We start from the raw sequence: 57,671 nt of genomic DNA on the forward strand, positions 1-57,671 counted from the left end.
TTAGCTCGCGACTTGGATCGCAACTTAGCTCGCAACTTTTCAAGTGATTTATCTGGTGATACGTCTTTTATCCAAACCAAATTGCTGAACTTTATCAATTAAATTAGCTCTGCTGATTCCTAATTCTTTTGATAATTTAGATTTATTCCAACCCGTTCTTCTTAACCCCTCACGAATCATTTCTCTTTCAAGTTCTTGAATCGCATCTTTTAATCTGCCCTGAAGTCTAGCGCCTTGAACTTTATTAGACTCTGAGGCTTCAATAATTTTTGGGGAAAGATTTTCTACCGTGATTTTTGTCTCTGTGCCCGACAAGACATACACACGTTCAATTTCGTTTTGTAATTCTCTGACATTTCCTGGCCAAGCGTAATCATAAAGTTTCTCCAGAGCTCTGCTGGTTAAAACTTTCGTAACGCCACCAGCGTGTTTTTGTTCCGACACTTTTTTCATAAAATAATCCACAAGATAAGGAATATCTTCTTTTCTTTCTCTTAATGGAGGAACGCGGATATTGATAATATTTAATCGATAAAACAAATCTTCTCGGAAGGTCCCTTGCTCAATCATTTCCTTTAGGTTTTTGTTGGTAGCTGCAATAATGCGGACGTCAATTTTTTTAGTTTCCGTAGACCCAACAGCCATAAAAGTACCTTCTTGAATCACGCGAAGTAATTTGACCTGCATGGAAGGTGAAATATCCCCAACCTCATCTAAAAACAATGTTCCCTTATCGGCGCTTTCAAACAAACCCTTTCGATCTTTGACCGAGCCGGTATAAGCACCTCTTACCGCACCAAACAATTCAGCCTCAAGCAAGTTATCATTTATAGCGGTAAAGTTCTGTGCTACAAATATTTTGTCTTTCCTGTTTGAATGATAGTGAATTGATTTTGCAATTAATTCCTTCCCCGTTCCATTCTCTCCCTGAATCAACACCGTCGTATCAGATCCACGAATTTTATCTAACAACCCATACATTTCTTGCATGGGTTTAGATTTGCCGACCATAGAATCATACTTAAATCTTTTTCCCAATTCGTTATTTAATTCTCTAATACGGTCGTCTCTTCTTGTAATTTCCAAGTGAAGAGTCACGATCTCTTGAGCTACAAGTTCGCACAGCTCACAGTAATGTTGTCTTTCTTGATCATCTAAATACTTCATTTTTATAATCAACTTTTCAATGTAATCACCAGGAACACCAAATGCAGCAAGCCGTTCCTTAACTTCCAATAATCTTTGTTGAACTTGATCATCTTTGAAATACCCCAATGCCACTACTGTTCCAACACAGTCATTTTCAATCATGATCGGAAATATACCAATATCAAAACCAGCCATTTCCCATTTCTTAAGGGCATATTTATTATTTGTTGATCTTAAATCTTCAAGAGTTTTTGTTACCAATTCCCCTAGGTTAGCTTTTCCAGCATCTTTTTCTAGAAGATAACCAATGGCAGGATTATTAAATACGAGCTTGCTGCTATCTATTCCCTTTAACTCACCACGCTCATCACTAAACACAACATCAATATTCCACCATGTATTTAAGATGTGTTTTAATTTTTTGATAACATGAATATGTTCAAACTCGTTCCAATTAATCATCGACATAAAGTCTCCTTAATTTTTTGATCCATCAACCTGTATATTCTCACTACATCCATCGTCTAAAGTTTAAACAAACTTTAGAGTAAACTGCTAAAAAAGTTGTAATCTCATTTTGAGACACAAAGAAAGTGAACACCTCCCAATTCCCAAGGCCCCTTAGGCAACACTAAACTAGAAATCCTAGACGAAGGACTTTAATCACTAGATGAAAATTTTTCATCCACATTGTTCTATAAACTCTTTTAACTTACTTAGGGCAGGTCTGTTTTTTGAAGAGCTTTAAGGAGTGAAAAAATATTTTGTTTCCTCTTTCTTTATTCATTCTTGCGTTTTTGCCCTCGTCACTTTTTTTTCATTCAATCCAGAATGGTTTCCACTTCCAATGGTTAAACCGGAGGCTCGTCCCAATTTAATCACCTTTTCAATTGAAGAAACCTCTGCAGTCGCTGGCTCTTCAGCTCCAGGCTTTTTCTCAGGCCCCAGTAAAGCTACTTCTAAAATTAAAGATTCGAAAATTAAGCACCAAGCTCCACAATTCAACTCTAAAGTAAATTCTCATCTTCCTCAGGGTGATCCAACTTATAGTGGTCCAACCAATAACAGTCCTTCCTATAGTGATCCAACTCATTTCGATGACATCGATGACATCGCTATGCCTGAGCTCGCTCATGTAAGTTCTGAAGACTTAAGTGACAGCACCCACTCTTCCCTCCGTTTTGATGAAATAAAAAAATCCTTTGATGAAATTGATAATGAAGATTCAAAAAAAATAGTGGCTGTTAATAATGAGTTCGAGCAATTAAGCTCGGAAGAATTAGCTTCCATTGACAAACAGTCTGACACTATTAAAGAACAGAACGCTTCTCTTGACAGTTTGGTTTCGAAAAGAAAATCAGAGCTGGCTCAAGAGAAAAGTAATTTAGGTATCCAAAGACAAAAAACCAAAGTTGCAAGTAATGCTTCCGGAGAGTCTTCGTCTTCAAGCTTTGGAAGAGGGAAAGCTGGGCAAATAAGTGGAGATAATCAAAATGGCGCTGGTGGGACGGGAACTACTGGTGAGATCAGAAAACTCGAAGATCTTCGACAAGTACCAGGAAATTTAAAGCCTGAGTATGATACTGAAGATCGTGTTCAAGGATTATCTGGAAATATTGTTGTCTATGGTTATGTCACCAAAAGTGGATCGATATCTTCCTTTAAATTGATGCAATCCACGGGACATCGAAGTTTAGATCAAAAAACTTTAAATGCACTTAAAAGATGGAGATTCTATCCAGGACAAGATGGGTGGGTTGAATTACCCTTTAAATGGGACCTAAAGGGTGGCGTTCAACAAAAGCCCACCCTCTTGAAAAGACAATAAGAAACTATTCGCCAAATAACTCTTTATCTGTTTTCGTTGTACCTTGAGATCTTAATTTTGCTTTTCTTTTAACACCTTTACGAACAAGTTTTCTTTTTCTGATAATTTTGGTACGTCTAGTTTTTGATGCCATTTTGTCTCCTCTTTTTTAACAAGATCATTTGAGTTATCAAAAAGGAACCATTAAGTCAACGGAATGCCTTACTTGAGTGTAATCTTTAGAATCAGATAAATAAGCATAGTTTATCTTAAATTTGGGCAAATCAAAGCCCATCCCAATTGTCATTAAATCATTAATATTCAAAGAGTTTTTTTGATATCCAAGTCGTAACAAGGTCCATCGATTTAAATAATTTTCAACTCCAAACATCAGGCTTCCCTCATTTAACTTAAACCGACCTTCGCTCAAATAGTCGACCCGAGCTCGCAAAAATCCTTTGTACACATAATGATACCCAACTCCAATTTTTGGTTCCACTCGATTTTCCAAAGGCCAATTATCTGGAGATTTGTTCAGATCATAAAGCACCACTCCAATAGCTTTATTTTGGCTCACTAAATAAGTCATTCCCAAATCCAAATTTGCCAAATTGAACATCGCCTCCCCAACTCTGGCTTGAGAATACCCTAAGGACATTCCCAATGAAATTCTTTTTGAAAAAGGCTCTGCAAAGGACAATTTGAAGTTTTTAAAATCTAACTTTTGATAAACATAAACCGCGGCAGGAATAACCGTTTCCATTGTGTTATCAGAAATGCTTATCGCCGTTTCGCCTGGAGCATACCGAGTGTAAAAATTGAACCCAAATAAATAAACCAAACTCGCTGGATTTAACGTGCTCACATCCCCAGGGCCTACTGCAGCCCTACCCGCGCCACCAAGTGCCGAAGAGGACGCGCTGAGATGAGAGGCCGTCGAATCTAAAGAGGCCCAAGCTGTATGAAATAAATGGAGAGAAACTAAAATCGAGAGCAAATACATCATCTGAAGCCTCTTTCGCTTTCATTCCATAAAAGTTTAAAGACTTTAGCAACCTTAATTTTTAGTTATCTTTTCGTGCACACTGTCACGTATTCGGTGCAGTAGTCTGTTGGCATGTTGCCGGCGGCATCTGTTTTGTTGGCTTTATAATAACTGCCGTCAAATTTATGATGACAGGCTAAATTTCCTTGATAGGTCACTTTATATTTTCCAAAATGGGTTCCCCCATCAACTGCTTTTCTGTCTTCGTCGGGATAACAACTATATTTTTTAGGTACGACACAGCCATATTGCAAATTAATGTCCCATTCATTGTCGGGTAAATGCCTGCGAACCATTTCTAAAATTTGAGCGTAGGTCTTACCAGCGTAAGCACCGCCACCATAGACCGATTCGACTGGTGGTATCGAGTTAAGCGTTGCATATTCCATCTTAGGACACAAGCCTGCTTTGATAATGGAACCATCAATAACGGCACCCGAGTTATTTATATTTAGAGCATTTCCTGCGCTATTATAATATTTGTAGTAATTGGCCAAATTCACTTTGGTTGCACTAGCGACCACAGGCTTATTGGCTTCTATAATTCCCGAGTCTGTGGAAACAGCCAAATTAACTGCAGCATCAAGGGAAGACCACAGAAAAGCAGCATCCTCTGATCTCACAATTTTGAATTTAAGTCCACAATCCCAATCAGAACCTGAAACAACGCGATTGTTTAGTAAATCAACTTCCGTCACTTGTGCTAATTGATTGTTGGGATGATACGCCCAGGTGCTTGGAACTTTGCCCATATCTATGGGATTTTGAAATATGAGCTGATACCCCCTTGCATTTGCAGAGGTCATCATATCTGTTTCGCTTGTTTCCTGAGAAATCAAAACGGCTTCATTCGTATGAGAAAATCCTATAACAATTTGGGCATCAATATCGCCAATCTTATTAAAGGCATTTCGATAAGCCTCAGAGGTTTGAGGACTGTTGTTAATACTAAATTCGGCTTCAATAGCTCTTGAGTCTCCCGTCGCCTTGGGAAAGAAATTGACAAAATCCACACTTTGTTCAGCTTTCATGGCTTCTGCTATTAAAGATTCGGCCCATCGCAAATCCGTTAAATCCCCCAGAACTTGAATGATATCAATTCCAATGGATGGACTACCCGTTTTAAAAAACACATTTCCAAGACGATTGCCTTTATTGATAGACCTTATGGAGATTTGCGGCCGGACATCTGCATTCATCGAAGATTCGCCCAAAAGTCTTTCAACTTGTTCCTTTGTTATATCTGGATTTGGGTAATCAGGTTTTAAGGTTTTTTTAAAATAGCTTACAAATTCCTGCGTTATTCTCACTCCCGATTTAGGGACTTTATCAGAAATCTCACCAGATGAAGACAAGATTTTGGAAACTGCAGACTCGTAACTGCCCACTTTAAAAGTAAATGTTTTACCCTGTGAAGAGGGACTATTACAAGAATTATAGGTAATCATGTCAAGGCTTGCTTCAAAAGCAAAAGGGGCAGCACTTGCTGGATTGTAAACAGTTGAGGCACCGTCATTAGCCGCATCAAATCCAGCCTTGCCACAGTTTTGAAAAAAAACCACTGCGAGTAAAGAAGAAAAGACAACAACAAAAAGACTAAATAAAGACCTTTTTTGCCTTTTAAGATGAGCAAACGCTTTAAATAACATGAAGACTCCCCTTTTGAGATAATAACACATTTTGTCTTTTCAGCCCAATTGGATTATTACTTGCCTCATTTTAAAACGTTTGAGATTTTCAAGACCATGAAAAAAGTGAAGAAAGCTATAATTCCTGCCGCTGGTCTAGGAACAAGATTTTTGCCTGCAACCAAAACGGTTCCCAAAGAAATGTTAACGATTGTGGATGCCCCTATCATTTTTTATGTTGTTGAAGAAGCCGTGAACTCGGGCATAGAAGACATTATTCTTATTGCTGGGAGAGGCAAGCATGCCATTGAAGATTTTTTTGATACCTCCTATGAAATAGAGGACCGTTTGCTCAAAGATGGAAAGACTGAAATACTTGAACGTCTAGAAAAAATTAGAAATATGGCAAATATAATTTCGATAAGACAAAAGCAGGCCCTAGGTCTTGGCCATGCTATCTGGTGTGGAAAAAAAATTGTTGGGAACGAGCCTTTTGCCGTTCTTCTTGGGGACGAAATCACCGTCAAAACACAAAAGCAAGAAGCCATCACTAAGACCTTGGTGGATGCTTTTGAAACATCTAATAGATCCTCCATTGGGGTCATGAAAGTGGACGACAACCTGGTTTCAAAATATGGAATTGCAGAAACAAATTCTTTGCTCCCAGAAATTTTCAAATCCAAGTCTGGCAAGACTCTGGAAAGATTTGCTGTTTCTAAACTCCTTGAAAAACCAAATAAGAACGATACCCTCTCTCGATGGGCTATCACAGGGAGATATGTTTTATCACCGCAAATATTTGAAATTCTTGAAAATCAAAAGCCTACCAAAAATAATGAAATCCAGTTAACTGACGCTCTTGATAAACTCATTGCTATCGAAGGGGTTGATGTTTATCCCAATTCTTGTTTACGTTACGATGCCGGTGACAAGGTTGGGTACTTACAGGCCAACATTGAATTTGGTTTAAGAAATCCTGAAATCAAAACAGAGCTTAAAAATTATTTATTATCTCTTTCGCAAAAACTAGCAGAAGGAAGTTTTGAATGACCTGCTCAAACTCAAATCTCTTTAAGTTTTTAATTACAGTTTGGTTTCTTTCGTTTATTTCTCTCTACAGTTTTGCTTATATCCCACCACTCAAAATGATTCTTTCACGAACTGCAGAGAATTCTGGGAATGGCATTTATAGCAACGAGTTAGAAATCATTTTTTCGGATGGCTCTCATGAGGCTTCAACCAAAGAGCTGTGGACCATCGAAAATGATCGAACTTTGAAGGTTCATGTTACAGGCCTGAAGGACCTCAAGGGATTAAATTTAAATTATCTGTACTTGTCTGGTCAACGTTGGGCCAGGAAAAACAATAACAAAGCGTCCATTAAAATTTCTGATGATTTTATCGAGAAATGGCATCATTTTAGAAATTCTGATCTACTTTATAAATCGTTGTTAGCCCATGGATTTGTGACCGATGAAGATTCAAATTTAAAACTTTCACGAATTCAAGGCGTCGTGGCCTATTCCATCAGCGACCATAAAAATAACGATCCCTTAGCTCCCAGATTCTGGATTGAGCAAGATTTTTTTCTTATTCGAAAATTAAGACTTAGCTCGGGTGCCGAAGTCAGCATGGATAATTACAAATCCTTTTCTAAAAGCTTGCACTACCCCAAAGAGCGCACCCTTAAATGGGGAAATAATTCGATCCTCATTAAGACAGTGACCGTTAACGCAAGGTCAGGAAGCCAGGGAAACCTCTTTTCACCCCAGTCCTTAGAGATTAATAATCAATCCGAAGTCTTGCTGAATCATCCCTTAAAATCACAAATCGAAGAATTTTACACTCGATTTAGATGACTTCAAAATTTGCGAAGGTGGCCGTTGCCGCCCCGTTAAAAACCTTATTAACTTATTCTATTCCTGAGGAGTTTTCAGAAATTAAAATAGGTAGTGTGGTGAACGTCCCACTGGCCAACCAGTTCACTCGAGGAATTGTTTTTCAAATTGAACTGGAAACCCCATCGGCTTCCCATTCCTTTAAAATCAAGCCTATAAAAGGCATAGAAACCGATTACTCTCCTGAAATGATATCGCCTTACTTGCCTTGGATAGCATGGATTTCTGAATATTATTTATATGCCATTGGCCTAGTGGCAAGTCTTTTGTTCCCTCCATTAGAGAAAAAAACAAAAGTTTCTACCAGAAAGAAATCTCCCATTCCTGATGTCGAGATGGAGATTCCCTATTCCATGAATGAGGAACAACAAAAAATTTATTCCGATATTTCACAAAACTTAAATTTTTCAGTTCATCTGCTTTACGGAATTACAGGCTCTGGCAAAACAGAAGTTTATTTGCAACTCTTTAAACATATCATCGGCCAAGGGAAAAAGGGTTTGTTCCTTCTACCGGAAATTTCCCTTACTCCTCAATTGGTTTCTCGGTTCGCAAAAAGATTTGGAAATCAAATTTCCTTGCTCCATTCTCAGCTAACCGATAGAGAGCGAACCCAGTTTTGGTGGGATATGGTCGAGGGTGATAAAAAAATTCTTATTGGCGCTAGGTCTGCAATGTTTTGCCCCATACCCAATCTGGGCCTCATTGTCGTTGATGAAGAACACGAAACAAGTTTTAAACAAGATGAAAAATTAAAATACCATGGCCGTGATACCGCGATCATGTTAGGAAAATTTCTGAATTGCCCTGTGATATTGGGATCAGCCACCCCTAGTTTTGAAAGTTGGAATAATGTTTTACAAAAAAAATATCAACTCCATAGATTAACTAAAAGGGTTGGAACCGCCGTCCTACCAGAAATAGAAATCGTGGACTTAAAACTCAGCAAAGAACGGTCTAAGGAATTGAATCTTCCATTTTGGATGAGCGAGCCTCTATATAATGAAATTCAAATTCACCTTGGTGATGGTAATCAGATAGCCCTTTTCTTAAATCGAAGAGGCATGTCCCAAACCGTTATCTGCCCGGCCTGCGGTCACACCCGTGAATGTCCTAATTGTGATATCAAATTGACTCTGCATGCTCATAATCATTTGGTATGTCACTATTGTGATTACCATGAAAGTTTTAAAAAAAAATGCCCCGACTGCAAAGAAGGAGAGCTAGAACCTTTAGGCATTGGAACAGAGGCCATAGAACAAGAAATAAAAAAACTTTTTCCCCTCGCTCGCCTTGCCAGGGTGGATCGCGATGAAATTCAAACTCGCCAAGATCTTGAAAGTGTTGTCGAGAAAATGGAAAAAAACGAAATTGATATTCTTATCGGAACACAAATGATTTCTAAGGGCTTAGATTTTGCGAATCTAAAACTGGTCGGGTTAATTATTGCCGATATCGGTTTAAATATGCCCGATTTCAGATCTGGCGAAAAAAGCTTCCAATTAATCACTCAAATGAGTGGCCGTGCCGGCCGTCATGTCAAAGAAAACGAAAAACCCGGAAAGGTAATCTTACAAACTTTTAATCCAGAAAATCAAAGTGTGCTTTATGCTCTTAACTCAAATTTTGAGGGATTTGCTGAATTCGACCTTGCTAATCGAAAATCCCTTAACTACCCTCCTTTTGGTAAAATCATTTCATTTCGCATTCAATCCAATAAAATGGACAAGGCTCATCAAACCGCCAAAAAACTGGCTTACCGCTGTCTGAGTCTAAAAATACAAAATGAAAAATATCAAGAAATGGAAATTCTCGGTCCCGCAGAATCTCCGATATTCAAAATTCGAGGAGACTTCCGATATCAACTACTCATCAAATCTACAAATAAAATATTGATAAATCAATTCGTAAAACACGTTCTCCACGACGAAAAATGGGTCCCGTCAGCTGTAAGAATTATCACCGACGTAGACCCACAAAGTTTATTGTAACCTAATCAAATACATTTCAACAGATCACAGGCATTTCAATTAATTAACTTAAGAATAAATCTGACGACTTAGTATTAATTTTGAATTTTTGCTTTTGGATTGTTAACTTTTTCTAATACTTCCATCAAAGAATAGTCATTTGTTTGACCATTTTCAAAAGTTAGATATAATTTATCGTTAGGTTGATCAATTTTAATATCCTTTACACTAGAATATGGTTTATTTTTTGCGTTTAACAAATAAGCAAATTCGTTTGTTCTCGTTACGACAATCACCTCTCCAGATTGAGTTAAAGCAAACAACCGACCTTCCAATTGTTTAGTTTCCTTAAATTTTCCAAAAATATTTATTTTATTGTATTCACAAGCACGTGTGGTTGATCCAAAATCTGTTGTTAATGAAACTAAAGTATCATTATCTTTAAAAACAACTTTAGTTGAATATTTTGTTCCATCTTCTCTTTTTCCACCCTGTACAACAGAACAATCATGTCCAGCAGTTTGATAATTTGCCAAATTTGCTGCATAAGTTCCGCAAGCTTTGCTTACTTCTTTCATGCAAGTTTCAAACTTTGCAGCATTTGAAGAAGCTGCTACTAATAATAAAAGGGCCAACGTTTTTTTCATATTAAATTCTCCTTTGAATAATAAATAATTAAATTATTATTGTTGTTTGTTTTTTATTGTTTCAATGGGGGCATAATAGTTTTGAGTATAAAAAATTCCTACTGTAGACTTTTAGACAGTAATTTTTGCAAAATCGCTAAGTTTTATTATGACTTGATCTCTTAAGTATTAATAGAGATGATGGTTTTTATGATTCAATGCCCTAAATGTGGTCTTCAAGTTACAGAGCTACAAACACTTGATCCTGAAACCATTTCTCAATTAAGTGCTGTTGGGGAAACGGTGACAACGTCCATTTGTATGGTTTGCGCCTCTGATCTGAGAAAAACCTTATCCTTAAGCAAGGGGGGTGTTCTTTTGGCCCAAGAGCGAGCCAAAGAACAATACCGCTTAGACTTATGGAAAAACAGAGTGACTCTCATTAAAAACGCCAGAATTTTATTAAATAATAAAAACTATTCACAGGCTGCAATCACTTATGAAAAGTATTTGAAAATTTTAGATATTGTTTTTGCCCTAAAAAAGGGTGATCTTCTTGCTCCTAATCACTTTAAAGACTCGGCACGTACCAGTGAAATCACCGTTCTCACTTCAGTCTATTGGGACCTTCTTCGTATCTACGATACCAACGAGAAATATGCACAAAGGCAAATAGCTGCCGCTAGACAGTTAGCGATTTTTGTCCAATATTCCCCGATTTTTCCAGATATCATGAAAAGGGCCCAGTCTTTTGTAAAATCTGCCAAAAGACCCCAGGCAATTAAACTCTTTATTAAAGAATCTTCGATGCAAAGACCACGATGTTTTATTGCTAGTTCCTGCTTTGAAAGCTCTTTTGCGCCAGAAGTTATTTACTTGCGACTCTTTCGCGACTATTTTTTAAATTCAAGCAGACTAGGCTCCTTTTTAGTTCAAGTTTACTACACTCTTTCTCCAAGCATCGCAAAGGCCATCGATCATTCGAGAGTTTTAAAAGCTATTTTTAAAGTGCTCATTAAATTTCTCATCAGTTTTATAAGGCTCATTTATTAATTGCCCCTATAACCCCTATAAAGAGCCTGTCCCCAAAAGGTCAGATACAAGGCGTGATTCCGTCAAAAAACTCGTTGAAGCTTACTTTATGTAAGTTGGAACGAATTTTTTGACGGGCCAACGAAGTAGATGACCTTTTGGGGACAGGTTCATTAATTGAAAAATAAGGTTCTCACTGAGACAAGAAAGTGTTATGACTTTATTGTGTTATTTAACTCAGTTTAAAACAGATTGGAATTGTTCGATGAGTTCTCAGCCCTATGATTATGCTATTGTTGGCAGTGGTCTTCCTGGAATGATTTTAGCTTCCGTATTGAGCCGGTTGACTTCAAATATTGTATTGATTGATGGACTCGACACCTACGGTGGTTGCCATAAAAAAATCACGACACCACTAGGTCCCATGGAAAATGGTTTTCGTTTTTTTCCTCAAGCCCAGAGCACTCAAAAGGCTCTTGCTTTTATGGAATCAATTTTAAACTTGAAACTTATTTCTTCGCTCAGGGAAACCACCCCGTCTACCAATGAAAATGGTCATTTTAAACATTTTGTTGGCTTTGGTGAGCAACATGTTGAGTTTTATGATGAGCTCTCTTATTTTCTTTCCTCAGAACAAGTTCTGCTTACCCTTCCTGTTTATGAATGGCCCACCCTCTTAATGAAACAATTCAAAGGACAATTTTTACCACGGTCGATTCTTACAAAGTTTGTATCTGAAGGAAATCACGTTAAACATGCAATCATCAATGGAACAAAAAATATTGAGGCCAAACAGTTTATATTTGCTGGCTCTTTTAAAGACCTTGCTCTTCTTCTTCCCAATGATTATTTATCTAGCAAGGCCAAGAACAAACTAAATAAATCTGTTTATTGGACTGCCCTTTGTCTTGATCTTTGCCATAAAGAAATCATCACACAAAATAATTTTATTCATGTTTTAAATGGCACCACCCAAGATGAAATAGGGCCTTGTGTGGGGCAATTTTTTAATTCTAAAGAAAAACCGGATTGTCAATACTCACAGTGGATTACTTTTGTTGATGAAGAGCTCACTGATGACAGCGAGGCTGCGGCCAACGCTCTTAAAAAAATGAAAAGACAAATTAAGAGAGCCTACCCTCACGCCTTGGAGGGATTACTTCTGGAACGTATTTTTGTTTATTCTAATTATGCCGGCGAGGCGATTATCAAAGTGAATCCTGACCAGACAATTCCAGGTCTGGATAATTTATCTATTGCTTGTGGAACACAAAATTCCCATAAGAATATAGTTGGTTCTATTTTACAGGCTCAATTAATTCTAAATAATTTAGGCGTTGAATTGAGTCAATTAACTCATGTAACTCAAGAAGTTTTTGATCCAAAAGAAGAAATCGGTTCCCAATTTGAAACCAGTACGGAAGTGACCTTATGAAAAATTTATATTTTTTATTTGTTTTTCTATTTATTTTTGTCAGCAACTCTCCAAGCTATTCTGAAACGATAGGCAAACTTCCAAAGCTTAATATTGATCAAACGAAAATCACGGCTTCAGGAGTTTCGGCGGGGGCCTATATGGCTGTTCAGCTGAATGTCGCCTTATCCTCTGTTTTTACCGGCATTGCTTCCATTGCTGGGGGCATCTATTGGTGTTCCGAAGGAAATGTTTTTAAAGCTCAGGTGAATTGTATTAAAAATCCTTTTTTGATAAACGTTGACTCTAAAATAGAAAAAGCAAAAAGCGAAGAGGCAGCTCAAAACATTGACTCCTTACAAAATATTCAAAAATCCCGAATTTACGCCTATGCCAGTCCAAAAGATGGAATCATGAATCCTGATAATACTAAAAAATTAATCGAATTTTATTCGCATTTTACAGCTAAAGAAAATATTTTCTTAAGAAACACGGTGAATTCAGGGCATGGCTGGATCACCAATAATTATGGTAACGCTTGTGAAGACAGAAAACTTCCTTGGCTGAATAATTGTCATTTTGATTTGGCCGGAGATTTTTTAACTCACTTTTATGGACACCTTAATCCACCCATGGTTGAAAGAAAACGGTTTTCCTCCTCACCGACTGCGAATCTTTTTAAATTCGATCAAACCGAATTTAATGATTCCAAAGCCCACCTCTATCCCTATGGCTGGGTCTATGTTCCCACTGGCTGCTCCTCTGCTGGAGGGCAAAAGTGTAAACTACATGTGGCCTTACATGGTTGCCAAATGAACCCAGATTATATTCAAGATATTTTTGTTGTAAACTCTGGGATTAATGGTTGGGCTGAAACAAATAATATCGTTGTCCTCTATCCTCAAAATGAAAAATCACTATTGTCGAATCCCTATGACTGTTGGGACTGGTGGGGTTATTCTGATTCAAATTTTGCAAATCGCAAAGGACCTCAAATAGTCGCCATTCAAAAAATGGTATATCGTCTGTTGGGTCTGTACTAAACTTTTCTGAGGCTTGGCTACGGCCAAGTCGCAGGGAGTCCGACCGACGAGAACGAAGAGTTGAGTCATAGGTGAGACCCCTGCTACCAAAAGACTTGCCACTGAGCAACGAGCGTGTTACCTACTACTTCCAATACACACTTCCGGTTACTTACTGGTCCCTGAGAAAGGGGTACTCTTTAGGTTTTCCAAGATAGCTCTGCTATCGCCCTAAAGCTCTGACTGGAAGGAGGCATAACCAGAAAAAGGAGAATCAAATGGCTCAAGTGACCATGAAAGAGATGCTTGACGCGGGAGTTCATTTTGGACATCAAACCCAGCGTTGGAACCCAAAAATGAAGAATTATGTTTATACCGCTAGGGGTGGTATTCATATTATCGATCTTCAAAAAACCGTTTTAAAAGCTAATAGCGCGGCTGATTTTGTGAAAGAAATCGCGGCTAACGGTGGTAAAATGATTTTGGTAGGAACTAAGAAGCAGGCTATTGAGCCCATCCAAGAAGCGGCTTATAGGTCTGGACAATATTTTGTCACAAAAAGATGGCTTGGTGGAATGTTGACTAATTTTGAAACCATCAAATCTTCCATTGATCGCCTCAGAAGAATCGATCAGATGAAAGAAAAGGGCGAGTTCAATTACTTAACAAAAAAAGAACGAGCTAAATTAGAAAAAGAATACTTAAAACTTTCTGAGTACCTTACGGGTATTAAGGACATGAAAGAAAAACCAGCTGTAATGTTTGTTGTGGACTTACCTAAAGAGCACATCGCCGTTGCTGAGGCAAAAACTCTTGGTATTCCCGTTGTTGCTATCGCCGATACCAATTCCGATCCTGAAGGAGTGGAGTATCCTATCCCTGGAAATGATGATGCCATTAGGTCTATTAAATTATTTTCAAATTTAATTGCTGATTCTTTTATTGAAGGGGCTAAACTTTGGGAACAAAAATTAAGAACCATGACTGATAAACAGTCTGATGTTGAGAAAACAGATAAGGCCGATAAAACAGAAAAAGTGGATAAAGATGTTCGACCTAGAAAAACCAAAGCTGGTGGAAAACCTGAAGCTCCCAAAAAAGCTGCTGGTCCAGAAGTTGTTAAAGTTCAAAAACAAAGAAAACTGGTTGCTGCTGGTTTAGCGGAAGAAGTTGAAATTCAAGCTGAACTTGAAAATTCTGAAGTGCCTGCGCCCGAGGGCGAATAGCTCTTCAGTAATAATTTCATTTAACACAACTTTTTGAAAATCAAATTTAGGAGATGTCATGGCTATCACAGCAACACTAGTGAAAGAATTAAGGGAAAAAACTAATGCCGGAATGATGGATTGCAAAAAAGCCCTTGAGGAAACTCAAGGGAATTTCGACGCAGCAATTGAATGGCTAAGAGTCAAAGGATTGTCTGCGGCAACTAAGAAAGCTGGTAGAATTGCAGCTGAAGGTTTAGTTTATGCAGAATCAAATGGCAAAGTAGGAGTTGTTGTAGAAATAAACTCTGAAACAGATTTCGTTGCCAGAAATGATGGTTTTAAAGAATTCGTTAAAAACATGGCTACCCATGTAACACAATCAGGCTCTACAGCTGATATCTTAAACCAAAGTTATTTTAAAAATCCCTCGCAAACCGTTGGCGATGTTTTAAAAGAAACTATTGCTAAAATTGGCGAAAATGTCGTTGTTCGAAGAACCCAAAAATTTGAATCAAGCCCAACAAGTTATGTTCATACCTACATTCATGGCGAAGGCAAAATTGGTGTCTTATTAGAAGTGGCTGCTGGAACCGCTGCCGCGTTAACTTCCCCTGATTTTAAAACTTTTACCCAAGATGTAGCTCTTCATATTGCCGCGATGAATCCAATGGCTTTATCATCGGCTCAAGTGCCTGCAGAAGTCGTTACTAAAGAAAAAGAAATCTTGAAGGCTAAAAATTTAGAACAAGGTAAAAAACCAGAAATGATTGAAAAAATTGTGGAAGGTCAAATTAGAAAATTCTTAGCAGAAAGCTGTCTTGTTGAACAAGCCTTTGTTAAAAATCCTGATTTGAAAGTTAATGATTACGCGAAAGAAACAGCTAAAAAACTTGGAACTACAGTTGAGATCAAAAGATTTACTCGTTTTGAACTTGGCGAAGGTATCGAGAAAAAATCTGCTGACTTTGCCGCTGAAGTCGCTGCCACAGTGAAAGGTCACTAATTTGAAAGGGCCAGTTTTTAAACGAATCTTACTCAAACTAAGCGGAGAGGCTTTGGCTGGTAAAAGCGGAACGGGTATTAACACGGCGGTTATTAAACAAATCGCTCAGGACATTGCCGTTGCATACAAAACAGGTGTGCAAATAGGTTTGGTTATCGGTGGTGGCAATATATTTAGAGGTATTGCCGCTAGTGCTGACGGAATGGATCGGGCCAGTTCTGACTATATGGGAATGCTTGCAACCATGATCAATTCTCTTGCCTTACAGGATGCTCTTGAAAAAGAAGGTATCCCTACCAGAGTTCAAAGCGCTATTGCAATGGCAGAAATTGCTGAGCCCTATATTCGAAGAAAAGCGATTCGCCATCTTGAAAAGGGAAGAATTGTCATATTTGGAGCTGGTACAGGTAACCCTTATTTCACAACAGATACAGCTGCTTCACTGAGAGCTATGGAAATAAATGCTGAAATAATTATGAAGGCCACCAAAGTTGATGGAATTTACGATAAAGACCCAGTAAAAAATAGTGATGCCAAAAAGTTTAGTCAAATCAGTTATATTGAAGTTTTAAACAAAGGCCTTCAAGTGATGGACTCTACTGCGATTAGCCTTTGCATGGACAATAAGCTTCCCATCATGACGTTTGATTTAATGAAATCTGGCAATATTTTGCGGGCCATTTTAGGTGAAGATATTGGAACTGTTGTTCAATAAACTGCAATAAGCAGTTCAATAGACAGCTCAATAAACGAGGAGAAATTAATGATTCAAAATGTTAAAAAAAACACTCAAGAGAAAATGGAAAAGTCATTAAAAGCATTGACCGAAGAGTTAAAAAAAGTTCGCACAGGAAAAGCTCAAGTTTCCATGCTTGATAATATTAAAGTTAATTACTATGGCTCTTTAGTTCCTCTTTCCCAAGTCGCTTCGATTTCTACCCCGGAACCACGTTCATTTATGATTGCTCCCTGGGAAAGCACTGTCCTTAAAGATATTGAAATGAGTTTGATAAAAAGTGATCTTGGCATGGCCCCAATGAATGATGGTAAAGTGATCCGCCTTAAGGTTCCCGATCTCACAGAAGAACGAAGAAAAGATCTTGTTAAACAAGTCAAAAAAACGGCCGAAGACATGCGCGTGGCCATTAGAATGTCTCGACGAGATGCTAACGATGAAGTAAAAAAAGCCTTAAAAGATAAGGCTATTTCTGAAGACGAGTCCAAAAAGTCAGAAACTGAAATTCAGAAAATGACGGATGATTATATCAAAAAAATCGATGTCTTAGCTGAAGAAAAAGAAAAATCACTATTAACAATTTAATAACTATTCAATAGGTCTCAAGTGAACTTAAAACTCCCTAAACACTTAGCAATAATTATGGATGGAAATGGCCGCTGGGCTAAGTTGAAAAACAAACCCAGGGTTGTTGGGCATGTCAAAGGAACAAAGGTTGCTAAACAAATAATTACTGATTGTTCAAGGTTAGGAATCCAAAATTTGACCCTCTATGCTTTCAGTACTGAAAACTGGTACCGTCCTCAAAATGAAGTTTCCTTTTTAATGAAAATACTTCGTCGCTACTTAAAAAAAGAAACGCAAAATCTGGTTAAAGAAAATATTCGGTTTTCAGTAATTGGAGATTTAAACAGACTACCATCAGATGTTATTGAAACCATTAAGAATTCCATTCAAGCGACGGCTACGTGTACAGGTCTAAATTTGATATTTGCTATCAGCTACGGCTCTCAACAAGAAATTACAGATGCCATGAAGTCTATCGGAAGAAGTTTGCTCACTGGTGAGCTAAATCTTGAGGATATTGATACGGCACTAATATCAAAACGTCTTTCCACATACCCAACTCCAGATCCTGATTTAATTTTACGAACCAGCGGTGAACAACGAATTTCTAATTTTTTGCTTTGGCAAGCGGCCTATGCTGAGTTTTATTTTACCGATGTCCTTTGGCCAAACTTTACCAAAAGTGACCTCCTAACCGCATTGGAATCCTTTACAAAAAGACAACGACGTTTTGGTGCATTGTCTGAGGCACATGAAAACCTTAATCACTAGAGGAATTTCAGCTCTTATTGCTTTGGCCTCTATTGCCTCTCTTTACTATTTTTTTAAAAAAGATGGGTTTAAAATTTTAATTTTTTTGGGAGTTTTAATTGGCAGTTATGAACTCATGACGATCTTATTTAAAGAGTCGGAGTCAAAATCTAATAAATTTGCTTTTTACCTTTTAGTCGTAAATGTTTTTGTTTTATCCAGCTTCTTTCCTCAATTTTCTGCAATTATTTTTGCATTTTTTAGTATTGTCTATTTACTTTTTAGTATTTTAATTTTGCACAAATTCGAAGACCTCAACGAATTAAATTTATTTCAAGCCAAAAGCATACTTGGATTTTTTTATCTCGGGTTGTTGCCCTCTTTTATGATCCAAATTCTTAATTTGCCTCACGGGATGATCTGGTTTAATTCCTTACTGGCGATTGTTTTTGCCGGTGATGTGGGCGCCTATTTGACAGGGATATCTTTAGGCAAAAAGAAAATAATGCCCCTCATATCGCCTAAGAAAACAATTGAAGGCTCTATTGGTGGCATTGTGTTTTCACTTTTAGCTAGCTTGGTTATCTCGTACCACTTCCTTCCCCAACTAAATTTGCTTTCCTTTTTGCTTTTAACTTTTGCAACTTCGGTAGTTGCCCAATTTGGTGATTTCTTTGAATCGGTACTAAAAAGAGTTGCCGAAGTAAAAGACTCTGGAAAAATTATGCCTGGACATGGAGGGATCCTAGATCGAATTGATGGAGTGCTATTTGGCGCCCCTATTGTTTTATTTGGGGCTATTCTTCTTGAGGGTTTATTAACTACCAGAGTCTAGTTTGTATTATACTTTGAGTTAACTGCTGAATTCAATTTTAACATTAATACGAAATATATATAATCTTTGAATGGACATTTTATTAAATTATTTACATTCGGGTTTTACACAAATTTTCTCTTTTGTTGTTTTATTAGGAGTGCTTGTTTTTGTTCATGAACTTGGACATTTTCTAGTGGCACTCTGGTGTGGGGTCAGAGTCGAAGTCTTCAGCCTTGGCTTTGGTAAAAAAATCTTTCAATTTCAAAAAAATGATACTAACTATTGCATCTCCCTAATTCCACTTGGTGGTTATGTCAAAATGTATGGCGAGCAGCCTGGGGATGAAATTCCTGAGGATCAAAAAAAATATTCTTTTACTCATAAAAAAGTGAGTCAAAGATTGGCTGTTGTAATCGCCGGTCCATTGATGAATTTATTTTTTGCCTTTTTAGTTTTTATGTTAGTCGCTTTTTCTGGAGAAACATATAAAGCTCCCTTTGTCGGAGAAGTTAGCCCAGGGTCCCGTGCAGAGAGTTTAGGTTTTTCCTCGGGTGATCGAATTGTTTCAGTCAATGAAGCTCCGATTACAACATGGGATCAATTTCAAGATCAATTAGACAAAAATTTGGATCAAAATATCTCCGTTAAAATTGAAAAGGAATCCGACAAAAAAGAACACATTATTCAAACTCAAGTGCTGCCTAAAAACAATCCCAATGTTGTATCCACTAAGAAATTTATTGGAGAAATCACCGGATTATCGATGCTCTCTTACGCACCTGCGGTTGCCGTTTCTACTACTTCTCCCCTTTACAAATTGGGCCTGCGCTCTGGTGATCGAATTGAATCTATAAATAGCATTAAGATCCCTAATTTTCGCGATTTGGAAGTCACCTTAAGATCTATCCTCATGTCTAAGAAAGATGACGAGCCCACCCAGAAAATTGTTTTTTCTGTCATTAGAAATGAAATCGATCCTAAAAAGACCACTCATCATGATTTCGTTTTAGATAGCTCAGGGTTGACTCCAGAATCAAATAAGATGATTTTGTCTAGTTTAGGTCTTGAATCCACTCAGTTGTATATCGATAAGATAATGCCTGATTCGCCAGCCGAAAAAGCCGGTTTAAGAAAAGGCGATAAAATTGTGTCCATTAATAAAAAACCAGTAAAAATCTGGGATGATATCCTGAATTCTATCAAAAGTTTTTCTAATACGGAAAAAACTTTGAGTCTTGAGTTCTTAAGAAATAATGAACCTCTTTCTATCTCTCTAGCTCCCGAAATGACAACTCACATGACTCTTCATGGAACCGAAGAAAAGCGTTTTACTATAGGAATCAGTCCATTGATTATTTATTCTCAACCTGAAGTTGTTGTGGTTTCAGAAAAAACATTTGGTGGCATCATCCACAGAGCTTTTGATAAAACTTGGGATATCAGTGTTATGACATTGCTCAGTTTTGTTAGATTAATTCAAAACCAAATCTCACCTAAAAATATTGGAGGAATATTTACCATTGCCCAAGCTGCTAACGAAACTTTTAAAATGGGCTTAAGTGCTTTTTTACAAATGATGGGGCTTATCTCCATAAATCTTTTTATCCTGAATTTATTACCAATCCCTGTTTTAGACGGTGGACATATAGTTTTTTACTGTATAGAAGCTATCAAGGGATCGCCATTAAGTCTAAGCAAGGTGGAAATAGCCCACAAGGTAGGAATGATTCTTTTATTCAGTTTAATGATATTTGCATTATTTAATGATTTTAAAAGAATGCTTGGATTCATGTAGCGTTAAAATTAAAAAATGTTAGAAAAAAAATTAAAAATACTTGCCGTTGAGACCTCAACAAATCTGGGTGGAGTTTCTTTTTTAGAGAATGACAGAATCCTTTATTTACAGACTTCTTCTGAACAGAAAAAGCACAGCGAACTTGTACATCACTTTATTGAGCGTGGTTTAATTGAAACAAATCTGAAACTCGCTGATTTTGATATTTTTGCCGTTTCTTCTGGGCCGGGAAGCTTTACAGGAATCAGAGTGGCTGTAAATACAGGGAAAACTTTTTCATACATTCATAAAAAGCCACTTGTTGGAATTTCTTCATTGGCATGTCTTGCCTTTCAAAACATGGAAGAAATCGTGAAGGCTTCTCAGTCTCTTGATACCCCTATCTGTCATATTTTCTGCATGATTAATGCCTTTAAAAACATGATCTATTTTGCCAAATTTCATCTTAATATCCCTTATTTAATAGAAGTTAAATCTCTCTATCAAAAAATTTCTAATTTGGATTTAATCAATTCTCTGACTGTTGAAACAACTCCTCAAGTTATTCCCGTTAAAGATCTAGGAAAAGTCCTAACTCGAACAAGTTGGATCCTTGGAGATGGCTTTGCTACTTACAATAATTTTTTCCCACAAGAAACCATTCCCTTTTTAAAACGAATAGAATCTTCTTCAGATTACCCCCTGGCCTCAAGTCTAGGAATTCTCGCCTACCATCATTTTGCTAAAAACTATCCTTCTACGACCTTTGAATGGAATTTGTTTACACCCCTTTACTTAAGAGCTTCTGAAGCCGAGGAGAATAAAAAAGGAATTTTATACTCACCACTTTAAGAGGTTCACATGGAATTAGTGAATAAAATAATGAGCTCTTCAAACAATGATTCCCCAAGTATTTGGGCCATCAACTCTGGTAAAGGTGGCGTGGGCAAAACCTTTATCACTTCAAGTTTAGCCTTAACCCTTTCTAAATTAAATCATACCGTTCTTGTAGTAGATCTTGATTTAAGCGGAGCAAACATTCATACAGCCCTGGGAATGAAACCCTCTCACATGAACTTGAGGCATTTTCTTGATGGTCAAAAAAAACTTTCAGAAATAATTATTCCTACTCCCTATCCAAAACTTTCCTACATTCAAGGAGTGTGGGACTCTTGGATTCCTTTTGATTTGTCTCAATTTGACGAGTATAGAATGAGTGCCGAACTAAAAAAATTGAAATATGATTATATACTTCTCGATTTTGGCGTAGGTTCTTTTGAAAAATTTTTTAATATTTACCTTGAATGCGATCAAAGATTGCTTATCTCTACCCCCGAGCCAACTTCAATTGAAAAAAACTATCGTTTTATTGAAAGTTATATCTGTCAAAATTTAAAAACGAAATCGACTCCTGAGGCTTATCAAAAATTAATAGCGACTCTAAGAGATTTTCGTCACAATGTTTTGGCTCAACCATTTTCATTTAAAAGCTATCTGAAAGAAAATGATGGATTAACTCTTGAACCATTTAACAAACTTAACAAGGAGCCCATCAGACTTATCATTAATGGAATCAGAAGTCCTGCTCTCTGCGATCTTGGATACTCAATTAAAAGCGTTTGCAAAAAATATTATGATTTGAATGTTGATTATATAGGGCATATCGATTTTGATAACTCTGTCTGGCAGTCAGTAAGTAATATGAAACCTGTTTTAATCGCCCAACCATTTACCCCTGTGGCAGGCCAATTTTTGACTTTATGTAAATATTTAACCGAAAATAGAAATCTTCAGATGGCTGCTTGATTTATTCTCGACTTAAGCCTTGTCGATTTATGATTGAAAAATCAGTACTAAAATCTATATAATTAAATAAGGCCTACCATAAGTAGGATATAAAATAATTTATAGGATTTAAATTATGATAGACATACACACGCGTTTTAATTTTTACGAAGTCTTAGAGCTTAACTCCAACTCAGCTCAACATGAAGTTTCGAAAGCCTATGAGCGGGCAAAATCCACTTACTCTGGGGAAAACCCCGCCATTTATACAATTTTTACAGATGGGGAAGCTCGAGAGTTGCTCACTTTAATTGAAGAAGCCTATTCGATTCTTGGCAACAAAACATTGCGAAATATTTATGATCAAAGGCTTCTTGGAAATACAAAAACAAATCCTGAAGATTTAACTTATGACTCTATCCTTAGTGCCAGTAAGCTCATTTTTAATGAACCTAAAAATGAAACTAAAAAAATTTCTTTTGAAAAAAATGAATCTTTTGAAAAAGAAATTTCGGATAACCATAATTGGACCGGTCCATTTTTAAAAAAAATCCGCGAGTATAAAGGCATTAGCATTGAAAAATTAAGTGAAATAATTAAGGTGAATCCTTATTATATAAAAGCTATCGAGTTAGAAGACGCAGCAAATTTACCTGCCGCAGTTTTTGTTAGAGGTTATGTCTCCCAGATAGCCAAAGAGCTCGGCCTAGTTCCTAAGTTAGTTGCTGATTCTTATATGAATAATTTTAAAAAAAATAAGAACTAAGCTCTACGATGTCACCAAGGATCATTCACATCTCTGTTCCGGAAAATACCGAAAGTCTTAGAATTGATAAGTATTTATCAAGTCACCCTGAAATTTTAACTCGATCAAGAGCCGAATATCTGATTGAGAATCATTTTGTAACCGTCAATAAAACAAACATTAAATCCTCTTATAAAATTAAAGCCCATGATCAAATTCAAATTTTAATCGCTGACTTGAAATTGGATCAACCTTTACAAAAACTGAACTTGGAATTAGAAATAATTTTCGAAGATGCAGATCTGATTGTTCTTAACAAGCCCTCTGGTTTGGTTGTTCATCCCGCAGCCGGTCATCAAAATGACACTCTTGTTAATGCACTCGTTAATCATACGGATCAGCTATCAATGAAATTTGGCGAAGACCGTCCGGGAATTGTTCACCGCATTGATAAAGAAACGAGTGGGCTTTTGGTCATAGCTAAAAATGATAAAAGTCATTTGCATTTATCTCAACAGTTTAAGGCAAGATCAATTCAAAGGAGGTACGAGGCTGTTGTTCTGGGCCTATTTCAACCACCCCAGGGTCAAATCATTTCCTATTTAGCTAGACACCCTAAGGAAAGAAAAAGATTTGCTTCTGTTAGGGATAAAAACCAAAAAATAGTTACCGACACCAAAACGCCACCTTCCATTGGCAAATTGGCCATTACTAATTTCAACTTACTTAAAACTAGCTCGAAGTTAAGTTTGGTCGAATTAAAACTTGAAACAGGAAGAACTCATCAAATTCGAATTCATTTAAGCGAAAAAGGCTTTCCTCTGCTTGGCGACCCCCTTTATGGAAATTCTTCCAGAGAAAAAATATTGAGTGCTGATATTAAAAAAGACTTTGCAGTTTTTAATCGTTTTTTCCTTCACGCAAAATGCATAGGATTTATTCATCCCAATACGGGTAAAGAGCTTTACTTTGAGCAAGATTGGCCAGATAAAGAAAAAGAATTTATTTTGAAATGGATTAAATAATGATATTAAAAAGTTATCAACATGGCCACTGCTTTGAGGATGAGTCCTTTTTGGTATTTTTTTGGCAATAGATTTTTGTCTAAAACTTCCCTACTCGATTTATATCCTTATCCCTTTACAGAACTAAGTCAAACCCATGGAGACACTCTTGTTGAACAACATCTAAACGCTCCGATAAGTTCGACCCAAGCTGATGCCCACTATACTCATAGTAATAAATTCGGACTCTTGATAAAAACAGCTGATTGTGTACCCATTTTTGTTTTTGATTCTTCCCTTAATACTTCTCTGGCCATTCACGCCGGCTGGAGAGGCATCGAAAATCAAATTGTTATTAAATCAATCCACCAACTTTTCCAGAAATCTACAAGTTTGACTTTACTTATAGGTCCATTCATTCATCAAGAATCCTTCGAAGTAGATACTGATGTAAAGGAAAGGCTTTTAAATACTCTCCCTGAGAACTTTAGAGAGCTCTGTTTTATAGAAAATAAGAACGACCATCAAAAATTTTTGATTGATCTTAAAATGATTTTACTTTTTCACCTAAAGATTGCTTTTCCAAAAAAAGAATTCAACTTTTTAGACTTACAAATAAATACTTACACGAATTTAAAATATAATTCTTTTCGAAGAGATAAAACTAAAACCGAAAGAAATTATTCTTTCATTATGAGAAAATGACAATAATGTTTTCCAATTACTTTGCTATTGGTTTTTCAAATTCATTAATTATCTTCCAGGCAATGACAATACTTTCGTCTTTTGGGTCAATTCTAACAACTTGAAATACAACGACGGCATCATACCTGTTTTCTGCTATGGAACGCAAAACATAGGACATTCCAACAACAACTGATGTTCTCTCCTTATAAAGAATTCCATTGTTGCGGACACCAGAATTAGCCCACTTATTCCTTTCCGCTTTCCAAATATAATCGGGTTTATTATTTAATGAGTTATACTCAATTGCATAAGAAATGGAAGTGACTTTCTCATTAAGATCACGAATATCTATCTTTCCAAGTTGGGCCATAAATCCAAAGTCCAAACCACTAAAACCAACAGAAAATTCAGGCTTATTGTTTGTTTTAGAATACTGAACATCACTTCCTAAACCATATTCGTTGGTTTTATCTTTGAACTGATAATAAGAGCCTCCACCATTTACAAGGATTGGCTTTTTTTCATTATGCGAATCATTAGGAAACAATCTTGCAAGACCTGTATTTGAATCCTTTAGAAAATCGGCATATTTATCGATGTCTTCTTTTGCGGGAGCGATAATCTTTCCCTCTAGAACAGCTATTTTTTTTCTTAATTCAACCAACTCATCCACCGCTTTGTTTCTTTCATCATCTGAAACAGAATAAGGCGCCGGCGAGTCCTTTAAGAACGGAGATGGAATATCATAATTTTTTTTAACATTTGAATCAGAGGAATTCCCACAACTGGCCATAACCATTGAAAAGAAGGCCCCAAAAAGTACATATAAATATTTTTTCATAAAATTATAAACACTTAAATTTCATTTCAACATTGTAGGCTTTTCCCAAAGCAGCGTCTCCAACAATTCCACCAAGTCCCACGATTCCACCTGCTGTCGATTCATTTTTTCCACCAAAAACATGAACCATACCCCCAGCAGCAGTAGCAACCTTGGACGCAGTCTTAGCCGTTTTGTAATCATTTTCGTTCATAGTTCCAGTATATTTTTTGTCCTCAGTAATAATAGCTGCAGATTTCCCGTTTTGTTCACAGAAATGATTTGCCTGAGCTATTGCGTTTTGAGCGCCCTCGTCATGATCATCAGACTTAATAACAACGCGATGAACCCCATCAACCCCAGGGCGAACATCTCTATGATGAGCACAAGAAACTAAGTTGATAACCACAAAGCTAAGAAGTACTAAAACATTTTTTTTCATAAAGAAAACTCCTTATTAATAACAATATCCCTATATAAATACTCAATTTTTATAATTATGTAATCATAAATTTATTGTCTTTTGTTTAGACAGTATAATTTACTAGCTTAGTTAGAGCTACAACAGAGTGAACAGAGAAGTTAACTATTCAGTATGGGTTTTTCCATGAAAGTTTTTAAGTGTTTCTGACTGGTACTTTCCGTTTTCATAAGAATAGAGTTCTGATGGAATTGGCTTTGGTTTTCCCATGGAGTCTTCTTCGTAGCCTCTAAATAAAATTTGGATGTCGTGATGAGATTTAGTTGAATTTTTCAGTAAAGTGAATTGACCAAAATACTCAAAACAGGGAAGTTTCTCCTTTTTGCACGTCAATAAATTGCTCGCAGATAATGGGATATTGCCAATTTCAATAATTTTATCTACACCGAGTGAAAACACTTTTAAGTCTTCTGAACAAAAATCATTTTCACATCTTTTTTTAACAAAAAATAAGGCTTCTTCCTGAGAAGAAATTTTTTTTAATTCAAATTTTGGTTTTTGTTTTGAGTCCAATTGAAAAACCTCCATGTTTTTTGAAAGAATTTGACCTTCTTTTTGATTTACAATTGAAAATGAGTCTTTATTTTTATCAACGTCTACTTTCGAGTCTTTTGAATCTGCCAAATCTTTCGAATCTTTTAAAGATAGCGGAGTCGATTTCAACACAAACCAAACAGAGTTTTTATTAATTAAACTTTTTGCCTCATAATAAAATGTCCAAAGTTGATCTTGATGGGTCCATTCTTTTAATAAAGGAGCCTCTATGGAAAATAGATTTTTTAATAATAGCTCCCTTTGTGATGAAAAGTTTGAAAACTGATTTATATAAAAAGCTAAAAAAACCACAGAACAAAAAGTTAGAAATAACCGCCAATTTTTTCCCATTGCTTACGACTAAACTCCTTCAATTATATCGAGTCAAAGGCAAAACTAAGGATTCAATCCTCCTACCCGTTCAATTTTAAAATATACTTAAATGCTTTGCGTTAGAAAAAGTTAAAATTTCTTGAACTTAATCTTCATAACCTATTATTTAAATAGAACAAATTGTGAGGGGGTTTACAATGAAGTTAACCGACTTGTTTTTTCTTATGTTTTCAATAATTGCTCTGATCCAGGATGCGAAGGCAATTAACAGAAATATTCCTTCTTTGGTTGCAAATAAAAATGCTCTCATTGAAGCACAATATCAAAAATCGATTCAGCTTTTGTTTCATAATTTGTCTCCCTATGACGGCCTAAAGGGTGCTATCGTTGCCTCCCCCAGCAACGTTAACCCAAATTATTATTTTAATTGGGTCAGAGATGCTGCCTTAACCGCTGAGAGCCTCATCGCTGTTTATAATGCCACGACATCTAGAAATACCTATTTAAGATCTTCAATCAAAAGCTTCCTTTTGGATTTTATCAATTTTAATATCCAAATTCAAAAAGATAGTCTTTTGCATGCTGGCCTAGGGGAACCTCGTTTTTTGGTTAATGGCAGAACTGACACTCTCCCCTGGGGGCGACCTCAAAATGACGGTCCAGCCCTTCGAAGTGCTGTCAATATTGAAATTTTGTCCTTAGCCTCTAAAGAAAACTGGCCTGAGTTTGAGCCCTTGTTAAAAAAATTATATGATCCAAATACTAATAATGTTTCCCTCGTTAAAAGCGACCTCGAATATGTAGCTCATTATTGGATGAATCCCACTATTGATTTATGGGAAGAATTTTATGGCTATCATTTCTATACTCTTATGACGCAAAGAAAATCACTCTATTACGGCGCTGCCTTAGCTAAAGTTTTAAAGGACACCGAAAGTTCCAATTTTTATCTTAATGAGCTTAAAAAAGCTGAAAACCGGCTCCAGTCTTTTTGGAATCCAAATATTAATTACATTCTTGCTAGTTTTTACGCCAACCAATCTCCCTTTATTGAATCTAGTGCCAAAAGAAAATCTAGGGTCGTAAATAAATCTCAGTTAGATATTGCCGTATTACTTGGCGTTTTGCATGCTGAGGTAAATCAGCTTTCTTTTTCTGTCAGTGACCCTAGGGTTTTTTCGAGCTATCTCACATTAAAGAGAATGTTTTCTCAAATTTATTCCATTAACAACGAGTCTTCTCTAAATACTGCTTTTGGTCGTTATCCTGAAGATACTTATGACGGTTATTCTCCAAATTCACGCGGAAATCCATGGATTCTTACAACCGCCGCAGCCGCGGAATACAATTATCGACTGGCTTTAGATTACTTAAATAATCAAAAAATTTTGATCAATTTTGCAAATGTTAATTATTTTTCAAGTGTGGTCAAATTTCAACTCATCGAGGGGCAAACTATAAATGTCAGCCAGCCTGAATTTAAACTGATCATCAATAGTTTAATTAATGAAGGCGACCTTTACATGTTACGAATTTTATATCATGCAAATCCAGACGGATCCCTCTCAGAACAGTACAATCGTGAAAATGGTTACATGCAGGGAGCCCCCCACTTGACTTGGAGCTACGCTGCTTATATTACTGCAAAAATAAAAAGAGATCAGGTAATAGCTCGCGTTAGTAATAGAAAAAATTTATAATGTGTTTTAGATTGGCGATTACGTTCATTTTTAAAAACACTTTTGATTGGATAAATGTATGGAAATAAAAAAAACAATTTTAAATCCTGAAGGTTTGCATGCCAGACCCGCTGGACAACTAGCAAAGTTAGCTGCTTCATTTAAAAGCAAAATTGAAATTTCCTTCAATCAAAAAACAGTCAATGCCAAATCTTCCATGAGTTTGATGACATTAGGAATCTCCCATAATTCAGAAATCACGATTAAAGCAGATGGCCCGGATGCAGAAGAAGCTCTTAAAAAAGTGGCCTCTTTAGTTGATAATCATTTTGTTGTGTGATCTGCATGAACAATCAATCCATTGCGCTTAAAGGTCAGAAAGCATCCCCAGGACTCGGATATGGTCCTGTTGTTTTTATCAATCATTTTGATGTTAAAAAAAATCTTCCTCTTCTTGCAAAACAAGATTTTAATTCAAACGATCAAATTACTCTTCTTGAAAAAGCTCTTGCTAAATCTTTAGGTGATTTAGAAGATTTAAAATCAAGGTTTGCCAAACAAGAAGCATCAAAAATTGAAATTTTGGAAGCCCATCAAGCCCTGATTAGCGATCCAGAAGTGTTTGATCAATCCGTCGAGAAAATAAATACGGATAAAAAGTTTGCATTTGTTGCCTACCAAGAAGTGATTTCTTCTTTTAAAGACCTATTTTCTAGCGTGGATGATCCTTATATTAAGCAACGAGTACTCGACCTAGATGATATCTCTAATAGAGTTTTATTTTATATTGCAAATCCTAACCTAAAGTACTCTGAAATTTCAATCGAAAAACCCTCTATTGTTGTCGCCAAAGATATGACCCCTTCAGAAATTCTAAGCCTCGACAAAACCAAAATCTTAGGAATTGTTTTGTATGACGGAAGCCCTCAGTCACATACCTCTATTATTGCAAGATCCATGGAAATTCCTTGCGTCGTCAATCTACATGAACTTGAGCGAGTAAATGTCGCCAATTTTAAAGATTTAATTTTGGATGGTGATTCCGGAAATGTAATTCTTAATCCTAACGAAAAGGATATTGTTAGTTTTCAAAATAAAATTTTAGTTTTAAATGCTCATAAAAAATATTTATCCACTTTTATTGGAAAACCAACCAAATCGAAATCAGGGCAGCTGATTCCTTTGGGGGCCAATATTTCGGGACCTCAGGATATCGATTCTGTTTTAAAAAATGATGCTGAATTGGTAGGTCTTTACAGAACTGAGTTTTTATTTTTAGATAGGGCGGCAGCCCCCTCAGAAAATGAACAATATGAGACTTATTGTGAAGTATTTAAAAAATTAGGACACAAACGAATTATTTTAAGAACTCTAGATATTGGTGGCGATAAGGAAGCCCCTTATATTAATGTAGGACAGGAAGAAAATCCTTTCCTTGGCGTCAGGGGAATTCGTTTATGCTTGCGCAATAAAGAATTATTTTATGGGCAGCTTAAAGCTGTTTTACGAGCATCAAAATACTGTTCCGACTTGGGCATCATGTTTCCAATGGTTTCAACAATTAGTGAAATCAAAGAAGCAAAATCTTTATTCAATGAAATAAAAGTTGAGTTACAAAGTCAAAATATTGAAATCGGTAAGAAAATCAATCTGGGCGTTATGATGGAAGTCCCTTCCCTAGCATGGATTCTTTCTGAGGTTTCTAAAGAGGTTTCTTTTATAAGTATTGGCACTAACGATCTGTTTCAATATTCAAATGCCTGCGATCGAATGAATTCAAATTTGAAGTCGATCTCGTCACCTACCCATGAAGGCTTTTTAAGATTTATAAAATTTATTGTGACTGAGGCAAAAACTTATAATTTACACGTAGGGGTTTGCGGTTCTATTGCTCATCATCCAGATATTATGCCCTTCTTAATTTCAACAGGAGTCCATGACTTAAGTATGACGGCTCAACATATTCTGGAGTCTAGAGCAAAAATCTCTGAACTGAATTAATTTAGTGCCAGTTAAAGCTAATTTAGAGCTAATTTACAAATTCATCATCGTCGACATCCAAACGAAAATGGCGGACGAAAATGGTGGCCAGAGAGGGAATTGAACCCCCGACACAAGGATTTTCAGTCCTCTGCTCTACCGACTGAGCTACCTGGCCAACGGAATTAAAAGCGTGAAAAAAATAGTTACCGATCTGAGCTCGGATTGTCAAGAATTAAAAGCGTTATCTAAATCTCGAATTAAATCTTTGATGTCCTCAACTCCAACAGACAAGCGAATCAAGGTATCACTTATTCCCAATATTTTTCTTTTCTCAATAGGAACACTGGCGTGAGTCATGATTGCAGGATGCTCAATTAAAGATTCAACTCCACCAAGACTTTCGGCAAGAGAAAAAATTTCTACTTTTTCTAAAAACCTTCTAGCTGAGGATAAATCTCCTTTGATATAAAAAGTGATCATTCCCCCAAAGCCTAGCATTTGTTTTTTCGCCAACTCGTGCTGGGGATGGCTTTTTAAACCAGGATAAATAACCCTTTCGACCTTGGAATGGTTTTCTAAATAATTTGCAATCTGAATGGCATTTTGTTCGTGAGCTTTCATCCTCAAGGGCAGAGTTTTCAAACTTCGTAAGGCCAGAAAAGAATCAAATGGAGACTGAATGGCACCCATTGAGTTACTTAAAAATGCCAATTTCTCTGCCAGATCTGGCCTGTTTGTTACGGCGATGCCGCCAATCATATCTGAATGACCCCCTAAATATTTAGTGGCCGAGTGAACAACTATATCAGCACCAAGATCAAGAGGACGTTGAAAAACGGGACTCATGAATGTGTTATCAACAACAGAAATAATGTTTTTGCTTTTTGCCAATTCTGAAATAGCTTGGATATCTGCTAATTTCATTGTCGGATTTGTTGGTGATTCTAACCAGACCATTTTAGTTTCAGAGGTTACTGATTTCAAAAAATTTTGTGTGTCAGTCAAATCAACAAAAGTAAAGTTTAAACCTAAGGGCCTCAAAACTTTGTCAAACAATCTAAAGGTTCCTCCATAAAGATCATCCATCACGATGATATGATCGTTATTTTTAAGCATGCTCAAAATCGTCGTAGTTGCCGCACAGCCAGAAGCAAATGCAAAACCAAATTTTCCATTTTCTAAACTTGCCAAACAGTTTTCATAGGCTTTTCTTGTAGGGTTATGAGTTCTTGAATATTCCCAACCTTTATGAACTCCCGGAGACTCTTGAACATAGGTGGAAGTCAGATAAACAGGAGTCATAATGGCTCCCGTGGTAGGATCCGGTTGTTGTCCAGCGTGAATAGCTCTGGTAGCCAGGCCCAGCTCAAGATTATTTTTTTTCATAAACCAAGCTCCTTAAAATATTCTTCAAAAGTCGTAATTTTATTAAATACAGCCCCAAGATCATTAGGTTTTAAAAACCCATTTTCAATCATCCATTGATCGTTGAAGACCTTACTAAGATAGGCTTTACCATTATCGGGCATTAAAACCAAAATATCCTTTGGTTCATTGAATTTTTGTGAATAGGCTATGGCACCCACCAAGGCCATAGAACTTGAGGGTCCTACACACAAGGCTTCTTTTTGGATTAATTCTCGAGTCATCAAAAATGAATCCTTATCTGTTACATTTACAAAATCATCTATGAACTGTAATTGAACATTCTCAGGTAAAAAATCTTCCCCAACGCCCTCTACTTTATAGCTGTGTGCAGGAGTCACAACTTTTTTATGATAAAATAAATCACTTAAAATACTTCCATAGGGGTCAGCACAAACAATTTTAATCTGTGGATTTTTTTCTTTCAAAAATCGACCCACACCAGAAATAGTTCCACCTGTACCAGCGCCTGCAACAAAGATATCTAACTTGCCATTCATTTGTTCCCAAATTTCTGGCCCTGTCATTTGATAATGACGTTCTCGGTTATCTTTATTGTGATATTGATTAGCGTAAAAACAATTTGTGGTATTTTCAGCAAGTCTCTTAGCTACATTGACATAATATCTTGGATCTTGAGGATCTACTCCCATGGGGGTTATTAATACCTTGGCCCCATAGGCCGACAAAATGGCTCTTTTTTCTGAACTAATTTTGTCAGGCATTACGAAAATACATTTATATCCTTTCGTCGCAGCTATAAAAGCTAAGCCTAACCCCGTGTTCCCAGAGGTGGCTTCAATAATTGTTCCTCCCGGTTTTAGTTCGCCCCTTTTTTCAGCTCCCTCAATCAAGGCTAAAGCGATTCGATCTTTTACACTTCCGCCTGGATTAAAATATTCAACTTTAACAAAGAAATTATGAATAGAGCTCTTTGTAATATTGTTGAGTTTAATAATGGGAGTGTTCCCAATTGTTTCTGCTATGTTTTGATATATTTTTTGCATTATTTAGTCATAGCCTGAGCTTTTATTGTCTGCAACTTATTAAAAACATTACCTATTTGAGTCGAAACATTACCAGAATAAGTTATTTTAAGTTCGATACAAAGTTTCCGTACATAAAGTAAATCGGGAGCCTCTTTCATTAGCTCTTCAACTAATTTCTCATATTTGCTAATTTTTTCGTTAGCTACTTCAGCTGATTTTATTGACATATACCTCTCTGAATTTCATTTCAGCATTAATTACTTTAAGGATTCAATAAAATTCTGAATCAATGGGCCAAGAATTAACAACAATAGCGCAGGGAATTGAAAAAAAAGGACCGGTATCATCATGATGTAAGGCAGTTTAGTAAGCTTTTCCTCAATTTCAGCTTGGCAAGCCTGAATTGTTTCTTGTTCCAAAAGAAGCAGTTGATTGTAAATAGATTCTTTTTTAAGTCCTCTTTCCAAAAGCTTTAATAATCCCCTTCTTTGAGGCGATTTTAGCTCACCCAAGATAACCGCTGTGTCCTTCTCGCGATCCATATCTAATAACCATGATCGAACCTGCAGTGAAAATGGATCCTTTATCTCTGATAAGTACGAAAATATTCCTTCGCGGATCGAAGAGCCTCCTTCAATTGATTTTTTGATGAAAGCAATCAAAGTTAATGGGGGCGCTAAGTCTTCCATCTAAAACTCCTTCCAACAAAAAAAACTAACCCTTGGCCAAGGCCGAACAAAATTACTGAAATCAAAAGCAACGTTTTAGAATGAGACGTCTCAAAATTAGAAAAAATAAAAAATCCGATTAATATATACATCACTGTCATCACGAAGGACTGAATTTTCAAATTCAAAGTTACTTGTCTCGACCTATGTCTCAAGTTTTGTTCTATTTTGAGCTGCTGTCGATAGCTTTTTAATTGCTCCAAAACATTTGTTTTTGAACTTTCAATTCGCGCCACTGATTGGTGAAATTTTCGTAGCGTTTTTGATTGAAAAATTTCGTTTTTTTGGCCTAAAAGTAGACTGTTTATTAGCAATTTAAACTGAGTATTTTTCCAACCACTAAAATCGTCAATTGCCTTTACTAGAGAGGTTCTTAGAGGACATCCAGATTGAACGTTTAAAATTGTATTGTCTAAAAAAATAATAATTTCATCTTTCATTTCAATTTCTAATTTTTTTCTAATTAAAACCGGCAAAAAAAACACAAATAAATACAGTATGACTATAAAAAACCAAAGATAAATTGGCTCATAATAAAATATTTTGAGAACAAATAACTGCAAAAGAGATAACAATAATATTGTCGGAAAATAAAACAGATTTCTAAGACTAAAATCACGAAAGATTTCTATAAATTCGTATTTGATAATCAAAAATCCGAGTATTGAAACTGAAATTGAAAACATTCATCGCTCCTTTGAGAAAAAAAATTGTATCAAAAAATATGCAAGTGATTTTTTTGTTGACGAGAGATGTCGTTCGGTGAACACTGTTATTAAGGAAACAAAAAATGTCGCGAATGAGCGCGACAAAAATTAACTCTAATTAGGAGGAGCACATGGCAAAGAAGAAAGCTGCAAAAAAAGCTACTAAGAAAAAAGCAACTAAGAAAAAGGCTGCTAAAAAAAGATAGTTGGTAGAGCCAATTATCTGGAACCCTCAGCATTGCTGGGGGTTTTTTTTTGTTTTTTAATTAGAAATAATAGATGGTGCCAACAGAAGCTGCTGGAATAACAAGGCTCCTTGCCAAGCTGAATAAGAAATTAAATTCTAAATAAAATGTATTTCCCATTAAATCCCCATCCAACTGATTGTATTGCATTCCGAAATGCGTGTTTAAAAAATCAATTCCGAACTGCCCTTGCTTTAATTCGCTTTTTGATAACACCTGATCCAAAACATAAGAGTTTCCCTGCAAATCCTGCACAACAGAACTATAAAATCTGGAGTAGCCAAGGGTAAAATAAGGAGTGAAATACTTTCCTCTAAATGATTTTTTCCACCCTAAAAAAAATGAATTAAATCCATAACCCTTGCCAAAGCCTAGCTGACTTGAATTATCTTCATTAAAATTAATATCAACAACACCACCAAGGTAGCCAAAAATTCCCAACAGCCCTATGCCAGCTCCTAATTTACGATCATTTCTTAGCTCGAAATTAGAAAAGTATTCAGATTTTTCAAATACAGGCGATTGTCTGGCTTGAACTTTGATATTAATTCCAATCAAAAGAAACACGATAAAAAGCCGTAAAGAATCTTTATTAAGACTCATGATACCCTCATTCTCCTAATGATGAACGTTGTTATGATATTTATATTCCAGCTGCGAACTGCAAACAACTAATTTAGAATATTTTTGCTTTAATTCCTTCCGCTTGCAGAAACTTACGAATGGCGGGACCATCTAAAGGTTCCAATCGAAACAACAACTTGTGTAACAAATCATAACTGTCCTCAGCTTTTTTTGATCTTAAGCCCGTAGTTATGACTGCCAGATCGTCACTGATTTTTATGGCATTATCTATCAATCTGACCATGTCTTTATTTTTCGAAACTTTATCCATTAACACTAGGGTTTTATTAAAATTTGTCGTCAACTTATCTAGCTGAAGAATCACGTTCGAGACAGAACCTTCATTTTTATTTAACATTTCGATCACTTTTCCTGCTAATCCATAACTTTGAGATATAATTTGATCAATTCTTGGAGGATCCTCGCCACGCACAAAATCACCAGACTTTAACTCTTCTTGATTAAGAGATCCTGGTGATATTTCTAAAAATTTTTCACCAATTACACCTGCTAAATTAATGAAATATTTTGAGTCTTTCCTCACGCTGGTCCAAGCTTTTTTGTCTACGGTTATTTTTATTTTTAACTTAACTTCTTCTCCTGAAGAATTCTTAAAATCAGGGGTAAACGTAATGCTTTTCACCTTCCCGACTTTGATACCCATAACTCTTACTGGAGACCCTTCCTCTATGCCACCAGCATAGTTGAACATGACATTAATGGTGTTGGTATCGCTTAACGGCGAAATAAGTCCCACCAAATATGCAAAAACAACTATTAATACAATTGAAAACACACCCAATATGCCAACTTTTAATTCAACCTTCATTCTTACCCCTAATAAAAATATGAAAACGTATACGACAATACAAAATCAAGAACTATAATAGCTATAGATGCAAAGACTACACTTTGGGTGGTAGCATTCCCCACCCCATCGGCGCCTGACTTACATCTGAAACCAAAAAAACAACTAATCAATGGAATAACCATCCCAAAAAACATGGCTTTTATAATCGCAAAAATAATATCTTGAAAGTTCACAAATCGATTCATGGCGGTTAAAAACATAGATGTGGTGTAACCAAGAATTTGCTCAGAAACGAGCATCGCGGCAAAAATACACACCATATTGGCAATCACACATAAAATCATACACCCAATTGTCGTAGCAAATAACCTTGGAATCACAATAAAATTTACGGGATCAATGCCGAGCATTTTTAATGCATCGATTTGCTCTGTTACTTTCATAGATCCAACCTCTGCCGCAATCCCTGCTCCTACTCGTGAAGTGAGTAGCAAAGCTGTCACTACGGCTCCCAGTTCTCTAAGGATTAATAATGAGGCAAAGCCTGGAACCATAGAATCATTTTGAATAACCAGTTTCATATGAAATGAAGACTCAAGAATGGTCACAACTGCAGCGAAACAAACACAAAATACGATAATCCATAAGCTTCCATTGGCAACAAAATAGAGTTGTTGGATAGTTTCTTTAAATCGAAACGGTTTAGTTAACAGATTCATATTTCCCTTTAGCTATACATTTCTTTAGCTATACATTTCTTTAAAAACGGTTAAAGCAATTTCTCCAATAAAACTAGTCACCCAATCGACGACAACAATTGAAACCATCGTTGTTACCGCCGTTGAAACTACGGCTTTGCCAACTCCTTTGGCTCCTCCTGAAGTGTAAAATCCTTTGTACGTGCAAATGGTGGCTAAAACCAATGCAAAGGCTAAACATTTAACTAAACCCATAACTAAAGACGGCCAGGCCAAAATGGTAGGAATATGGCGAACGTATTCTTCTGGATTAATTCCAGCAAATACTACTCCTAAAATTACACCTCCAAGTACTGACATCATAAGACCACTGGTCAATAGAAAAAATGAAGCAATGATAATTCCAATAAACCTAGGTAAAATGATTTCTTGAATAGGGTCTGAGCCCAAACATCTTACGGCATCGATCTGTTCTGTAACTCTCATCGTTCCTAACTCTGCAGAGGTATAGGCTCCTACTTTTCCAGACAACATAAACGCAATCAATAAGGGTCCAATTTCCCTGATAGTTCCACTTGTAGCAAGCCCTCCCAAATAAGCCATGGCTCCAAATTCATTTACCTGAAGAGCAAACTGCACCGTCATGATGGCACCAACAAAAAAACCGGCCATTGCCGTTGTCGGTAAGCTTTGTAAGGTGACATTCCAAATTTGTTCATAAATTAATTTTCTGGTGCAAGGACGTAAGAATAAGGTCTTAATGATATCCAACAAAAACAAAATGGATTTTCCGAAATCTTCTAAAAACAATTTCAGATCTTTCAATTAAGCTCTCCATTTTTAGAATTTTGATTCAGCGACCTGGCTTCGCTTAAAAAATCAATTACCAATTGCTTTTCGGACTTTAAAAGTTCCTCTGGCGTTCCCTGATCGACAACTTGACCCTGGTCAAGTACCACAATCCTGTCGGCAATCTTAAGAGCACAGGGCATGTCATGGCTGACGACCACTGAAGTTGTATTTAACTTTTGTGATAGGTCTTTAATTAAGTTATTCACCGCATTTGTCGTCACCGGATCTAGGCCCGTTGTGGGCTCGTCGAAAAGTAATATTTTTGGTTCCAAGGCGATGGTTCGAGCAAGACTAACTCTTTTTTGCATCCCATATGATATTTCTGATGGTTTTTTTTGTTGAATACCAATGATGTTAACCAAACGTAAGGCTTTATCTACTTTTTCAGCGATTTGATTTTCAGTTAAAGTATAATGTTTTCTGAGGCCAAATGCCACATTCTCGAAAATGGTTAATGAATCAAAAAGCGCTGGGTGCTGAAAAACCATTCCACATTTTTTTCTTACATTTAAAAACTGAATTTCTGAAAATTTCGAAACTTCCTGGTTATCGATCCAAATTTCCCCAGCATCAGGTTTTAAAAGCCCGACCGTATTTTTTAGCAACACTGATTTTCCAGTGCCAGATGTTCCCAAAATAAATATAATTTCACCCTGCTTAATTTTTAAATTAATGCCTTTTAAAATTTTTCTATCACCAAAACTCTTTTCAAGGTTTTTATATTCCAACATTAGCATAATATCTAATAGGATATTAAACAAAAGACTAAGGGGTCAAAATCGATTTAGGCTAAACATAGTTTTAATCACTTTCGTCTAGAGAGCTTGCAAAAAAAAGATTATTGTAAGGATAAAAGCGGACCTTCCAACGCTCCACGAATGAACTGTTTCACAGCGGGATGATTATGGGCTTTTGTCTCTGATTCATTGCCTGTAATAATTAATTCTTTGTTATAAACCATGGCAATTTTATCTGCCATTTGATAAGCGCGATTCATGTCGTTTGTTATCGTTACGACCGTTGAATTGTTTTTGTTTTTTAAATCTAAAATTAATTCGATTATTTTTTTGGAAGTTATAGGATCAAGGCCTGCTGTTGGATCATCATAAAAAATAAGTTCTGGCTTCAAAGCTAAGGCTCTGGCAATTCCAAGTCTTTTTTGCATCCCTCCACTTATTTCATCTGGAAAGAGGTTCTTTGCGTGTAAAATCCCAACGGCATTCAAATAAAATTCTACTATGGAAGAGATCTCACTTTCAGAATTAATCCCCGATTCCCTTAAGGGAAAGGCAATATTTTCAGAGCAAGACAGTGAATCGAAAAGAGCATTTTTTTGAAAAAGCATACCGATTTTTTTTAGAATTTCTAATTTCTCTGACCCCTTCATTTGCGACCAGTCTTTTTCGTAAACAAGGACCTGCCCCTGAGTGGGTTTAATCAATCCAGCTAAGGTCTTAAGCAAAACCGTTTTTCCATGACCACTCGGGCCCACAATGACTAAAGACTGATTGCTTTCTACAAGGAGTTCTATGTTTTGAAGAACAATTTGTTTATCAAAAGCAACTTGTACATTTTTAGCTTCAATTACTTTTGCCATTATGACTCGCCTCAATCTTACTTGTATAAAACTTCAATATAAGTTTAGATAAAATTTCTGAAAATGCAAATCTAATAGGAGTTTTATATCCATGAATATTCACGAGTATCAAGCCAAAGAAATTTTAAGAAAATACAATGTGACTATCCTTAAAGGCAAACTAGCCAATACCCCAGAAGAAGCGGTTCAAGCAGCTAAAGAAATTGGCGGTTCCGTCTGGGTCGTCAAGGCTCAAATTCATGCGGGTGGCCGCGGAAAAGGCGGTGGAGTCAAACTTGCTAAATCTCTAGATGAAGTAAAAACTATTTCTCAACAAATTTTAGGCATGACTCTGGTGACTCACCAAACCGGCCCTGAGGGAAAAAAAGTACATAAGGTTTTTATTGAACAAGGTTGCCATATCGCCAAAGAATATTATGTAGCTTGTTTGGTAGATAGAATTTCAGGTCGTGTTGCTATGATGGCCTCTAGCGAGGGGGGAATGGATATCGAAGAAGTCGCCGAAAAAAATCCTGAAGCAATTAAAAAAGTGATTATTGATCCCGCCGTTGGTCTTGCCCCATTTCAAGCTCGTTTATTAGCCTTTCAAATTGGCATGAGTCCTGAGGTAGTCAATAAATCAACAAAGTTTTTCATGGGTTTGTATAATGCTTTTATTCAAACTGATTGTTCCATTGCTGAAATTAACCCTTTGGTGGTCACAAAGGAAAATGAGGTTATCGCTTTAGATGCGAAAATGAATTTTGATTCAAATGCTCTTTTTAAACATCCAGAAGTTGTCGCTTACCGAGATCTTTCTGAAGAGGAACCTGCTGAAATTGAAGCTTCTAAATATGAACTCGCTTTTATTAAGTTAAACGGCACTATTGGTTGTCTAGTTAACGGCGCTGGTTTAGCCATGTCAACTTTAGATATCATTCAATTGCATGGTGCCTATCCCGCTAATTTTTTAGATGTCGGTGGTGGCGCGAATAAGGAAAAAGTTACTGCGGCATTTAAGATTATTTTAAAAGATCCCAATGTTAAAGCGATTTTGGTGAATATTTTTGGCGGCATCATGAAGTGTGATGTGATTGCAGAGGGCGTGATGGCGGCATCTAGGGAAGTCGGCTTAAAAGTACCTCTGGTTGTTCGACTGGAAGGTACAAACGTAGAACTAGGTAAAAAACTTCTCAGGGAAAGCGGTTTAAACATTATTCCTGCCGATGATCTTACAGATGCGGCTAAAAAAGTAGTAGCTGCAGCTAAGTGATTACTATTAATTGCAGGTTCTAAGCAATTATGACGGCTAAAAAAATTGAAATGAAAAATATAAATATAAATACAAAAAAATTTAATAATAAGGACTTAATACGATGGCAATTTTAATAAATAAAGATACAAGAGTCATTTGTCAGGGAATAACCGGAGCCCAAGGTACTTTTCATAGTGAACAATGTGCCGCCTACGGAACAAAAATGGTTGGTGGCGTCACTCCCGGGAAGGGTGGTTCTACTCATATTGGAATTCCCGTTTTTAATACTGTTTTCGATGCGAAAAGCAAAACGGGTTGCAATGTTTCTATGATATTTGTTCCTCCCGCCTTTGCGGCTGACTCTATTATGGAGGCTGTTGATGCTGATCTAGATCTGGTTATTTGTATCACTGAGGGCATTCCTGTTCTTGATATGGTGAAGGTAAAACGATTTATGGAGGGAAGAAAAACAAGACTCATTGGACCTAATTGTCCAGGGGTCATCACGCCAGGCCAGTGTAAAATTGGAATCATGCCAGGCCACATTCATCAAGCTGGTAAAATCGGAGTGGTTTCAAGATCAGGCACACTGACCTACGAAGCTGTTTTTCAGCTATCTCAAGTTGGTCTTGGTCAGTCGACTTGTGTTGGAATTGGCGGCGATCCTGTCAATGGAACAAATTTTATTGATGTATTAAAAATGTTTAATTCTGATCCAGATACTGAAGCGATCATTATGATTGGCGAGATTGGTGGCTCTGCTGAAGAAGAAGCTGCCGCCTATATTAAGAAAGAATTTAAAAAACCAGTTGCGGCCTTCATTGCTGGTGCCTCGGCCCCTGCTGGCAAGCGCATGGGTCATGCCGGTGCTATTATTAGTGGAGGAAAAGGAACTGCGGAAGCAAAATTTGCAGCACTTGAAGAGGCTGGTTGTAAAATTTCAAGAAGCCCTGCTGATCTTGGAGTTACATTAAAAAGTTTATTAAAATAACTTTTATCTTGCAATCATGAAGCCTTTCATGAGAATTCATCTTGAAACTAAATTATTTGGAGGATTTTATGGCGATAGAAAAAACATTTTCAATTATCAAACCAAATGCCGTTAAAAAAGGCGTTATTGGTGATATTGTTAAACACTTTGAAGACAACGGACTAAAAATTTCTGCAATGAAGATGGGAATTATTTCTAAAGACAAGTGCCAGTTATTTTACGAAGAACACAAAGAACGACCTTTCTTTGGAGAATTAGTACAATTTATGACTTCTGGTCCAGTCGTCTTAATGTGCTTAACTGGTGAAAACGCCATTTTGAAAAATCGCGACCTTATGGGCGCCACAGATCCTAAAAAAGCGGCCGTTGGTTCTATCAGAGCTAAACACGGCGATAGCATGGGTGAAAATGCAGTTCATGGTTCTGATTCCTTGGCCTCAGCCACTAGAGAATTAGCCATCTTTTTTGAAAAACACGAACTTTGTAACTAATTAAAATATTTTATATCGGCCATTTTCTATGTTGAATTTAAATGATCAAATTGAAATAACCATCGAGAAAATGGCCAATGAAGGTAAAGGGCTCGGCAGATTTAATAATCAAATTATCTTTGTCCCCTATTCAGCTCCTGGCGATCGTCTAAAAGTAACAATTACGAAATTAGCAAAAAACTTTGCAGAAGCTAATATTATTGAAATTATTAATCCTTCCGCCAATCGCATTACTGCCCCCTGTCCCTATTACGGCGAATGTGGTGGGTGTAATTTTCAGCATTTGGATTACCCAAGCCAACTAGAACAAAAAACTTTTTTAGTTAAGGAAGCTCTTGAAAATTTTTTAAAACAAAAAGATCTTCCTTTCAAGAATTCAATACCTTCTCCAAAAATTTTCAATTACCGCAATCGAATTCAGATCCATAACAAGAACAATCAAATTGGCTTTTATAAAAGAAAAACCCACGAGGTCTTACCCATAAAAAACTGCATGATAGCAGAAGATCCCTTAAATGAACATCTCTCAAAAATGGTTCCCTCTGAATTAGCGCCAATGGATAAGCTAGAACTCTATTTAGACACAAGTCTGCAAGTTCAGCAACGATTCATAGATAATAAAAAAAATACTTCCTTTTTTTCTCAAGTTAATAGGTTTCAAAACTCAAACTTGGTTGCTGTTGTTGTCGATCTCAGCAATAAGAATCAAAATTTTAGCTCCATTGTTGATCTTTATGCTGGCGCAGGGAATTTTTCTTTTCCTTTGTCTGAGGCTCATCCTAATAAAAAAGTTTTTGCGGTCGAACTCAGCACTGATCTAATAAATGAAGGTCGGCGCTTGCAATCTAAGACAGCTAAGCCCAGGCTTGAAAAGCTTCATTTTGTTCAAAGCCCTGTGGAGTTATTTGTCCAAAATTTCAAGCTAGACTCAAATGATTTTATTTTATTGGACCCACCAAGAACAGGTTGCTCGCCTGAAGTCATTTATCTTCTTGGTGCCGCCAAGAGAAATCAAATTCTTTATATTAGCTGTAACTATTTAACCCTTGGCAGAGACTTGGCCCTTCTTAAGAACACCGCTCAAAACTGGGGCCTGAATTTATCCGTCGATTTTTTCCAATGCTTTGATATGTTTCCCCAGACGGATCACATCGAAGTTATGGCGAGCCTGTCCATTTCATGATTGTTGACACCCGATTCTTAAAACACTAACTTTAATCTAATGACAAAGTTATTTTCTTTTCAATGTAAGTGTTTGTTTCTTTTCATTTTTTCATTTTTCCAGTATGGGTGCTCTACATTCAGAGCTAATCAAGAGAAAGCTATTCTTCATTATTCTATCGGTTCCTCTTACTATCAAAATGCCAGCTACCCACAGGCGTTGAAGGAACTGCTTCTTGCGGAAGAATACGACTCACAAAATATGAACATACAAAACAGTCTCGGCTTAACTTATTTTATGAGAGAAAAATATGAGCTTTCAATCAGACACTTTCGTAATGCGATTGCTATTAATTCCAAGTTCACCGACGCTAGAAATAATTTAGCTCGCGCTTACTCTGAAGTTGGCAAGTATTCTGAAGCCCAAAAAGAGTTGGATATTGTTCTTTCTGATTTGACTTACACTTCTGTTGAGCGTGCCTATAACAATCTTGGTTACAATTATTTTTTACAAGGTAATTATGAAGATGCCAAACAAGCCTTTGCCAAAGCCATTAGCAATCAGCAGGACAATTGTTATTCTCACACTTACTTTGGCAAATCGATTTTTGAATTAAAACAATATTCCGAAGCCGCTTCCGCACTTGATAGAGCCATTGAGTTTTGTCAGAAAAATTTAATCGATGAACCTCATTTCTATAGTGCTTTAGCTTATTACCGCTTGGGCGATAAGAATAAATCAATAGCTAGATTTGAAGAGGTCCTAAAACTTTATCCAAATGGGAAATACATTGAAAAATCAAAGGGTATGTTGGCTATCTTAAGAAAGGTAGAATAAATGAAAAAAACTGGAGCCTTGTTACGAAAAGTCCGCGAAGAGAAAGGACTTTCATTACATGAAATTGGTTTATCCTTAAAAATTAATCCTAAAATTTTAAAACAGATTGAAGACGGAGAACAAAACAACCTGCCGGCCAAAACTTTTTTACGGGGTTTTGTTCAATCCTATTCTATTTTTTTAAAATTAGATTCCGACGAGGTTCTTCGAATTTTTTCTGAAGAAATGGGCTCAACAAAACCAAAAAAAATCCCCACCAGCCCTGGAGGCGATTCTAAGAATAGTTATTTGCCAGCATCCACTCCTGCTTCTTCTTCTGAAGATAAAGACGTTGGCAGCTCTCGCCCAGCTGCTTTAGAGAAAAAAGAATTTGAACTTAAAAATTTTGGAATTGGGATTCTCGTCATATTTTTACTTCTAAGTCTCATTGGAATTCGAAAAATTGTTGAAAAATATCAAAAAGAACTAGAGGTTGAAGCTCCTAAGATAGAATCTGAGGATGTTGCTAACTCACCCCCCGAAACTGACGCAAATCCGAACCCAATTCCAATTTCAATCAACAATGTGACTCTTCCCAAAGAAAATACAAAGCCGAATCAACCGACCACTGCGACGTTGCCCCCGGCAGTCGCCGTGTCTCCACCAACCTCACCGACACCTCCAGTTCCAACTCCAACTCCAACTCCAGTCCCTGCTGCCAAAGTGACGTCCCCTGCCGCTACGACGGCGACCCACACGCCTCCAGCTCCGACTCCTACGACTAAATCCATTCCGTCAGTTCGTTCGTCCAGCTCACCTCCCACCGCACCAGCTGCAGCAGTACCAGCTGCCACAGTACCAGCTTCCGCGGTATCCCAGGCTCCATCAAAACCTGTATCTTCTCCTCCGACCTCCACTTCGACTCCCCCCGCAGCAGCACCCACTGAAATCAAAAAACCTACTAACGTGGATGTTTTCATTGAAGCTTTAGATAACGTGGATGTTGAAGTTATTTTGAGTTCAGGAAAGGCAGAGGTGTTTAAGCTTCTGCCATCTCAAACACAGAGAATCAAAACGTCGACGGGAGTTAAAATTAATTTTAGCAATGGCGGCGCCATCAACTTAATCGTCAATGGTAAAGATCTCGGAATTCCTGGCGACCTTGGCAAACCGAAAAGAGTTTCTTTCTAGTGTTTCTTTTTGTTATTTTTTTTACTTCCACACTTTTTATAAAACTCATCCTCGCTTATTTTTTACCCCTTCTGCCTGATGAGGCCTATTATTGGATGTGGTCTCACCATTTACAGCTAGGTTATTTTGACCACCCAGGAATGATCGCCTGGCTTTTTAGACTTGGGCATTTCCTTGAGCCCTTTGGCCATGCCGTAAGATGGCCTGCTATATGTATCAATCATCTAAACTATATTTTTTGGTTTTATATCTTTAAAGAATTAAAAATATCTCCAACTCATTTTTACTCTTGGTTCCTATTAACTTTTATATCTCCTATTTTAGGATTTGGTTCTATCCTTTTAACTCCTGATTTGCCTATTATGCTTTTTTGGAGCAGCAGTCTATATTTCTTTATTCGAATTCTAAAATCAAAAGATTTAATAAATTACTGTTTCTTAGGCATGTCTTTAGGACTAGGATTTCTATCTAAATATCATATTGTTTTATTTCTAATTATCGGATTTTTTTATTTGTCTGTAGAGAAAAAGTGGCGATTTATCAGTTCCAAAGGGACTATCTTGACCTTTATATTTGGATTTATATTTTCCTTTCCCACAATCTACTGGAATTATCAAAATGACTTTCAATCTTTTGCGTTCCAAATAAACCATGGCCTTCAAGCTTCTTCTTGGAAATGGCAATGGCCTATAGAATTTCTGATCGGACATTCTATTTTACTCTTTCCAGTTTTCGTTTTTTATTTTTTTAAATCACAACTTTCTGAGCAACAAAGAATTTTGAAATATTTTTCAGCTGGTGTTCTTATGTTCTTCTTTTTCACCAGCTTTCGGTCATCAGTAGAAATGAACTGGACAATACTGGCCTTTCCAGCTTTCTATAGCGTTGTTTTGTTGTCAGATATTTCATTCCTTTACCTACGAAGAATTAAACTCTTTTTTGTCTTTTTTAATCTTATTCTTCTAGCTCTCATGTTTAATGGCGTCTATCCCCATGGAAAAATATTTGAGCCTTTTTTCTTTTCTAGTCAGAAAAATGTTCATTCTGAATTTTCACCTCTTTATGGCATCAATTACCAAACCTCGGCTTCTCTTTGGTATTTTTCTAAGATCAAAACATTAAAAGTTCCAAGAGCCAGTCGCTATGACTTCTTTGATACCTTTCCTATTGATTTTAAAAACTTTCCTAGTGTCTTTTATGTCTTCAAAGAAATAACAAATGAATACCCGGACTGGTTATTAGAAATGAAACCTACCATTACTGTAGCCAAAAAATTAGAAAGAAATTATGTCATTGAAAAAGTAGTTATCAAATGAAGGTTTTTATTTTTCTTACCTCTTTTTCACTTATTTATTTTGTTTATGGATTTTATATTTCACAAAATGACATTAGTATTGTTAATCCCTCTCTCAAAATCAAAAACAATGCTCTATTTTATGATTACAAAGGGATTCTTAATGTTCACTCAAATTTGAGTATAGGATCTAGCCCTATAACTCAAATTATTAAATCAGCACAGTTATCAAAACTTGATTTCATTATGTTTACTGATTTAAATTATTTTAATCCTCCCTATGGTTTTGAAGGTTACCATGACCATACCTTAGTCCTTATCGGACAAAAAATAAGCTATCTAGACTCTCGATTTATTGTCTATTCGTTGAGTAAAGAACCTTTAGGAAACTCCCTTGGAGAGGCCCAAATAAAAATTGCAGATCTTTTGTCACAAAAAGAAAACAAAGACCATCTTATTATTCTAGCTCATCCCTCTGAAAAGGGCTTTATTTGGAACGGAGAGCTGCCCTCTGGGATCGATGGTATCGAGCTTATTAATCTTAAAAGTCTAACGAATAAATCTTGGGCCTCCTCTAAGTTATCAACTATTTGGAGCCTTCTTATTTATCCATTTAATAACGGGCTAGCCTTCGGAAGAATTTTTAATGAGCCTACTGACGAATTAAATCTCTTTGATGCAAATCTACATTCACATTTTTTTGGTTATGCTGGCTCTGAAGCCTCTGCCAGAACCATTCCCATCGCTAACTACTTAATTAAGTTTCCTTCTTACCAAAGAACCTTTGATATTTTTTCAACCCATGTCGTTTTAAGGTCTGAACTAACTGGAAACTCGAAAACAGATCGCGCTAAAATTTTTCAAGCTTTAAAAAATGGAAACTTTTATTTAGCTTTTGATTTACTTGGAAATAGCACAGGCTTCCTATGCTATCTAGAAGATCTGACAAAAAATTTTTCTATTGGATCAAAAGTCAAAAAAAATAAAAACTTAGTCCTTAAAATAAAACTCCCCACTAAGCCACTCCATTTTTTTGAAATTGTGATCTATCGAAATGGACAAAGATACGCTACCTACAATGACGATTCAGTAGAATTCCCAATTAGAGAATCTGGAACCTACAGAGTACAGGTCCGAGTGAGTCCCTATCTCCCTCTTCCTGACGCGCGTACATGGATTTCATGGATTTATACCAACCCATTCTATGTTATTGACTAAAAAAATCTATCTATATAAATTCGGCAATCATCTTCTTTTCAATAGGAGGACTTATGAGATTTATTGCTTTTGACCTTGAAACTACGGGAATTTTACCTGGAGTTGATGGCATCGTTGAAATTGGCGCTGTTAGATTTGTAAATGCTCAAGTGGAGGCTATTTATTCTATCTTAGTTAATCCACAAAAACCTATTCCCATAGGCGCCTCAAGAGTCAATGGGATTACAGATGATATGGTTAAGAACCAACCAACTATCGAAGAATTGCTTCCTTCTTTTTCAGAATTTTGCCAAGATGATTTATTAGTAGCTCACAACGCTGCCTTCGATGCTCAATTCCTTGTTTCTGATTATAAAAAATATGAAATCGCAACGCCCAAAGGGATTGTTCTAGATACTTTAAGTATAGCTCGAAAAATTTTCCCTGGTCTGCCCAATTATAAGTTGGGCACCCTGGTGCAACACCTAAAAATTCCAAATTCAGATTTTCACAGGGCCGAAGCCGATGCTACTTATTGTGGAAAACTTTTTGTGGAACTCTATCAAAGAATCTCTGTGGGTGGACAGCTTCCTAGAGTTGAAAATCTCGTTGCTTTGACCGGAAAACCAGAATTCAAATTTCCAGAAATCATTAGGCAGCCAAAACAGTTAGATTTACTTTCTTTGATGTAAGGGCCTGTCTAGAAAGTCGCGTTTATAAGGGAATTGATTCTAATTGTTTTAACTCAATGCTTTTTCGACCTGAAAATCCTTCATTATAACCGTGAAAAAACTGAATTCTTGGTTCCGGATATTTCCAACAATAGTATCCAGAACCACTGTCAAAATCAGCTAACCACAGACCCTTTGGTTTAGCTCCCAATCTTTCTAGTTTATTTTGCCATTGATCAATCAAAAAATTGATTAATTGTTCCACTTCTTTTGCGCGTTCACTTTGTTTATTTGGATATGCTTCTAATTGATTAATTAGTTTTTTTACTTTTCGACTATACTCTTCCGTCAGTTTATAAATAAGCGGTAAAAGTTCTTGTGCCTCATTAAAGGTAAATATCTTTTTTGGGGAATTTATCTCAAATATATTTTTCACTTTTTGTTTATGTATTATAGTTTCTTGAGTTTCAAGAGTTTTAATAAAAGTTTAAGCTGTTTTGAATATTTTTTAAATGTCACAAGGCGTTGGGTTAATCATAGCTTTTGGACATTTCAAACATTTGTCCACCTCCCAAAATCACAATTAACAAAATGATAACTGCAATCAGTAGATATTTTAGATAGGCACCCAAGGACATTTCTTCATCTTTAGCTTCTATTTTTATAACCGTTGTTGGAGGTTTTATAGCGACTTTTTTTTGCGAAGTTTGCACCATTCCTTCGTCCAATCTTGCAACAACCCTGGCTTCAGATTGTATTTTTCTTTCTTGTTTGTCGCTCATTTCTTCAGTGTAACCAAAAACAGCAATTCCCCTACCGTTGGATGATGTGGCTTGTCTTTGATTGCTCGAATTAATAAAACGATCTTCTTTTTTATTTAGACCGTTAACATATCGTTTTTTTCCACCGGCACCGGCATCTCCGTCAAGTCCACTGCCTGAGTCTGTGGAACCAGACCCCTTCCTGCCAAACAGAGAATTTCTACTTGGAGATCCGGCAAAACTGTTTGCGCTTTGGGATCCACCAGAACTATCTGAACTCCCAGAACCTTTTCCTGAATCCTTTTTTGAATTATTATTTGCGCTATTTTTGTTATTACTTTGATTGCCTCCGGCATTGCTGTCTGTTAGTGAATTTTTTCCATTTTTGGTAGATTCTCCAACTGCCGAGCCACCACCGCTCGATCCATTATTAGCAAGAGAACCACTGCCTTCAAATTTAAATGAACACTGTGAATCTACATCTTTTAATTTATTTTCAGAATGAATGCTTGGAAGTTCACCAGAACTCAGCATGCAGGCAACATAAGTTCCCATAAAATCTTTCAAAAAACTTTGCATCGGTCTAAATATTTGTCCTAACGCCAGCAAAATCATAGATGTTGTAATAACGAGCAAAAGAATATACTCGACGGTTCCCTGACCTCTATTTGACATCATTTTTAAATTTATCCATTTTCTAGACTCGACCATAAATAATTTACCCAATACAATTCATTAATGAGTAAAAAAATTACCCTCTTTTTAATCTTATCAAGTCTTTCGGTTTATTCAGAAGAAGAATTAACCCTTGACGAAGAAATCCCGCCAACTGCTATAAAAAAAGAAGAGAAATCTCAAAATAATACAGTACCAATAATTAAACCAACTCCCTTCTTCCTTGAAATCAGCGCCTTGTTCCAAAAAAAAGAATACGCCAAAGTAACTTCACTTCTTTGGGGTAAAATTGAATCACTTTCACGTCCTGAAATGCTTTTATTGGTTAAAGCCCATTACCAAGCAAAGGAATATTCCGAGTCAATCAGGGCTGCCAACCTAATGATTGCAAAGGATGCTAAGGATGAAGAAGCACTTACCTATATTGGATTAAATCTATTAAAAAAAAATAAAGCCAGAGAAGCCAAAGAATATTTTAAGAAAGCTAACGATATAAATCCCGTATATTCGCCAGCCATAGAGGGTCTTGCAGAAATTTATCTAAAAAACAAAAACTTCTATGAATTAAGACTGATTTATTTGGATCTGATAAAAAAAATAGGAGAAAAGCCCCATTACTTGAATCAACTTTGCGATATAAACACAAAAGATGCCAGCAATGATGCCGCCATTGAGTTCTGCAATAAAGCCATCAATTTAGATCCTTTGTTCCCAGACAACCATATCAATTTGGGCCTAATTTATAAAAATATAAATGATCTAGAGAAGGCTAAAAGCCAGTTACAAACGGCAGCAACTAAATTTCCTTCTTCTGATATGGCTCAATATCAATACGCCCTCCTCTTAGAAGAGCAGAAAAATTATATCGAAGCCTATAAACACTATTCTCTTTGTAGTAAATTAAAAGCGGATGAAGAACGATGTTGGGCGGGACTGGCAACCGCAGGGTATCAGCTTTCAAAATTTGATGAGTCCTATGCCTCTTTGAAAAAGGCATGTTTGTTTAATAAAAAAAATTCAATCATTGGCAGAAAGGCTGCCGTTCAGGCGAGAAATGCTAAACAGCTAGACTGGGCAAAAAAATTTGAAAAACTTTCTGACATCTGCGGCAACTAGGAGACTTTTTTCGTGGCCAAGAAGGTGTTCACGTTAGTTTCGGTTGATTTTATCAATCTAAATGAAATAAATTTTTTATATGTGAATTAACTTCTCTTATTACGGTCATACTCATTTTACTTTCCATTTGAGCCAAGTAATTTTGTGAAATTAATAACGCTTTGTCTAGTTGATTTTGATTACCCGTAAAAACAGTAATGGTCTTGGGAGTCTGAAATCTAAGCAACCTAAAATCCACTATTGCTAATTCTTCTTTTATCATTTTTTGTGAAAATTCTAAGCTATCCCCAAGAAATTCGCTTTCAACAACAAAAATAAAGTCTTTTATTTTTTCGCCGGACAAACTTAAATAAGCATCAATAATTATTGGATCTATATCTTTCAAAATCTTTTTTTTGAAGGGTATCTTTTCTGATATTTCTAAAAAAATATTCTCTGCATCAATGACATTATCAGTTCTCACCAGGACCTGGGACCAAGTTCCAATAATTGAACAATCGAGAAGCTCACCGCCCTTATTAGCAAAGAGATTAGCGATTTTCAAAGCCAAGCCATAGCTTTCAATCCAAACGATAACCAATTCTTTCATTACACCATCTCGCCGATCAAATCGTATTCCATACTATCCGTAATTTTCACTTTTACAAGATCGCCAACCTTTGCATTTCCAGAATTAATATAAACAACTCCATCAATATCTGGTGCCTGTTGTGAACTTCTTCCCTGTAATAACAAATCTGTTTCCTCACTAAATCCTTCAACTAAAACTTCAATCTCTTTTCCAATAAAGCTTCTATGGGCATTTAAGGAAATTTTTTGCTGAAGTTTCATCAATTTATTGTATCTTTTCTTTTTAACAGAAGTCGAAATTTGATCGGGCATCTTGCCTCCAGGAGTATTCTCTTCTGGGGAGTACATAAAGCATCCAACCCGATCAAATTTTTGTTCAGAAATAAACTCTAACAACTCTTCGAATTGCTCTTCAGTTTCTCCTGGAAAACCAACAATAAACTGAGTTCTTATAACCGCATCAGGGATTTCAGATCTGATTAAGCTTAAGGCGTTAACAATTTCGGATCTGGTCATTTTTCGATTCATTTTTTTAAGCATTTCATTATTAATATGCTGAAGTGGCATATCAAAGTACTTTACAATTTTAGTCGATTTTTTTATCACATTTATCATTTCTGATGTGATCCCATCTGGATACAAATATAATAATCGAATCCACTTCAATCCATCTACTTGATCAAGGGCTTTTAAAAGTTCTAAGGGCGACTCTTTGGCGCTTGAGTCTTTTTTCCTTAAATCCCAACCATAATCCGTAAAATCATGGGAAATAATCATTACTTCTTTTACTCCCCCTGCTACTAGTAACTTTGCCTCATTTATAACATTCTTAATCGTTCGGGATTGGAGGTTTCCACGAATAAGAGGAATGGCACAAAAAGCACATCGTTTCAAACAGCCCTCAGAAATTTTCAAATACGCCCGGTGTCTTGGCTGGGAATTGACTCTAGGTGTATTTTCCTCTTGAAGGTAGGTTGGCAAATTAAAAAATGTTTTCTGAGTGTTGCCAGTACTGTTATTCTTCAATATTTTATCAATGTTTTGAAACTCTCCAGAACCTACAAACAAATCTGCCTCTGGAAGGTCATCAACAAGATCTTTTTTATATCTTTGTGTCAAACAACCTGCCACGACGATCCTTTTGATCTTACCCTCTTTTTTTAGTTGACCCATTTCTATTATTTTTTGGAGAGACTCTTTTTTAGAATCTTCAACAAAACCACAGGTGTTAATGATAACTGTATCTGCAAGATTTTCATCTCCGACCACTTCAAACCCATCGTTTATTAATGTTCCTGCCATAATTTCTGAATCAACCAAATTTTTTGGACATCCCAAACTTATAAAATGAACTTTTTTATTTTTAGTTGTTTCTTCATTTTTCATAAATTGGTTACCTGATCCTCTTTACTTGGTTTATATTTAAATATTTTAACGTTTGTTTTTGATGAAAACTCTGTTTTTTCAAAATCTAATTGTGTTAAATTTCCAACATCATCTTTATAGGTAAGTGAAATAAATTTACTTTCTTTTACATTCACTTCTAAAGATTTAAGGTTAAGCTCAGGATTAAGAGGTGTTAAAAAATACTTTGTAGTAAAATCTTGTTTTTCTTCTTTGTTAATTTTAAAGTTTTTCTGCAACCCATCTTTTGAAATCAAAGTGGAAATGAGTATTTGTTTTTTAGAGTTCTTATCTAACTTGGCTTTTGCAACTTGAACAGGACCTGGAAGCTCCTTGGGGGGAAATTGAACGTTCCAAATAGTACTTCCATCGAATATAATTTGATTTTTTTCTGGTTCCTCAACATTCATCCTGAACTTGCTAGCGCCCAGATAAATGGTTCCTTTAAACTTAGACTCCTTACCTAATAGGTTTGATTTCACCGTTTTTGTAAAATGAATAGTAACTAAACCTGTTTTTCTATATTTAGAAGCAACCTCAAAAAGACTTGATTTGGTTGTGGCATAAGAACCAATGCCCTGAAATAACCCAATAAAAAAAACAAACAGACTAAACATACTGAACAGATTTTTTTGATACGACAACTTTTTCATAATTTACCAAGAGCCTTTTGAATATCTTAAGTTTGGAGATCATAGCAAATATTGATTTTTATTTCATCTTCTAAATGCAAGGGAGATACCTATAATTGATTGAAATTCTTTATAGAAATCACTCATGGCTAATAAAGTAGCTCCCGTTGTGATGACGTCATCTACAAACAAGATATTAATTTTATCTTTTCCCGTAATTTTTTCAATAATTTCGTTTTTAGCTTCAAAACGATCCTTTAGATTATTTAATCTTTCGACCTTGGAAAGCTCCTTGCTTTTCAGTGAAGATTTTACATGGATCCCCCGGATCACTTCGCAATCTAAAAATCGAGATAGTCCTTTCGCCAATAAAGCCGAGTGATCATCTTTTTGTGAAAAATTGGGACAAGGAACAATGATTAGTTTATCTTGACGCTTTAATAAGTGAACTAGTTCGTAATACATAACCCTGGCATAAAAGAGCCAAGCATCTTTTTTTGCCGTCCCCTTAAGTTCTAGAATTAGTTTATTTAAAATTTTATTTTGATCTCTCTCCCATAAAAAAAGAGAATAGCAGGTTATATTGTTGATTTTATGAATATGAATCCCATTGGGGCAGGAGTATTTAAATAGATTTTCTTCACAGATATAGCAAAGCAAGGATTCTCTGGCTCGATAGGAACCACAATTTGCACAGTTTTTTATTCCATAATATAAATATGATTTTAGTTTTATCATTTTATGGGCACCCCAATCGCGATAATCGCGAAAGAAGTCTATTCAAATCAAAGTCCTTTGTTCACTCAGTTTTAAAGATACCTAAACTGATTTGATTTCCGAAAATATGGCTGTGACTGAAACTATAACCACAAGTTCGAGAAAAAAATCGCGATAGGGTCTTTAGCAAAATAAGGCATGGACAAAAAGATTAAATTAAATTGTATACCTTGTTTTGTTACAGGCCCTTATAAGACTATTCGTTATGATAGGGCAGATTGTTGAGTATTGAAAATGACCGATAAATTTGTTCAAGAACAATTAACTGAGCTATTAAATGATTAAATGTTAAATTTGATAACGAAACATTAAGATTCGCTCTTTTTTTTAATTCATCACTAAGGCCAAACGCACCACCGATTAAAAACACAACTCTTTTTTTTCCTGAATTTAATATTAAATTTATATTTTTAGAAAAATCCAAGCTATTTAAGGACTTTCCTTTTTCATCAAAGACAATTAAAAAATCGTCTTTTTCTAGAAAATCAAATATCTTTTGAGATTCTTTTTCTACACGAGCCTCTTTAAAACTTCGATTAAAGTTTTCACCCTTTATTGTTTTCATTTCAAGTTTAACAAAATGACTTATTTTTTTTTGATACAACTGAATAGCTTGATCAGACCATTCTTCTTTGGCAGACTGAAGATTTAAGAAAATAAACTTCATTCTTCTAAATTCATTGCCTTAGCATTTTTCCATAATTTCTCTAGAGAATATTCTTGTCTCACATAATCATAAAAAACATGAACAATTAAAGACCCGTAATCAACAACCACCCAACGACCTTCACCCGTTCCCTCAACACTCTGAGGCAATAGATTAAACTCTTCTTTTACTGCTTGGGTTAATCCTTCGGCCAAGGAAATGGCATGTCGAGTGGACGTCCCCGAAGCGATCAGCGTGTACTCTGAAGAGGATGATAAACTTGTTAAGTCGTAGGCTGCAATATTAACAGCCTTCTTCTCATTGAGCTGTTTAGAGCAAAACTGGGTAAACTGAGCATAGTCTTTAACTTTGAGCCCTTGTTCACGATATATTTGATTTTCTTTAATATAATTCTCAACACCAAGTGGTAGGTATTTTATTACCGGACGTCCTGATCTTAACTTTTTTCTTAACTCTGTAGAGGAAATTTCGACATCATTTAAGGAAACAAATTGAATACTTCTTCCATTTTTTAAGTCTAAAAAATTAAACTCAATTTCGTTTGTTACAGGTTGTAAAAACTTAGGAAGATCAGAAAAGCTTTGTGGCAAATGATATCCAGACCTGGTCGTTACAACCAGATTTGTTTCGTTTATTAAGGTTAAATAGTCCTTCCACTTATATAGATTTTCTAAATTATCAACTCCAATAATTAAATAAATCTCTTCTGGCTTATAAGTTTTTCTGTATTCCTTAATAGTGTCTATTGTATAACTCAAGCCCCCTCTTCTGATTTCTTGATCATCGACTAAGAAATATTTGTCATAGCCTTCAATGGCTTTTGCTAACATTTCCAGTCTTTGCTTTGAACTAGGTCCTTCAACTGGGGTTTTAAGAGGGTTTTGATGATTGGGAACGATGGCAATTTTATCAAGGCCCAATTTCCTTCTTACTGTTTCCAAAGCATTAATATGTCCAAGGTGGGGTGGGTTAAATGAACCGCCAAAAATTCCAATTTTCATATATTTTCCTGATTAAATAATTTATCGGTTAAGAACTGAAGTAAATCTTTAATGTTTTTTCCTGTAAACGCAGATATCGCAATAACTTTGACATTAAACTGTTTATTAAATTTTGAAATTAAAATTGATAATTCCTCTTCTGAAAGAGTGTCAATTTTATTTAAAACGACAAACTGAGGTCTCCCTGTTAAAGGAAAAAAATCAACTTTGTCTTGATTTTTTTTATCATACATCTCTAGCTCGTAGATCAAATCCAAGTAATCCTGAAGGGGATCTCTACCTGACAACCCAGAAGCATCTATCAAATGAATAAAAAACTTGGTCCTTTCAATATGCTTTAAAAACTGTATCCCGAGGCCAACTCCTTGATGAGCGCCCTTTACAAGTCCAGGAATATCTGCCACAACAAATGTCTTAAAATCAGCTGCTTTGACAACTCCAAGATTAGGAGCCAGCGTCGTGAAGGGGTAATCTGCGATCTTTGGTTTCGCCGCTGAAATCCTAGAAATAAGCGTTGATTTTCCAGCATTAGGAAATCCAATGATTCCGACATCAGCAATGAGCTTGAGCTCAAGAGTCACTTCTCTCTCTTCACCTTCTTCTCCTGGTTGAGCGTGTTCAGGCGCTTGATTGACGGAAGTTTTAAAAAAGTGGTTTCCTTTTCCCCCGCGTCCACCCTTTAATAAAACAAATTCATTGTGCTCTGCCATATCGACTAATACTTCAGAGTTTTCTGTTTTTACAATGGTTCCCTTAGGAACCAAAAGAACAAGATCCATTCCATTTGCTCCAGAACAACGAGCCCCTTCCCCTGGAGAACCATTGTTGGCAATATATTTTTTGTTGGCTTTGAAATCGACTAAAGAATTTAAATGAGGACTGATTTTTAAAATGAGGTCCCCACCTCGACCGCCATCACCACCATCAGGTCCACCGCGAGGGGTTCCAGATTCTCTTCTAAAACTGACGCAACCAGCACCTCCGTGCCCAGATCCAACTAATATTTTAATTTCATCAATAAATTTCATGACCAATACCGCCAATTTTTTTTAACCTATTTGTAAAGAAAAAGGGAGTATGAAACTCCCTTTTTAAAATTTTACAATTTTTATAGGCTTTTAGGTCTCTTCTAAAGATTACTCTATTTTTAAGCTGTTTTAGGATAAACTGAAACTTTTAATTTTTCCTTCGAAGCTCTTTCAAATTTTACAACTCCTTCGATAACAGAGTAAATTGTCCAATCTCTTCCAACTTTAACATTATTACCAGCATTAAATCTTGTTCCACGCTGTCTTACAAGAATAGTACCTGGAAGAACTGATTGCCCTCCAAACCTCTTAACACCTAGGTTTTTACACTGCGAATCGCGACCATTCTTGGTACTACCACCAGCTTTTTTCGATGCCATTTCTCACTCCTATCAATAATTCCCAATAATATTTTAAATATCTACTTTTATGTCGATTTTTTTGTAGCTTTTTTTACAGCCGATTTTTTCGCCTCTGTTTTTTTCGCAACTTTTTTTGGCGTCGCTTTCTTGGTTACTTTTTTAGCTGTCTTCTTTTTGGAAGACACTTTTTTTGTTTCATCTTCACCTAGAGCTGTTGCTTTGTTGGCCTTTAATCCAGCTTGCACCTTTGCTTTTCTCGCCTCAACTTTATCTTGAATTCTTTGAGCTCTTAATGCCGCCATATCAGAAATCTTTGGTTGAGCTTCTGTTGTTTCTGTTTTTCCTTCTGGAGAAGTGATCGCTTTAACAAATAACTCAGTAAAAGGTTGCTTGTGACTTTTAAATTTTCTAAATGAATGTCTTCTTTTCTTTTTAAAAACAATGACCTTTGGGCTCCT

The 57,671-nt window shown here is 36.2% G+C and carries 60 protein-coding genes and 1 tRNA gene (1 of these 61 only partly in view); 32 read left to right on the forward strand and 29 right to left on the reverse strand.

Features of this window, described 5'->3' with window-relative positions; translation table 11 throughout:
* Positions 1 to 48: 48 nt before the first annotated feature.
* Positions 49 to 1,611: a sigma-54-dependent Fis family transcriptional regulator gene (locus tag J0M15_00550; protein MBN8535514.1), complete on the reverse strand. Its 1,563-nt coding sequence runs from the start codon at positions 1,609 to 1,611 to the stop codon at positions 49 to 51.
* Positions 1,612 to 1,900: 289 nt separating this feature from the next.
* Between J0M15_00550 and J0M15_00555 the strand changes: the two genes are divergently transcribed.
* Complete coding sequence (locus J0M15_00555) at positions 1,901 to 2,977, forward strand: TonB family protein (GenBank protein ID MBN8535515.1); 1,077 nt, start codon at positions 1,901 to 1,903, stop codon at positions 2,975 to 2,977.
* Positions 2,978 to 3,146: 169 nt separating this feature from the next.
* Here the strand turns inward: J0M15_00555 and J0M15_00560 are convergent, their stop codons facing one another.
* Both J0M15_00560 and J0M15_00565 read right to left on the reverse strand, forming a co-directional pair.
* The gene (locus J0M15_00560) at positions 3,147 to 3,962 is read right to left on the reverse strand and encodes a hypothetical protein (GenBank protein MBN8535516.1); all 816 of its coding nucleotides are present in this window, start codon (positions 3,960 to 3,962) and stop codon (positions 3,147 to 3,149) included.
* A 62-nt stretch (positions 3,963 to 4,024) separates the two neighbouring features.
* Positions 4,025 to 5,650, reverse strand: a complete 1,626-nt coding sequence (locus J0M15_00565; protein MBN8535517.1) for a hypothetical protein — start codon at positions 5,648 to 5,650, stop codon at positions 4,025 to 4,027.
* Positions 5,651 to 5,746: 96 nt separating this feature from the next.
* Here J0M15_00565 and J0M15_00570 point away from each other — a divergent pair, with 96 nt between their 5' ends.
* The 3 genes from J0M15_00570 to priA are packed head-to-tail and all read left to right on the forward strand — an operon-like array spanning position 5,747 to position 9,518.
* Positions 5,747 to 6,679 (forward strand): UTP--glucose-1-phosphate uridylyltransferase, encoded by a 933-nt coding sequence (locus J0M15_00570; protein ID MBN8535518.1) that lies wholly within the window; start codon positions 5,747 to 5,749, stop codon positions 6,677 to 6,679.
* Positions 6,676 to 7,488 (forward strand): hypothetical protein, encoded by an 813-nt coding sequence (locus J0M15_00575; GenBank protein MBN8535519.1) that lies wholly within the window; start codon positions 6,676 to 6,678, stop codon positions 7,486 to 7,488. The genes J0M15_00570 and J0M15_00575 overlap by 4 nt, the downstream gene beginning before the upstream one ends.
* Positions 7,485 to 9,518, forward strand: a complete 2,034-nt coding sequence (priA, locus tag J0M15_00580; GenBank protein ID MBN8535520.1) for a primosomal protein N' — start codon at positions 7,485 to 7,487, stop codon at positions 9,516 to 9,518. The genes J0M15_00575 and priA overlap by 4 nt, the downstream gene beginning before the upstream one ends.
* A 74-nt stretch (positions 9,519 to 9,592) precedes the next feature.
* On the opposite strand, the gene J0M15_00585 is transcribed toward priA, so the two are convergent.
* Positions 9,593 to 10,144: a hypothetical protein gene (locus J0M15_00585; protein ID MBN8535521.1), complete on the reverse strand. Its 552-nt coding sequence runs from the start codon at positions 10,142 to 10,144 to the stop codon at positions 9,593 to 9,595.
* 189 nt (positions 10,145 to 10,333) lie between these two features.
* Between J0M15_00585 and J0M15_00590 the strand changes: the two genes are divergently transcribed.
* The 15 genes from J0M15_00590 to J0M15_00660 all read left to right on the forward strand — a co-directional run bounded on the left by J0M15_00590 (position 10,334) and on the right by J0M15_00660 (position 24,685).
* Positions 10,334 to 11,176 carry a hypothetical protein gene (locus J0M15_00590; protein ID MBN8535522.1) on the forward strand — a complete coding sequence of 281 codons (843 nt, stop codon included), beginning with the start codon at positions 10,334 to 10,336 and terminating at the stop codon, positions 11,174 to 11,176.
* Positions 11,177 to 11,369: 193 nt separating this feature from the next.
* A complete protein-coding gene (locus J0M15_00595) occupies positions 11,370 to 12,590 on the forward strand; it encodes a hypothetical protein (protein ID MBN8535523.1) in 1,221 nt (406 codons plus the stop codon).
* A complete protein-coding gene (locus tag J0M15_00600; GenBank protein MBN8535524.1) occupies positions 12,587 to 13,612 on the forward strand; it encodes a prolyl oligopeptidase family serine peptidase in 1,026 nt (341 codons plus the stop codon). The genes J0M15_00595 and J0M15_00600 overlap by 4 nt, the downstream gene beginning before the upstream one ends.
* A 257-nt stretch (positions 13,613 to 13,869) precedes the next feature.
* On the forward strand, positions 13,870 to 14,817 hold the full coding sequence (gene rpsB, locus J0M15_00605) for a 30S ribosomal protein S2 (protein ID MBN8535525.1): 948 nt from the start codon (positions 13,870 to 13,872) through the stop codon (positions 14,815 to 14,817).
* A gap of 58 nt (positions 14,818 to 14,875) precedes the next feature.
* Positions 14,876 to 15,802: an elongation factor Ts gene (locus J0M15_00610; protein ID MBN8535526.1), complete on the forward strand. Its 927-nt coding sequence runs from the start codon at positions 14,876 to 14,878 to the stop codon at positions 15,800 to 15,802.
* A gap of 1 nt (position 15,803) precedes the next feature.
* Complete coding sequence (locus tag J0M15_00615) at positions 15,804 to 16,517, forward strand: UMP kinase (GenBank protein ID MBN8535527.1); 714 nt, start codon at positions 15,804 to 15,806, stop codon at positions 16,515 to 16,517.
* Positions 16,518 to 16,565: 48 nt separating this feature from the next.
* Positions 16,566 to 17,123 carry a ribosome recycling factor gene (gene frr / locus J0M15_00620; protein MBN8535528.1) on the forward strand — a complete coding sequence of 186 codons (558 nt, stop codon included), beginning with the start codon at positions 16,566 to 16,568 and terminating at the stop codon, positions 17,121 to 17,123.
* A gap of 21 nt (positions 17,124 to 17,144) precedes the next feature.
* Positions 17,145 to 17,876: an isoprenyl transferase gene (locus tag J0M15_00625; protein MBN8535529.1), complete on the forward strand. Its 732-nt coding sequence runs from the start codon at positions 17,145 to 17,147 to the stop codon at positions 17,874 to 17,876.
* The gene (locus J0M15_00630) at positions 17,857 to 18,690 is read left to right on the forward strand and encodes a phosphatidate cytidylyltransferase (GenBank protein MBN8535530.1); all 834 of its coding nucleotides are present in this window, start codon (positions 17,857 to 17,859) and stop codon (positions 18,688 to 18,690) included. The genes J0M15_00625 and J0M15_00630 overlap by 20 nt, the downstream gene beginning before the upstream one ends.
* 70 nt (positions 18,691 to 18,760) lie before the next feature.
* The gene (gene rseP / locus J0M15_00635) at positions 18,761 to 20,467 is read left to right on the forward strand and encodes an RIP metalloprotease RseP (protein MBN8535531.1); all 1,707 of its coding nucleotides are present in this window, start codon (positions 18,761 to 18,763) and stop codon (positions 20,465 to 20,467) included.
* A gap of 15 nt (positions 20,468 to 20,482) precedes the next feature.
* The gene (tsaB, locus tag J0M15_00640; protein ID MBN8535532.1) at positions 20,483 to 21,298 is read left to right on the forward strand and encodes a tRNA (adenosine(37)-N6)-threonylcarbamoyltransferase complex dimerization subunit type 1 TsaB; all 816 of its coding nucleotides are present in this window, start codon (positions 20,483 to 20,485) and stop codon (positions 21,296 to 21,298) included.
* 9 nt (positions 21,299 to 21,307) lie between these two features.
* The gene (locus tag J0M15_00645; GenBank protein MBN8535533.1) at positions 21,308 to 22,252 is read left to right on the forward strand and encodes a P-loop NTPase; all 945 of its coding nucleotides are present in this window, start codon (positions 21,308 to 21,310) and stop codon (positions 22,250 to 22,252) included.
* Positions 22,253 to 22,367: 115 nt separating this feature from the next.
* Positions 22,368 to 22,997 (forward strand): helix-turn-helix domain-containing protein, encoded by a 630-nt coding sequence (locus tag J0M15_00650; GenBank protein ID MBN8535534.1) that lies wholly within the window; start codon positions 22,368 to 22,370, stop codon positions 22,995 to 22,997.
* Positions 22,998 to 23,005: 8 nt separating this feature from the next.
* Positions 23,006 to 24,001 (forward strand): RluA family pseudouridine synthase, encoded by a 996-nt coding sequence (locus J0M15_00655; protein ID MBN8535535.1) that lies wholly within the window; start codon positions 23,006 to 23,008, stop codon positions 23,999 to 24,001.
* Positions 24,002 to 24,022: 21 nt separating this feature from the next.
* A complete protein-coding gene (locus tag J0M15_00660; protein MBN8535536.1) occupies positions 24,023 to 24,685 on the forward strand; it encodes a polyphenol oxidase family protein in 663 nt (220 codons plus the stop codon).
* Positions 24,686 to 24,701: 16 nt separating this feature from the next.
* Here the strand turns inward: J0M15_00660 and J0M15_00665 are convergent, their stop codons facing one another.
* From J0M15_00665 to J0M15_00675, 3 genes are all read right to left on the reverse strand, one after another.
* Positions 24,702 to 25,508 carry a hypothetical protein gene (locus J0M15_00665; GenBank protein MBN8535537.1) on the reverse strand — a complete coding sequence of 269 codons (807 nt, stop codon included), beginning with the start codon at positions 25,506 to 25,508 and terminating at the stop codon, positions 24,702 to 24,704.
* Positions 25,509 to 25,512: 4 nt separating this feature from the next.
* Positions 25,513 to 25,929: a hypothetical protein gene (locus J0M15_00670; GenBank protein ID MBN8535538.1), complete on the reverse strand. Its 417-nt coding sequence runs from the start codon at positions 25,927 to 25,929 to the stop codon at positions 25,513 to 25,515.
* 144 nt (positions 25,930 to 26,073) lie between these two features.
* Positions 26,074 to 26,853, reverse strand: coding sequence for a hypothetical protein (locus tag J0M15_00675; GenBank protein MBN8535539.1), 780 nt, complete (start codon positions 26,851 to 26,853; stop codon positions 26,074 to 26,076).
* 179 nt (positions 26,854 to 27,032) lie between these two features.
* On the opposite strand from J0M15_00675, the gene J0M15_00680 reads away from it, so the two are divergent.
* The 3 genes from J0M15_00680 to ptsP are packed head-to-tail and all read left to right on the forward strand — an operon-like array spanning position 27,033 to position 30,515.
* Positions 27,033 to 28,535, forward strand: a complete 1,503-nt coding sequence (locus J0M15_00680) for a glycoside hydrolase family 15 protein (GenBank protein ID MBN8535540.1) — start codon at positions 27,033 to 27,035, stop codon at positions 28,533 to 28,535.
* A 58-nt stretch (positions 28,536 to 28,593) separates the two neighbouring features.
* A complete protein-coding gene (locus J0M15_00685) occupies positions 28,594 to 28,854 on the forward strand; it encodes an HPr family phosphocarrier protein (protein ID MBN8535541.1) in 261 nt (86 codons plus the stop codon).
* 5 nt (positions 28,855 to 28,859) lie between these two features.
* The gene (gene ptsP / locus J0M15_00690; GenBank protein ID MBN8535542.1) at positions 28,860 to 30,515 is read left to right on the forward strand and encodes a phosphoenolpyruvate--protein phosphotransferase; all 1,656 of its coding nucleotides are present in this window, start codon (positions 28,860 to 28,862) and stop codon (positions 30,513 to 30,515) included.
* A gap of 81 nt (positions 30,516 to 30,596) precedes the next feature.
* Here the strand turns inward: ptsP and J0M15_00695 are convergent.
* The 11 genes from J0M15_00695 to J0M15_00745 all read right to left on the reverse strand — a co-directional run bounded on the left by J0M15_00695 (position 30,597) and on the right by J0M15_00745 (position 39,173).
* Positions 30,597 to 30,672 (reverse strand) — tRNA-Phe (locus J0M15_00695).
* Between the two features lie 50 nt (positions 30,673 to 30,722).
* Entirely contained in the window at positions 30,723 to 31,883 is a 1,161-nt protein-coding gene (locus J0M15_00700; protein ID MBN8535543.1) for a cystathionine gamma-synthase, read from the reverse strand.
* Entirely contained in the window at positions 31,880 to 32,929 is a 1,050-nt protein-coding gene (locus J0M15_00705) for a cysteine synthase family protein (protein MBN8535544.1), read from the reverse strand. Before J0M15_00705 ends, J0M15_00700 begins: the two co-directional genes overlap by 4 nt.
* Positions 32,929 to 33,138, reverse strand: coding sequence for a hypothetical protein (locus J0M15_00710; protein ID MBN8535545.1), 210 nt, complete (start codon positions 33,136 to 33,138; stop codon positions 32,929 to 32,931). The genes J0M15_00705 and J0M15_00710 overlap by 1 nt, the downstream gene beginning before the upstream one ends.
* A 30-nt stretch (positions 33,139 to 33,168) precedes the next feature.
* Positions 33,169 to 33,600 (reverse strand): hypothetical protein, encoded by a 432-nt coding sequence (locus J0M15_00715; GenBank protein ID MBN8535546.1) that lies wholly within the window; start codon positions 33,598 to 33,600, stop codon positions 33,169 to 33,171.
* 1,012 nt (positions 33,601 to 34,612) lie between these two features.
* A complete protein-coding gene (locus J0M15_00720; protein ID MBN8535547.1) occupies positions 34,613 to 35,194 on the reverse strand; it encodes a hypothetical protein in 582 nt (193 codons plus the stop codon).
* Between the two features lie 73 nt (positions 35,195 to 35,267).
* Entirely contained in the window at positions 35,268 to 36,044 is a 777-nt protein-coding gene (locus tag J0M15_00725; GenBank protein MBN8535548.1) for an MCE family protein, read from the reverse strand.
* An 8-nt stretch (positions 36,045 to 36,052) separates the two neighbouring features.
* Complete coding sequence (locus J0M15_00730; GenBank protein MBN8535549.1) at positions 36,053 to 36,745, reverse strand: ABC transporter permease; 693 nt, start codon at positions 36,743 to 36,745, stop codon at positions 36,053 to 36,055.
* A 24-nt stretch (positions 36,746 to 36,769) separates the two neighbouring features.
* Positions 36,770 to 37,549, reverse strand: coding sequence for an ABC transporter permease (locus tag J0M15_00735; protein ID MBN8535550.1), 780 nt, complete (start codon positions 37,547 to 37,549; stop codon positions 36,770 to 36,772).
* Positions 37,546 to 38,307: an ABC transporter ATP-binding protein gene (locus J0M15_00740; GenBank protein ID MBN8535551.1), complete on the reverse strand. Its 762-nt coding sequence runs from the start codon at positions 38,305 to 38,307 to the stop codon at positions 37,546 to 37,548. Before J0M15_00740 ends, J0M15_00735 begins: the two co-directional genes overlap by 4 nt.
* Positions 38,308 to 38,414: 107 nt before the next feature.
* On the reverse strand, positions 38,415 to 39,173 hold the full coding sequence (locus J0M15_00745; protein ID MBN8535552.1) for an ATP-binding cassette domain-containing protein: 759 nt from the start codon (positions 39,171 to 39,173) through the stop codon (positions 38,415 to 38,417).
* A gap of 91 nt (positions 39,174 to 39,264) precedes the next feature.
* Between J0M15_00745 and sucC the strand changes: the two genes are divergently transcribed.
* From sucC to J0M15_00790, 9 genes are all read left to right on the forward strand, one after another.
* Positions 39,265 to 40,425: an ADP-forming succinate--CoA ligase subunit beta gene (sucC, locus tag J0M15_00750; protein MBN8535553.1), complete on the forward strand. Its 1,161-nt coding sequence runs from the start codon at positions 39,265 to 39,267 to the stop codon at positions 40,423 to 40,425.
* Positions 40,426 to 40,528: 103 nt separating this feature from the next.
* Complete coding sequence (gene sucD / locus J0M15_00755; protein ID MBN8535554.1) at positions 40,529 to 41,398, forward strand: succinate--CoA ligase subunit alpha; 870 nt, start codon at positions 40,529 to 40,531, stop codon at positions 41,396 to 41,398.
* A 68-nt stretch (positions 41,399 to 41,466) separates the two neighbouring features.
* Positions 41,467 to 41,889, forward strand: coding sequence for a nucleoside-diphosphate kinase (ndk, locus tag J0M15_00760; protein MBN8535555.1), 423 nt, complete (start codon positions 41,467 to 41,469; stop codon positions 41,887 to 41,889).
* A gap of 28 nt (positions 41,890 to 41,917) precedes the next feature.
* Positions 41,918 to 43,072, forward strand: a complete 1,155-nt coding sequence (locus J0M15_00765; GenBank protein MBN8535556.1) for a class I SAM-dependent RNA methyltransferase — start codon at positions 41,918 to 41,920, stop codon at positions 43,070 to 43,072.
* Positions 43,073 to 43,111: 39 nt separating this feature from the next.
* Positions 43,112 to 43,888, forward strand: a complete 777-nt coding sequence (locus tag J0M15_00770) for a tetratricopeptide repeat protein (GenBank protein MBN8535557.1) — start codon at positions 43,112 to 43,114, stop codon at positions 43,886 to 43,888.
* The gene (locus tag J0M15_00775; GenBank protein ID MBN8535558.1) at positions 43,889 to 45,058 is read left to right on the forward strand and encodes a helix-turn-helix domain-containing protein; all 1,170 of its coding nucleotides are present in this window, start codon (positions 43,889 to 43,891) and stop codon (positions 45,056 to 45,058) included.
* Complete coding sequence (locus tag J0M15_00780) at positions 45,058 to 46,374, forward strand: glycosyltransferase family 39 protein (GenBank protein ID MBN8535559.1); 1,317 nt, start codon at positions 45,058 to 45,060, stop codon at positions 46,372 to 46,374. The genes J0M15_00775 and J0M15_00780 overlap by 1 nt, the downstream gene beginning before the upstream one ends.
* Positions 46,371 to 47,570 carry a hypothetical protein gene (locus tag J0M15_00785; GenBank protein MBN8535560.1) on the forward strand — a complete coding sequence of 400 codons (1,200 nt, stop codon included), beginning with the start codon at positions 46,371 to 46,373 and terminating at the stop codon, positions 47,568 to 47,570. Before J0M15_00780 ends, J0M15_00785 begins: the two co-directional genes overlap by 4 nt.
* A 53-nt stretch (positions 47,571 to 47,623) precedes the next feature.
* Positions 47,624 to 48,241 carry a 3'-5' exonuclease gene (locus tag J0M15_00790; protein MBN8535561.1) on the forward strand — a complete coding sequence of 206 codons (618 nt, stop codon included), beginning with the start codon at positions 47,624 to 47,626 and terminating at the stop codon, positions 48,239 to 48,241.
* 22 nt (positions 48,242 to 48,263) lie between these two features.
* Here the strand turns inward: J0M15_00790 and J0M15_00795 are convergent, their stop codons facing one another.
* Both J0M15_00795 and J0M15_00800 read right to left on the reverse strand, forming a co-directional pair.
* Positions 48,264 to 48,656, reverse strand: coding sequence for a DUF2203 domain-containing protein (locus J0M15_00795; GenBank protein ID MBN8535562.1), 393 nt, complete (start codon positions 48,654 to 48,656; stop codon positions 48,264 to 48,266).
* A gap of 94 nt (positions 48,657 to 48,750) precedes the next feature.
* Positions 48,751 to 49,659, reverse strand: coding sequence for a hypothetical protein (locus J0M15_00800; protein ID MBN8535563.1), 909 nt, complete (start codon positions 49,657 to 49,659; stop codon positions 48,751 to 48,753).
* A gap of 60 nt (positions 49,660 to 49,719) precedes the next feature.
* Here J0M15_00800 and J0M15_00805 point away from each other — a divergent pair, with 60 nt between their 5' ends.
* A complete protein-coding gene (locus tag J0M15_00805; GenBank protein ID MBN8535564.1) occupies positions 49,720 to 50,772 on the forward strand; it encodes a tetratricopeptide repeat protein in 1,053 nt (350 codons plus the stop codon).
* Positions 50,773 to 50,824: 52 nt separating this feature from the next.
* On the opposite strand, the gene J0M15_00810 is transcribed toward J0M15_00805, so the two are convergent.
* The 9 genes from J0M15_00810 to rplU all read right to left on the reverse strand — a co-directional run.
* Positions 50,825 to 51,361: a hypothetical protein gene (locus J0M15_00810; protein ID MBN8535565.1), complete on the reverse strand. Its 537-nt coding sequence runs from the start codon at positions 51,359 to 51,361 to the stop codon at positions 50,825 to 50,827.
* Entirely contained in the window at positions 51,361 to 52,728 is a 1,368-nt protein-coding gene (rimO, locus tag J0M15_00815) for a 30S ribosomal protein S12 methylthiotransferase RimO (protein MBN8535566.1), read from the reverse strand. Before rimO ends, J0M15_00810 begins: the two co-directional genes overlap by 1 nt.
* Positions 52,725 to 53,399, reverse strand: coding sequence for an outer membrane lipoprotein carrier protein LolA (locus tag J0M15_00820; GenBank protein ID MBN8535567.1), 675 nt, complete (start codon positions 53,397 to 53,399; stop codon positions 52,725 to 52,727). Before J0M15_00820 ends, rimO begins: the two co-directional genes overlap by 4 nt.
* Before the next feature lie 63 nt (positions 53,400 to 53,462).
* Positions 53,463 to 54,116 (reverse strand): hypothetical protein, encoded by a 654-nt coding sequence (locus J0M15_00825; protein MBN8535568.1) that lies wholly within the window; start codon positions 54,114 to 54,116, stop codon positions 53,463 to 53,465.
* A 235-nt stretch (positions 54,117 to 54,351) separates the two neighbouring features.
* Positions 54,352 to 54,822, reverse strand: coding sequence for a 23S rRNA (pseudouridine(1915)-N(3))-methyltransferase RlmH (locus J0M15_00830; GenBank protein MBN8535569.1), 471 nt, complete (start codon positions 54,820 to 54,822; stop codon positions 54,352 to 54,354).
* Positions 54,819 to 55,823 carry a nicotinate (nicotinamide) nucleotide adenylyltransferase gene (nadD, locus tag J0M15_00835; GenBank protein ID MBN8535570.1) on the reverse strand — a complete coding sequence of 335 codons (1,005 nt, stop codon included), beginning with the start codon at positions 55,821 to 55,823 and terminating at the stop codon, positions 54,819 to 54,821. Before nadD ends, J0M15_00830 begins: the two co-directional genes overlap by 4 nt.
* Positions 55,820 to 56,851 (reverse strand): GTPase ObgE, encoded by a 1,032-nt coding sequence (gene obgE, locus J0M15_00840; GenBank protein MBN8535571.1) that lies wholly within the window; start codon positions 56,849 to 56,851, stop codon positions 55,820 to 55,822. Before obgE ends, nadD begins: the two co-directional genes overlap by 4 nt.
* A gap of 119 nt (positions 56,852 to 56,970) precedes the next feature.
* Positions 56,971 to 57,231, reverse strand: a complete 261-nt coding sequence (rpmA, locus tag J0M15_00845; GenBank protein ID MBN8535572.1) for a 50S ribosomal protein L27 — start codon at positions 57,229 to 57,231, stop codon at positions 56,971 to 56,973.
* Between the two features lie 47 nt (positions 57,232 to 57,278).
* Positions 57,279 to 57,671: the 3' portion of a 50S ribosomal protein L21 gene (rplU, locus tag J0M15_00850; protein MBN8535573.1), read on the reverse strand. It continues 198 nt past the right edge of the window; the window shows 393 of its 591 coding nt (coding positions 199-591); its start codon lies off the right edge, out of view; its stop codon occupies positions 57,279 to 57,281.

It is taken from the genome of Deltaproteobacteria bacterium (assembly GCA_017302835.1).
Classification (GTDB): domain Bacteria; phylum Bdellovibrionota; class Bdellovibrionia; order Bdellovibrionales; family Bdellovibrionaceae; genus UBA2316.

Coding starts and splice junctions, on each gene's coding strand:
- J0M15_00675 (MBN8535539.1), bottom strand. CDS start 26,853: ATGGGAAAAAATTGGCGGTTATTTCTAACTTTTTGTTCTGTGGTTTTT.
- J0M15_00655 (MBN8535535.1), top strand. CDS start 23,006: ATGTCACCAAGGATCATTCACATCTCTGTTCCGGAAAATACCGAAAGT.
- J0M15_00600 (MBN8535524.1), top strand. CDS start 12,587: ATGAAAAATTTATATTTTTTATTTGTTTTTCTATTTATTTTTGTCAGC.
- J0M15_00645 (MBN8535533.1), top strand. CDS start 21,308: ATGGAATTAGTGAATAAAATAATGAGCTCTTCAAACAATGATTCCCCA.
- sucC (MBN8535553.1), top strand. CDS start 39,265: ATGAATATTCACGAGTATCAAGCCAAAGAAATTTTAAGAAAATACAAT.
- J0M15_00660 (MBN8535536.1), top strand. CDS start 24,023: ATGGCCACTGCTTTGAGGATGAGTCCTTTTTGGTATTTTTTTGGCAAT.
- J0M15_00775 (MBN8535558.1), top strand. CDS start 43,889: ATGAAAAAAACTGGAGCCTTGTTACGAAAAGTCCGCGAAGAGAAAGGA.
- sucD (MBN8535554.1), top strand. CDS start 40,529: ATGGCAATTTTAATAAATAAAGATACAAGAGTCATTTGTCAGGGAATA.
- ptsP (MBN8535542.1), top strand. CDS start 28,860: ATGAACAATCAATCCATTGCGCTTAAAGGTCAGAAAGCATCCCCAGGA.
- J0M15_00730 (MBN8535549.1), bottom strand. CDS start 36,745: ATGAATCTGTTAACTAAACCGTTTCGATTTAAAGAAACTATCCAACAA.
- rpmA (MBN8535572.1), bottom strand. CDS start 57,231: ATGGCATCGAAAAAAGCTGGTGGTAGTACCAAGAATGGTCGCGATTCG.
- J0M15_00700 (MBN8535543.1), bottom strand. CDS start 31,883: ATGAAAAAAAATAATCTTGAGCTGGGCCTGGCTACCAGAGCTATTCAC.
- J0M15_00670 (MBN8535538.1), bottom strand. CDS start 25,929: ATGAAAAAAAATGTTTTAGTACTTCTTAGCTTTGTGGTTATCAACTTA.
- J0M15_00710 (MBN8535545.1), bottom strand. CDS start 33,138: ATGTCAATAAAATCAGCTGAAGTAGCTAACGAAAAAATTAGCAAATAT.
- J0M15_00665 (MBN8535537.1), bottom strand. CDS start 25,508: ATGAAAAAATATTTATATGTACTTTTTGGGGCCTTCTTTTCAATGGTT.
- J0M15_00770 (MBN8535557.1), top strand. CDS start 43,112: ATGACAAAGTTATTTTCTTTTCAATGTAAGTGTTTGTTTCTTTTCATT.
- J0M15_00590 (MBN8535522.1), top strand. CDS start 10,334: ATGATTCAATGCCCTAAATGTGGTCTTCAAGTTACAGAGCTACAAACA.
- J0M15_00745 (MBN8535552.1), bottom strand. CDS start 39,173: ATGGCAAAAGTAATTGAAGCTAAAAATGTACAAGTTGCTTTTGATAAA.
- ndk (MBN8535555.1), top strand. CDS start 41,467: ATGGCGATAGAAAAAACATTTTCAATTATCAAACCAAATGCCGTTAAA.
- J0M15_00800 (MBN8535563.1), bottom strand. CDS start 49,659: ATGATGTCAAATAGAGGTCAGGGAACCGTCGAGTATATTCTTTTGCTC.
- J0M15_00720 (MBN8535547.1), bottom strand. CDS start 35,194: ATGAGTCTTAATAAAGATTCTTTACGGCTTTTTATCGTGTTTCTTTTG.
- rimO (MBN8535566.1), bottom strand. CDS start 52,728: ATGAAAAATGAAGAAACAACTAAAAATAAAAAAGTTCATTTTATAAGT.
- J0M15_00820 (MBN8535567.1), bottom strand. CDS start 53,399: ATGAAAAAGTTGTCGTATCAAAAAAATCTGTTCAGTATGTTTAGTCTG.
- J0M15_00630 (MBN8535530.1), top strand. CDS start 17,857: ATGAAAACCTTAATCACTAGAGGAATTTCAGCTCTTATTGCTTTGGCC.
- J0M15_00680 (MBN8535540.1), top strand. CDS start 27,033: ATGAAGTTAACCGACTTGTTTTTTCTTATGTTTTCAATAATTGCTCTG.
- J0M15_00570 (MBN8535518.1), top strand. CDS start 5,747: ATGAAAAAAGTGAAGAAAGCTATAATTCCTGCCGCTGGTCTAGGAACA.
- J0M15_00585 (MBN8535521.1), bottom strand. CDS start 10,144: ATGAAAAAAACGTTGGCCCTTTTATTATTAGTAGCAGCTTCTTCAAAT.
- tsaB (MBN8535532.1), top strand. CDS start 20,483: ATGTTAGAAAAAAAATTAAAAATACTTGCCGTTGAGACCTCAACAAAT.
- J0M15_00705 (MBN8535544.1), bottom strand. CDS start 32,929: ATGCAAAAAATATATCAAAACATAGCAGAAACAATTGGGAACACTCCC.
- J0M15_00575 (MBN8535519.1), top strand. CDS start 6,676: ATGACCTGCTCAAACTCAAATCTCTTTAAGTTTTTAATTACAGTTTGG.
- J0M15_00740 (MBN8535551.1), bottom strand. CDS start 38,307: ATGTTGGAATATAAAAACCTTGAAAAGAGTTTTGGTGATAGAAAAATT.
- nadD (MBN8535570.1), bottom strand. CDS start 55,823: ATGAAAATTGGAATTTTTGGCGGTTCATTTAACCCACCCCACCTTGGA.
- priA (MBN8535520.1), top strand. CDS start 7,485: ATGACTTCAAAATTTGCGAAGGTGGCCGTTGCCGCCCCGTTAAAAACC.
- J0M15_00765 (MBN8535556.1), top strand. CDS start 41,918: ATGTTGAATTTAAATGATCAAATTGAAATAACCATCGAGAAAATGGCC.
- J0M15_00650 (MBN8535534.1), top strand. CDS start 22,368: ATGATAGACATACACACGCGTTTTAATTTTTACGAAGTCTTAGAGCTT.
- J0M15_00825 (MBN8535568.1), bottom strand. CDS start 54,116: ATGATAAAACTAAAATCATATTTATATTATGGAATAAAAAACTGTGCA.
- J0M15_00610 (MBN8535526.1), top strand. CDS start 14,876: ATGGCTATCACAGCAACACTAGTGAAAGAATTAAGGGAAAAAACTAAT.
- J0M15_00715 (MBN8535546.1), bottom strand. CDS start 33,600: ATGGAAGACTTAGCGCCCCCATTAACTTTGATTGCTTTCATCAAAAAA.
- J0M15_00550 (MBN8535514.1), bottom strand. CDS start 1,611: ATGATTAATTGGAACGAGTTTGAACATATTCATGTTATCAAAAAATTA.
- J0M15_00810 (MBN8535565.1), bottom strand. CDS start 51,361: ATGAAAGAATTGGTTATCGTTTGGATTGAAAGCTATGGCTTGGCTTTG.
- J0M15_00790 (MBN8535561.1), top strand. CDS start 47,624: ATGAGATTTATTGCTTTTGACCTTGAAACTACGGGAATTTTACCTGGA.
- J0M15_00595 (MBN8535523.1), top strand. CDS start 11,370: ATGACTTTATTGTGTTATTTAACTCAGTTTAAAACAGATTGGAATTGT.
- J0M15_00565 (MBN8535517.1), bottom strand. CDS start 5,650: ATGTTATTTAAAGCGTTTGCTCATCTTAAAAGGCAAAAAAGGTCTTTA.
- rpsB (MBN8535525.1), top strand. CDS start 13,870: ATGGCTCAAGTGACCATGAAAGAGATGCTTGACGCGGGAGTTCATTTT.
- J0M15_00805 (MBN8535564.1), top strand. CDS start 49,720: ATGAGTAAAAAAATTACCCTCTTTTTAATCTTATCAAGTCTTTCGGTT.
- J0M15_00560 (MBN8535516.1), bottom strand. CDS start 3,962: ATGATGTATTTGCTCTCGATTTTAGTTTCTCTCCATTTATTTCATACA.
- J0M15_00785 (MBN8535560.1), top strand. CDS start 46,371: ATGAAGGTTTTTATTTTTCTTACCTCTTTTTCACTTATTTATTTTGTT.
- J0M15_00685 (MBN8535541.1), top strand. CDS start 28,594: ATGGAAATAAAAAAAACAATTTTAAATCCTGAAGGTTTGCATGCCAGA.
- rseP (MBN8535531.1), top strand. CDS start 18,761: ATGGACATTTTATTAAATTATTTACATTCGGGTTTTACACAAATTTTC.
- frr (MBN8535528.1), top strand. CDS start 16,566: ATGATTCAAAATGTTAAAAAAAACACTCAAGAGAAAATGGAAAAGTCA.
- J0M15_00725 (MBN8535548.1), bottom strand. CDS start 36,044: ATGAAGGTTGAATTAAAAGTTGGCATATTGGGTGTGTTTTCAATTGTA.
- J0M15_00830 (MBN8535569.1), bottom strand. CDS start 54,822: ATGAAGTTTATTTTCTTAAATCTTCAGTCTGCCAAAGAAGAATGGTCT.
- obgE (MBN8535571.1), bottom strand. CDS start 56,851: ATGAAATTTATTGATGAAATTAAAATATTAGTTGGATCTGGGCACGGA.